The organism is Terrabacter aerolatus, assembly GCF_007991735.1.
GTDB classification, from domain to species: domain Bacteria; phylum Actinomycetota; class Actinomycetes; order Actinomycetales; family Dermatophilaceae; genus Terrabacter; species Terrabacter aerolatus.
In genome coordinates this window covers 1-56,742 of sequence record NZ_BJYX01000005.1, presented here as the reverse complement: position 1 = coordinate 56,742, position 56,742 = coordinate 1, and the positions used below count along the sequence as shown (strand labels likewise).

The following is a 56,742-nucleotide window of genomic DNA, read 5'->3' as shown; positions in this document are numbered from 1 at the left end:
GGCGAGCTCGTTGAATCGGCGCACGCTCGCGGCGCAGACGCCGGTGTCGACGCTCGGGAAGATGTTGAGGACGACGCGCTTGCCCTCGGGGAGCGTGACGTCGTCGCGCAGGTTCGTGCCGGTGAGGGTGTATGCCGGAGCGGGGGAGCCCACGGCCGGCAGCTCGCCGATGGTGTGGACGGTGGTGTCTCCGAGAGTGGTGGTGGCCATGGACGTATCTAACACGGGCCGGCCGGCCCGACCGTCCCTGTGTCCCACCTTGCCCCTCATCCCACCCCGCGGCCGTCCTGCCTCGGCGCCCGGTGCGCCCGGTGCGCCCGGTGCGCCCCGGGCGCCGGCCGTCGCCGAGCAGCCTGACCGGACCCGTAGGTTGGTGCCATGAGCGAGCCGTCGCCGACCACCCGACAGCAGGAGCAGGAGCAGATCGTCTCCGTCACCATGGACCTGGCCCGTGCCGGGCGCACGGACGACCTCGTCCCGTTCCTCGACCACGGCTTCCCCGTCGACCTGCCGGACCCGGCGGGCAACACCCTGCTCATGCTCGCGGCCTACCACGGCCACCTCGAGACGGTCACGGCCCTCGTGGCCCGGGGCGCCGACGTCGACCGTCGCAACGACCGCGACCAGTCGCCGGTCGCCGGGGCGATGTTCAAGGGCGAGGACGAGGTCGTCCGCGCCCTCGTCGCCGCGGGAGCCGACCTCGACGCCGGCTCGCCCACCGCTCGCGAGACCGCCCGGCTCTTCGGCCAGCAGCACCTCGTCGACGGGCAGGAGTGACCGTGACGCAGCCCCATCAGCCGGACGACACCGGCGCCCGCACACGCTTCGTCATCAACCTCGTCGGCGTCGTCGGGCTCCTCTTCGGGGTGCTGCCGATCGTGCGCTACCTGCTCGACCTGTCGCTCTTCGAGTTCTCGGTGGCGCCCTACGCCTGGCTGCGGCTCGAGGGAGCGGCCCGGTTCCTCCCTCCGGCCATGGTGCTCGTCGTCTGCATCGTCGTGGCCTACCTCCTCGAGAAGCGGGCCACGCGCGACTGAGGCTGGACACGCGGTGACGGTCCGACGCCGACCCCGTGGTGTGATGTGGGCATGTCGGTCCGGGCCTCCTTCCTCGCCGCGCTCGTCGTCGGCTCGAGCCTGGCGATGTCGGTCGCGCCGCCGGCCACGGCGCTCGCGGCCCCGCCACCGGCCGCCCGACCGGCCGTCCAGCCGGCCCTCCAGCCGGCCGCCGACCCGGTGACTCCCCAGGCGAGCATGGTCCCCGTCGGCGCCGAACCCGACGGCACCCCGGTCCGCCTCGACGTCTCGATCTGGCCGCAGACGAGCGGCAGGCACCCGGTCGTGCTGCTGGCCCACGGTTTCGGCGGCACCAAGGACTCCGTCACGAGCCAGGCCAACGACCTGCACGACCGCGGCTACGTCGTCATCGCGTGGAGCGCCCGAGGCCACGGCGCCTCCGGCGGACGCATCCACCTCAACGACCCCGCCTACGAGATCGCCGACGCCCGGAGGCTGCTCGACCTCGCGGCCACGCGGCCCGACGTCGAGCTCGACGCCCCGGGCGACCCACGGGCCGGGGTCATGGGTGCCTCCTACGGCGGGGCGCTCGGGCTCATGCTCGCCGGCGCCGACCGGCGGGTCGACGGGGTCGTCTCGGCGGTCACGTGGAACGACCTGGCCGACGCCTTCTTCCCCCAGGCTGCGCTCACCCGGGCGCCGACGACCGCCGCCGGTCGCTCCCCGATCGACGTCGCCGGTCCCTTCAAGCAGGTCTGGGCCACGAACTTCTTCCTCTCGGCCCTGCGGGGCAGCGGCCGGAGTGCCGGCGGGCAGGACGGCGGCGCGCAGGCCGGGGCGGCCCAGTCGGCGGCTGACGCGAGCGCGGCCCGGTGCGGCCGGTTCGACCCGACGATCTGCCGCCTCTTCGTCCAGGCCTCCGAGACCGGCGCCGCCTCACCGCAGCTGACCGCGATCCTGCGGGCGCACAGCCCCAAGGCCACGATGAGCGCGGTCACGGCGCCGACCCTCCTCGTCCAGGGCGTCGGCGACTCGCTCTTCGGTCTCGACCAGGCCGACGCCAACGCGTCGGCCCTCGCGGCCAGCGGCACGCCGTATGCCGTCCGGTGGAGCGACGGCGGCCATGACGCGGCCAGCACGCACGAGACGGAGGAGCTCGACGCCTCCTACACGTGGCTCGACCACTACGTGCGCGACAAGCCGTCCGCGAGCAGGAGCGAATCCGCCCTGCCCACAGCGGCTTTCACCTACGGCACCCCGGCCGGCCGCCCGGGTCAGCCCACGACGCTGCACACCCTCACGGCATACCCCGGCCTGTCGGGGGCGCCCCTCCAGACGCGCCAGCTGCCGCTGGCGACGACCTCGGGCGCGCTGCTGCACCCGCCCGGCGGACAGCCGGCGTCGCTCATCGCGGTGCCCGGTCTCGCCGCGCTCGGGATCAGCCTGTCGACCTACCAGATCGCGGCGCTCCCGGGTCAGTCGACGGCCCTCGACACCGAGCCGTCCGCCGCCGCCGCGACGGTCGTCGGGTCGCCCACGATGCGCCTCACCGTCACGTCCGACAGCCCCGACGTCACGCTCTTCGCCTCGGTGTGGCGGGTCACCGGGGGATCCGTGACCCTGACGAACCCGCTCGTCGCGCCCGTCCGGCTCACGGTGACGCCCGGCCGTCCGACGCCGGTGACGATCTCGCTCCCCGGCGCGACCTACGACATGCCGGCCGGCACCCGGTGGCGCGTGCTGCTGACGAGCACCGAGTCCACCTACTCCAACTCGCGCACCCCGAGCTCCATCCGGATCTCCGGCGCGTCGGCCCTGACGCTGCCCGTCGCGACCGGCACCGCGGTCAGCGGGGCCGGTGCCGGCGGTCTCGACACCGAGACCCTGCTCGCCTCCGGCGCGCTCGTGGTCCTGCTCCTCGCGGCGCTCGGCGGCTGGGCCGTCCGCCGCCGGCGCCGCCTGCACCTGCCGGCGCGCCCCGACCTCGCGGACGTCCCGCTCGTCGTCGAAGGGCTCGTCAAGACGTATGCCGACGGCCACCGTGCCGTCGACGACGTGACCTGGCGGGCCGAGAAGGGCCAGGTCGTCGGACTGCTCGGCCCCAACGGCGCCGGCAAGACGACGACGATGCGCATGGTCATGGGCCTCATCTCCGCCGACGCGGGGAGCGTCCACGTGCTCGGCGAGCCCGTCTCCGCCGGCTCCCGCGTGCTCGGCCGGGTCGGCGCCCTCATCGAGGGCCCGGGCTTCCTGCCGCACCTCACCGGCCGCCAGAACCTCGAGGCCTACTGGTCGGCGACGGGCCGTGCGCCCGAGGACGCCCACTTCGACGAGGCTCTCGACGTCGCGGCCCTCGGCGGGGCGGTCGACCGGCCGGTCAAGTCCTACAGCCAGGGCATGCGCCAGCGCCTCGGCATCGCCCAGGCCATGCTCGGGCTGCCCGAGCTGCTCATCCTCGACGAGCCGACCAACGGGCTGGACCCGCCCCAGATCGCCGCCATGCGACCGATCCTGCGCCGCTACGCCGAGACCGGGCGCACCGTCGTCGTGTCGAGCCACCTGCTCGCCGAGGTCGAGATGACGTGCACCCACGTCGTCGTCATGCACGCCGGTCGCGTCGTCACCCAGGGACCCGTCGCCGAGCTCGTCGACAGCGACGACACGACGATCCTCGACCTGCCCGAGCACCTCGACCACGACGTGGTCAGCGCGGGCGTGCACGCCCTCGAGGCCTCGGCCGGCGTCACCGAGGTGCGCGTCGACACCCCGACCCGAATCGTCGTCGTGGCCGACCGCGGCCGCGCCGAGGTCGTCGCGGCCGCCGTGACGGCCGGCCTGCCGGTCATCGGGGTCAGCAGCCGCCGTCACCTCGAGGAGGTCTTCCTCGGGGTCATCTCCTCGGCCTCCGCCCCCGGCGCGGCGGCCGAGCCCGGGGATGAGGGCGCGTCCCTCGTCGAACGACTGAGGCAGGTGAGGGCGCGATGAGCCAGACCCCCCGACTCCCGGGAGCCGAGGCGCCCGAGCACGCGACCGAGCACTCGACCGAGCACTCGACCGGGCATGCGCCGGGCGAGGCGCTGCTCGACGTCATCGAGCCGGCCCCGGCCGGCTCGAGCAGCGAGCTGCGCCAGGTGCGCGACCCCCTGTCGTGGCGGTCCGAGCTGCGCCGGCAGTGGGGACGGCGGCGCACCCTGTGGGCCTTCGGCCTGCTCCTCGCGCTGCCGCTCGTCCTCGTCGGCTCCTTCGCCTTCGGGCAGCGCTCGAGCAACAGCCGCGGTGGCGCCTCGACACGGATCTTCGACCTGGCCCAGAGCGGCGCGGCCAACTTCAGCCTCGTGCTCGTCTTCCTCGCCTCCGAGCTGCTGCTCGTGCTGCTCGCCGCCCTCTTCTGCGGCGACGCGGTGCCGTCCGAGGCGTCGTGGTCCTCCCTGCGCTACCTGCTCGTCGCACCCGTGCAGCGGGCCCGCCTGCTCACGAGCAAGCTCGCCATCGGCATCGCCTCGACCCTGCTCGCGACGATCCTCCTGCCGGCCTGGGGGCTGCTCGTCGGCGGCATCGCCTACGGGTGGGACCCGCTGACCAACCCGCTCGGCGAGAACCTCACGTGGGGCCAGTTCCTGCCCCGGCTCGCGCTCGCGATGGCCTACATCTTCGTGACGCTGCTGCCCATCGCGGCCATCGCCTTCTGGATCGGGACGCGTTCGGACGCCCCGCTCGCGGCGGTCGGGGGCGCGGTGCTCGTCAGCATCCTGTTCAACATCCTCGACCAGCTCGACGCGCTCGACCCCTACCGCAACGCCTTCCCCGGTCACTACTCCCGGGCCTGGCAGGACGCCCTGGCCGTGTCGCCGGACTGGACCGACATGGTCCACGGCGCGCTGTGGTCGCTCGTCTGGGCCGTGGCCTTCACGATGCTCGCCTACCGCCGCTTCCGCCGCAGCGACATCCTCAGCTAGCCACCCGGCATACGCCCTCGTCGCCGACGAACGACCGTTGGTCGACGCGAGACCGCGACACGCCGCGGAGACACGCGGCGACGGCAGTCGTCCCCGACCGACGGTCGTCGGTCGGGGACGGCAGCGGGCGGCTCAGAGCTTGGCGGCCTCGGGGATGATCCGCTCGCCGATGAGCTCGAGCACGTCGGTCTTCGACCCGTCGCCGACGCCCATCTGCACGTGCGTCACGCCGAGACCGGCGAGGTCGCGCAGGTGCTCGAGGGTGGCGTCGACGTTCTCGCCGTTGGGGCCGGGGTCGATGGGACCCATGACGGTCTTCTCGATCTCGTCGTAGTCGCGGCCGAGGGTCTCACAGTGGCCGCGGAGCACCTCGAGCTTGTGCGCGAGGTCGGGGCTGTCGAAGAGGTTGCAGGCCTGGGCGTACTGCGCGACGAGGCGCAGCGTCTTCTTCTCGCCACCGCCGCCGATGAGGATCGGCGGGTGCGGGCGCTGGACGGACTGCGGGGAGTTGAGGGTGCGGCCGAGCTGGTAGTGCTTGCCGGCATACGGCCCGTCGTCGTCGCTCCACATCTGCAGGCAGATCTGCAGGGTCTCCTCGAGGCGCTCGAAGCGCTCGGCGGTGCCGGGGAAGGGCAGGCCCAGCCCGACGGACTCCTCCTCGTTCCACGCGGCGCCGATCCCGAGCATGGCCCGGCCCCCGGAGAGCACGTCGAGGGTGGTGACCTCCTTGGCGAGCAGGCCCGGCTCGCGGTAGACGGCGGCCGTGACCCAGGCGAGCAGCTGGACGCGCTCGGTGACCGCGGCAAGGTAGCCGAGCGCCGTGTAGGCCTCGAGCATCTCGTGCTCGGGCGGCCCGATCATGCCGATCTGCCAGACGTGGTCCATGACGGAGAGCTTGGCGAAGCCGACGTCCTCCGCGGTCTTCGCGGTGCGTCGGAAGTCGTCGACGAAGGTGGAGGAGCCGCCGCTCCAGGTGAAGTTGGCGATGTGCAGTCCGAGGTCCATGGTTCGCACCCTACGACCGTCGGCTGGGATCAGTCGGTGATGAGCGACTCGATCTCGCGGGCGAGCGTCCCCGGTACCTCCAGGGGTATGCCGTGTCCCACCCCTTCGAGGGCCACCTCCCGGGTCGCGCCGCCCGCCGCCGCGTAGCGCCTGAGGACCGCCCGCATCTGGGTCACCATCGGTTGGGACGGGAGCACGTCGATGCCCGGCCAGCCCGGGACCGCGCCGAGGGAGCCGAGGGTCGCGAGGTCGAAGAGCGAGGTGTCGCTGACGACCTGGTCGGCGGTGCCGTGCACCCAGGTCACCGGCGGTTTGCGCTCGAGGTCGACGATGCCGGTCGCGTCGAAGTGGGTCGGCGCCATCGTGTTGAGCACGCCGCGGGTGCCGGGGGCCACGCCCGGCCAGTTCTCCGACGGCGTCGAGTCACCGGGGTAGAAGTCGTCGCCGGTCCGGGTCAGGAGCAGCTCGTCGACGAGGAAGTCCTCGTCGACGTTCTCGGCGTTGGCGCCCGGTCCGTAGAAGGTGCGCATGACGACGCGGGGGCTGCTCTGCGGTTCGGTGTCTCCGGCGTCCTTCTCGGCGAGGCGGCGCACGAACTCGGCGTTGGCGGCCCCACCTCCGGTGCTCGCGCCGTCGCTGAAGGCGGGCGTGCCTGCAGCGTCGACGGTCCCGCCGAAGCCGTGGGGCGACAGGGGCGCCACCAGGACGACACCGGCGAGGTCGTCGGGGTGCTCCACCATGAGCTGCTCGAGCACCCCGGCGCCCATGGACCAGCCGGCGGCGACGACGCGGCACTCGTCGGCGAGGTCGAGCGCGTCGAGGAGGGCGTGGACGTCCTCGACCATGTCGCCGAGGCCCCGGGTCGCGTCGACCGGGAGCGCCTCGGTGCGGCCGAAGCCACGCAGGTCGGGTGCGATGACCCGGACGTCGTCGGCGATCTCGGCAAGGGCCTGCGCGACGTAGCGCCAGTAGCCGCCCGTCGAGAGGTTGCCGTGCACGAGCAGGATCGGGACGCCGTCGTCCGGCCCGCACGACCACACGTTGGTGGTGAGGCGCGAGGTCTCGACGAGGCTGCAGGTGAACGACGGCACTGTCATGGCGGGTCCTCTCGGAGTCGACCTGCCCTGTCTAGCACCGGCGCGGCGCCCGGTCAGCGTGTCGGCGCCCCACCGTCTCGCCGTCGGTCAGTCGGCGACGGTGTCGGCCCTCACCTGCGAGCCCGAGACCGGGGGCTGCGCCGACCACGGGAAGACGATCCAGCGGTCCGTCTCGCGCCACACGTAGTCGGGGGCCACGATCGAGCGCGGCTTGCCGTAGATCACGGCGCTGCGGGCCTCGGCGCCGTGCTTCTGGAGCAGCTCGAGCACGAGGGCCAGGGTGCGCCCCGAGTCCGCGACGTCGTCGACGACGAGGATGCGGCGGCCCTTGATGCTGTCGGTGTCGAGCAGCGGCGCGAGCAGGACCGGGTCGGGCAGGGTCTCCTCGACGTCGGTGTAGAACTCGACGTTGATGGCGTCGGTCAGCTTGACGCCCAGCGCGTAGGACAGGCCGCCCCCGGGGATCAGTCCACCTCGCGCCACGGCCACGAGGATCTCCGGCCGGAAGCTCGAGTCGGCCACGAGCTGGGCCAGCTCGCGCACGGCGGTGCCGAAGCCCTCCCACGTCAGCACCTCCTTGTCCACGAGGGTCGAAGCGTCGGCGTGGTGGGCGATCGTCATGCGGACGAGGTTATCCACGTCGCGTGAACGGCGTGTTTCGGGTGTCGAGGGTTCGGGCAGACTGAGGCGGTGACCCCTGCCAGCTCCCGACCGGTGCGACCCCTCCAGCCCTCCCGGCGCTCGCAGGTCGCGCCCTTCGAGGTCATGGACGTGCTCGACCGGGTCGCCGTGCTGCGAGCCGGGGGTCGCGACGTCGTCTCCCTGTGCGCGGGAGAGCCCTCGGGGGGTGCGCCCAGCCTCGTGTCGGAGGCCGCGGCGCGGATCCACGCGTCCGGGCGGGCCCTGACCTACACCTCCGCCCTCGGCATCCGCGAGCTGCGCACCGAGATCGCGGCCCACTACGGCCGCTGGTACGGCGTCGACGTCGACCCAGCGCGGGTCGCCGTCACCACGGGCTCGTCGGGCGGCTTCGTCCTCGCCTTCCTCGCGGCCTTCGAGGCGGGCGACCGGGTGGTGCTCGCCCGTCCGGGCTACCCGGCCTACCGCAACATCCTCACGTCGCTCGGCTGCGAGGTCGTCGAGATCGACTGCGGCCCGGACACCCGCTACCAGCCGACGCCCGAGCTGCTCGACGCCGCGCAGGCGGCTGGTGCGCTCGCGGGGCTCATCGTCGCCTCGCCCGCCAACCCCACGGGGACGATGGTCGACCGGGGCGAGCTCGCCGCCATCACCGGGTGGTGCGCCGACCACGGGGTCCGGCTCGTCAGCGACGAGATCTACCACGGCGTCACCTATCCCGAGCCCGGTGCCGCCGACCCCCGCGGCGTCTGTGCCTGGGAGAGCGACGACACCTCGCTCGTCATCTCCTCGTTCAGCAAGTACTGGGGCATGACCGGCTGGCGCCTCGGCTGGATGCTGCTGCCCGAGGACCTCGTGCGCCCCGTCGACGCGCTCGCCGGCAACGTCGCGCTGTGCCCGCCGGCACCGGCGCAGTATGCCGCCGTGTCGGCCTTCGTCGAGGAGTCGTACCGCGAGTGCGACGAAGCGGTCGCCGAGTTCGCCCGGACCCGGAAGCTGTTGCTGGACAACGCGACCCGACTCGGCTGGGGGCGGGCGGCGCCGCCCGACGGTGCGTTCTACTACTGGGCGGACCTCGGCCCGCAGCTCACCCGCTGGGGCAGCTCCGCCGGCTACGCCGCAGCCCTGCTCGAGGAGGCTGGGGTGGCCATCACGCCCGGCGGTGACTTCGACGACCGTGCCGGCGCGCACTCGGTGCGGCTCAGCTTCGCCGCGGGCCTCACGGCCGTCGGTGAGGCGATCGATCGGATCGAGGACTTCCACGCCCGCTGACCCGGGCCCCCGGCTGCGTCGAAGCCCCCGACCTCGTGGGGGCTTCGATCTGGCCTCACCCCTCTCGGGTGGTCAGAGGATGAGCACGACCGCGGCGGTGACCGCTCCGGCCAGGCTCAGCGTGGCGAGCACGAAGCTCATCACGGCATCCCCGGTCCAGTGGCCGGACCGGTCACGGACGCTGGCGCCCAGCAGGCCGAAACCTGCCGTCAGGAGCACCCCGCCTGCGATCCAGCTGCCGAGGTACCAGGCCTCGGTCAGGCCTGCGAGGACCCACGTGGCGGGCACGAAGTACGTGTACGCGCCGAACGCTGCGACCAGGGCGCCGACGACCAGCAGGGTGTAGTCCACCGTGCGGTTGCGGAACAACCGGGGAAGACCCTGCTCGGTTCTCGTCGTCTGCTTCTCAAGGAGCTGTGACATCGTCTTCACCTCCTTTCCTTGCTCACCTCAAGCCTGTCTCGCCCGCTGCGGGGGCGTCAGAGGCCTTGGTCCCGTCACGGCGGTCGGCTCCACGCCGATCATCACGCCGGTCATCACGCCGGTCATCGCGCCGGTCATCACGCCGGTCATCGCGCCGGTCATCACGCCGGTCAGCGGTGCGATCACGGGGACCGTGCGGATCGAGCGGATCGTGGCGCCGGCATCCCGTGGAGCCGCTAGCGTCGGTCCATGGGGTGGTTGTCCGACGCCGTCACGTGGGTCCGTTCACATCTCGGTGCGCCGGTCGCCCCGGCCACGCCGACGCCGCCGCCCCCGCTCGTGCCGGCCACTCAGCCGGTCTCCGTCGACGCCGTCGTCGCTCGGATGCAGCAGATCGACGGGTCGCTGGCCCCGGATGACGGAGTGGGCGACTTCAACCGGATGTACCTCCGCGTCACCGAGCTGGTGCGCGACCACCTCGTGACGGGCTACTTCACCGACCCGGCCTTCGTGGAGCGACTCGACCTCGTCTTCGCCGGGCTCTACCTCGACGCGGTCGACGCCGCCGCCCCCGACCCGTCGTGGGCCCCGCTCTTCGACGTGCGGCGCGAGCCCGGGCGGGTGCCGATCCAGTTCGCCCTGGCCGGGATGAACGCCCACATCAACCACGACCTGCCGGTGGCCGTCGTCGCGACGTGCCGCCAGCTCGGCCTGACTCCCGACAGCCCCGGTGTCGCCGACGACTATCAGCGCGTCAACGAGCTGCTGGCCGGTGTGCAGGAGGAGGTGCGGCGCTCCTTCCTCGACGGCATCGCGCTGGCTGTGGACCAGCGCTACGCCGGTCCGCTGGCAGACCTGGTCAGCGGATGGAGCATCACCCGCGCCCGTGACGCCGCGTGGACCAACGCCCGGGTGCTGTGGTCGCTCGACGGCGTCGAGCCGTTGCGCACCGACTTCCTCGACACGCTCTCGCGCACCGTCGGGATGGCCGGTCGCTCCCTGTTGACGCCGGTGGCCGACCTCGCCCCCTGAGGGCATGCCGGCGGTTCGAGGTGACATCTCGCGCCGGACCGCGGCAGGCCACCTCGACCCGGGCGAGTCTCCGGTGGGTCGAGGTGGCGCGCGACGTCAGGCGGCGAGCGTCGCGGTGGCCGGTTCGAGCGGCCGGTCGACGGCCGCGTCCGCAGCCTGTCGACGCTCCTCGGTGCGGCGGGCCCGGAGGGCGGCCCGCAGTCGCCACGCGCCGTAGACGGCGACGAGGCTGATGACGAGGTGCAGCGCGAGGAAGCCGTTCGCGAGACCCATGCCGAGCAGGGCACCGGCGACGAGCGGGCCGACGGCCGAGAAGGTCGTCTGGATCGCCGTGAACGTGCCGAGCGTCGTGCCGACGAGGCCGCGCGGTGCGAGGCTCGCGGTCAGGGGGTTGAGCACCGGGGCGTACATCGTCTCGCCGACGGCGAAGATGCCGAACGTCGTGACGAAGAGGGCCGAGGCGATCTCCGGGCTGAGCTGGGCGGCGGACAGGACGACCCACGACAGGGTCCAGATGCCGCCGACGACCATGAGCAGGCTCGCCGCGTTCCGGCGGGCCGTGACCCGCACGACGACGACCTGGAGCAGCACGATGACGATGCAGTTGACGGCGGCCGCGAGGCCGATGGCCGACTCGTGGACGTCGAGGACCGTCAGCGCGTAGGCCGGCAGGCCGGACTCGAACTGCGCGTAGAAGCCGAGCGCGAGCGCCACGGTGACGACCGCCGTCCAGCGCAGGGCCCGCACGGCGAAGATGCGGCGCAGGGCCTCCACCGTGCCGAGGCGCGTCTCGGCCTCGCCGGCGGCCAGGTCGGGCGCGACCTCGCTCGGGGCGCCGATGCCGGCGACGTGGATGAGGACGGCCGAGATCGCGAAGCCGGCACCCGCCGCGACGAAGGCGAACGTCATGCCGTCGGCGCGCGAGAGGTCGACGAGCTGGCCGGCGACGAAGGCGCCGACCGCCATGCCGATGGCCTCGGCCGTGAACTTGTAGGCGAAGACCTTGCGACGGTCGTCGCTGCCGGCCCAGCGCAGCACGAGCACCGACGCGGCGGGACCCGCCGCGGTCAGCCCGAAGCCGAAGACGAACATGCCGAGCAGGAAGGCCGGGGCCGACTGCGCCCAGACGAGGCTGGCGACACCGACCGCCGCGAGGAGCTTGGCCACGACGGCGACGGCGACCGGGTTGAAGCGGTCGCTGAGCCGGCCCGCGAAGGGCGCGGCGACGAGCGCGCCGACCGAGAAGAGGGTGCTGGCCAGAGCGGCCGCGAGGGCGCCCCAGCCACGGGTGTTGGCCGCATACGCGTACTGGTAGGGCAGCACGGTGCCCCATCCGAGCATGCCGATGGACGACGCGAGGATGAGCAGCTTGGTGCGCATGGGTTTCACACCCTTTCCGGGATGGGGAGGCGGACTTCGGGAGTCAACGCAGCTTCGGCATCGAATATTTCGTCATCGAAGTTCGATATCGAAAGAGTAGCACCACCTCACCACGGTGCGACAATGCATTCCCATGGCAGCCAAGCGTCGACAGACCGCCCAGCAGGAGCACGCCGCCGACGTCGCGACCTACGTCGCCGCCGGCGGCGAGGAGTCGGTGCAGCGCGTCATCACGGCCGTCTTCTCCGTGACGAAGAAGCTCGACCAGTGGTACGTCCGCCAGTTCGCCGACCTCGACCTGACCCAGGGGGAGTGGTCGGTGCTCGCCTCGCTCGCCCGCGCCGGAGACACGTGCCTGACGCCGAGCCAGCTCGCCGACCTCTCCAACGTCGCGCCGTCGTCGATGACCCACCGGCTCGACAAGATGGCGGGTCGCGGGCTGCTCGAGCGCCGCCCCGACGAGTCCAACCGGACGCGCACGCTCGTCTCGCTGACCAAGGACGGCTGGGCCCTCTTCAGCGCCGCGGTCCGCGAGTCCAACGTCGTCGAGAGCGACACCCTCCGCGGCCTGTCCGACGCCGAGCGGCACGAGCTGGCCCGGCTGCTCGAGATCGTCATCGCGGGCCTCGACGACATCGACGCGTGACCCGGGCGGGCGTAGCGTCGCCCGCATGAACGCCAACGGGCAGCCGGTCGCCCTCGTCACCGGAACCTCCTCGGGCATGGGCCTGCACACCGCCGTCGAGCTCGCCCGCCGCGGACTCACCGTCGTCGCGACGATGCGCGACACCTCACGGGCCACCGCGCTCACCGACGCCGCCACCGAGGCCGGAGTCGCGCTCGACGTCCGTGCGCTCGACGTCACCGACCACGAGGCCGCTCGGGCCTGCGTCGACGCCGTGCTCGCCGACCACGGTCGCCTCGACGTCCTCGTCAACAACGCCGGGCGCGGGGCGGTCGCGACCGCCGAGCAGCTGAGTCTCGACGAGATCCGCGAACAGCTCGAGGTCAACTACCTCGGCCCCGTCGCCCTGACGAAGCTCGTCCTGCCCCACATGCGCACGGCCGGCTCGGGCACGGTCCTCACCGTGACGAGCGTCGGTGGCGCCGTCGGCCAGCCCTTCGCCGACGCCTACTGCGGAGCGAAGTTCGCCGTCGAGGGCTTCATGCAGTCCCTCGCCGTCGTCATGCTCGCCCACGGGGTGCACGTCTCGGTCATCGAGCCCGCCGCCGTGGCGAGCGACTTCGTCGGCAACGTGGCCCGGCCGGAGACCGACCCCGCCGATCCGTACGCCGCCCAGCTCGACGCCTACCTCGCGCGGTCCGCGGGTGCGTTCGCCCAGGCCCAGTCGGCCCGGGACGCCGCCGTGGCCATCGCCGACGCCGCGACCTCGACCGACCACCGGTTCCGCTGGCAGACCTCCGAGGGGGCCACCGCCTTCGTCGGGATGTCGCTCGCCGACATTGACGGCAGCCGTGTGCTCGGCGCGACCCGTGGCTGGATCGAGCCGGCCCCGAACTAGAGTCTGGCGGGTGAGCTACCGCAGGCCCGTCCCGACGATCGGCGACCCGTCGTCGGCCGCCGAGCGGGCCGCGGCGCCCGACGCCTGGGCTCTCCGTGACGACCTCGCGTCGCTCGAGCGGGTCGTCGGTGCGCGCCGCGACATCCGCCGGTTCCGCCCCGACCGCGTGCCCGACGACGTGCTGACCGCCGTGCTCACGGCAGGCCATCGGGGGCCTTCGGTCGGGCACAGCCAGCCGTGGCGCTTCGTCGTCGTCACCGAGGCCGCGACACGCGACACCGCCGCCCTCATGGCCGACCGGTGCCGGCTGCGCCAGGCCGCCGGGATGGCCGAGGAGTCGGCCCGCGGGCTGCTCGACCTGCGCCTCGAGGGCATCCGCGAGGCGCCCGTCGGGGTCGTCGTGGCCTGCGACCGCCGCACCCCGGCCGCCGGCGTGCTCGGCCGCGCCACCTTCCCCGACGCCGACCTGTGGTCCTGCGCCGCCGCCATCGAGAACATCTGGCTCACGGCCCGCGCCCACGGTCTCGGCCTGGGCTGGGTCACCCTCTTCGAGCCGGCCGAGCTCGCCGACCTCCTCGGCCTGCCCGACGGCGTCGAGACCCTCGGCTGGCTCTGCCTCGGCTGGCCCGACGAGCGCCCGCCGGAGCCGGGCCTCGAGCGGGCCGGCTGGAGCCGGCGGCTGCCGCTCGAGCAGGTCGTCATGCACGAACGCTGGACCGAGCGCGACGCCCCCACCTCCCACCTGCGCGCCCCCGAGCCCGCCGACGTCGTCGCGGCACGTGACCGCTCCGACGACCTGCTGACCGTGCCGGGATCGCTCGGGGCGCTCGACACCGTCCTCGACCGCGTCACCGCGCTGGCCGTCGTGGACGGCCCGGGCACCCTCGTCGTCGCGGCCGCCGACCACGCCGTGACGGCATACGGCATCTCCGCCTTCGACCCGTCGGTCACCGCCGACGTCGCCCGCGCCACCCGAGAGGGTGCGTCGATGGGTGCTGTTGCGGCGCGTGCCGCGGGCCTCGACGTCGAGCTCATCGACGCCGGAATCGGTTGCAGCAGAGGCGATCTCGTGACCGCTGATGCGCTCGATGAGACGACGTATGCCGGCCTGCTGGCCCTCGGTCGCACCCGCGGTACCGCGCTCGTCGGGGCCGGTCCCGTGGCGCTCGGCGAGATCGGGGTCGGCAACACGACGGTGGCGGCGGCGGTGGCAGCGGCCTTGCTCGGGGTGTCGGCCGACGAGGTCGTCGGGCGGGGCTCGTCCGCCGACACCGCGATGCTCGAGCGCAAGCGGGACGTCGTGACGCGCGCGCTCCTCCGGGTCGGACCGCGCGCCGCGAACGACGCGGTCCGGCGGCTCGGCGGCGGAGAGCTCGCCGTGCTCACCGGGGTCGTGCTGGCAGTCGCCGAGGCCGGGGGTGTCGTCGTGCTCGACGGGCTGGCCACCTCGGTGGCGGCGCTCGCGGCAGTGCGGGTCGAGCCGGCCGTCGCCGCGCACCTCGTCGCGGGCCAGCGCTCACGTGAGAAGGCCCACGCCCTCGTGCTCCGCGAGCTCGGTCTCGAGCCGCTCCTCGACCTGCGGATCCGTGCGGGTGAGGGCGTCGGCGCGGTCCTCGCGACGGGCCTGCTCAAGGACGCCCTCGCGCTGCGCCGGGGGGTCGCACGCACGACGCGAGTTTGAGTTGACGGCGGGACCGCCCCTAGTTTTGGGGGGTTGTCCAACTGTCGAACTGCCCTCACGAGGGGCTGGGAGAAACGCATGTCAACACAGACCCAGGACCGGCCGCCCACTCCGCAGGCCGGCTCGAGCGCCGACGACCGCGCCTTCCTCGGGCACCCCAAGGGGCTGTCGACCCTCTTCTTCGTCGAGCTGTGGGAGCGCTTCTCCTACTACGGGATGCGCGCCATCCTGCTCTACTTCCTCATCGACACCGCGGCCAACGGCGGCCTCGGCATCGACAAGACGACCGGCACGGCCGTCGTGGCCATCTACGGCGCCTCCGTCTACCTCCTGTCGATCATCGGCGGCTTCACCGCCGACCGGCTCTTCGGGGCCCGGCGGTCGACGCTGTACGGCGCCGTCGTCATCATGGCCGGCCACGTCTGCCTCGCGATCCCGGCCTCGGCCACCGCCTGGCTCGGCATCGCCCTCGTCGCCCTCGGCACCGGGCTGCTCAAGCCCAACGTCTCGGCCATGGTCGGCACGCTCTACAAGCCCGAGGACGCCCGCCGCGACGGCGGCTTCTCGATCTTCTACATGTCGATCAACATCGGCTCGTTCTTCTCCCCGCTCGTCGTCGGCTGGCTGCGCGAGCACTACGGCTACCACGCCGGCTTCTCCGCGGCGGCGGTCGGCATGGCCATCGCCATCGCCTGGTTCGTCCTCGGCCGCCGCAACCTCGGGTCCACCGTCGACGACGTCCCCAACCCGCTCTCGCCGCAGGAGCGCAGCCGCGTCACGGCGCTCGCGGTGGGCGCCGTCGTCGCCTTCGCGCTCGTCGTCGTGCTCGCCGGCCTGTGGCGCGACACGGTGCTCGACCAGGTCATCGACGCGATCTCGATCGTGGCCGTGCTGACGCCCATCGCCTACTTCACGATGATGTTCCGCAGCCCCAAGGTCGAGCGCGAGGAGAAGTCGCACCTCGCGGCCTACCTGCCGCTGTGGATCGGCGCGATGCTCTTCTGGATGATCTTCGAGCAGGCCGCCGGCAAGATGGCGCTCTTCGCCGCGAACAACACCGTCAAGGAGACGGCCGGCATCACGGTCAACCCCGAGGGGTTCCAGTCGATCAACCCGCTCGCCATCGTGCTGCTGGCTCCGGTCTTCGGCTGGATCTGGACCAGGCGCGCCGGCCGCTCACCGTCGACGCCGATGAAGTTCGTCCTCGGTGTGGGGCTCATCGGCCTGTCGGCGCTCGCCATGTCGTGGGCCTTCGCCACCTTCCACGGCAACACGGCGCCCGTCTACATCCTCGGCGGCGTCTTCGTCATGCAGACCGTGGCCGAGCTGTGCCTCTCGCCCGTCGGGCTGTCGGCCACGACGCGCCTCGCCCCGCGTGCCTTCGCCAGCCAGGCCATGGCCCTGTGGTTCCTCGGCAGCGCTGCCGGCCAGGCCATCGCGGCCCAGCTCATCACGGCGATGGGCGGCCTCAGCGACGCGACCTACTACCTCGTCAACGGGGTCATCACGCTCGTGGTGGCCGGCGTGCTCCTCGCGCTCGTGCCGTGGATCCGTCGCAAGATGGCCACCGCCGAGGTGCACACCTCCGCCGACGTCTCGGCGCGCTGACGTGATCGTCACCCTCGCCGGCGTCACCCCGGTGGTCCACGAGACCGCCTGGGTGGCGCCGAGCGCCGACCTCGTCGGGGCCGTCGACCTCCGAGCCGGCTCGAGCGTCTGGTACACCGCGGTGCTCCGGGCCGACTTCGACCCGATCGTCCTCGGCGAGCGCAGCAACCTGCAGGACGGCGTCGTCGTCCACACCGACGCGGGGCAGCCCACGACGATCGGCTCCGGAGTCTCCGTCGGCCACCGCGCCGTGCTGCACGGGTGCACCATCGAGGACGACTGCCTCATCGGCATGGGCTCGGTCGTGCTGGGCGGCGCCCACGTCGGCGCCGGCAGCCTCGTCGCCGCCGGGGCGGTCGTGCCCGAGGGTGCCGTCATCCCGCCCCGGTCGCTCGTCGCCGGTGTGCCCGGGAAGGTCCGGCGCGAGATCGACGACCCGGGCCTGGCCCGCATCCACGCCAACGCCGAGATCTACGTCGAGCTGGCCCGTCGTCACCGCGAGGCCACCGGCGGCTGAGAGCCGAGCACCCGGCATACGCCGCCGGTCTGCGGGTCAGCGGAGCAGCAGCGCCGCGGCCACGACGCCGGCCACGACGACGAGCACGCGGAAGAGCGTCGGCGGCAGCCGGCGACCGACGCGGGCGCCGACGTAGCCCCCGACGACCGACCCGGCCGCGAGCAGGGCGATGGCGCGCCAGTCGAGGTCGGCGACGGTGACGAAGACGAGCCCGGCGACGACGTTGCCGGCGAAGATCGCGAGGGTCTTGAGGGCGTTGACGACGCGGAGGTCGATGTCGAGGCCCAGCCCGAGGACGGCGACCATCATGACGCCCGAGCCGGCGCCGAAGTAGCCGCCGTAGACGCCGGTCAGCAGCGCGAAGAAGGTCGTCACCGGTCCCATCCGGGTCCGTGGGCCGATCTGCCCACCGGCCCGCGAGCGCAGCCAGCGGGCGACCCACGGCTGGACGCCGACGAGCAGACAGGTGACGAGGATGAGCCACGGCACGACCGCCTCGAAGACGCTCGAGGGCAGCGCCAGCAGCAGCGCCGCGCCGCCGACGGCGCCGACCGCGCACGTCACGACGACCGTCCAGGCGACCCGGGGGTGTTCGCGCAGCTCGGCCCGGTAGCCGATCGAGCCGCTGACCCCGGCCGGTACGAGCCCGACCGTGTTGGACGCGTTGGCCACGACGGGGGGCAGCCCGACCGCGAGCAGGATCGGGAAGCTGACGAGCGAGGCGACGCCCACCGTGGAGGTGAGCACGCCCGCGGCCAGGCCGGCACCGAGGACGGCGAGCATCTCCGGCAGTGACGCGACCGGTGTCACTGCCCGTCCCGCAGCACCGCCACGTCGCTGACCATGACGACGTGGGCGTGCATGGCCGCAGCGGCCGCCTCGGGGTCGCCGGAGCGGATGGCCTCGGCGATGGCGCGGTGGCCGACGAGGGAGTCGGCGGGCCGGCCGGGCTGCGAGAGCGACTCGATGCGCGTCTCGCGGATGAGGTCGCGGATCTCGTCCATGAGTCGCGCGAGCAGGAGCGAGTGGGCGGCTGCGGTGACGGCGCCGTGGAAGCGCTCGTCGCCCTCGACCCCACGGCCACCCGCCTCGACGTCGCGCGCCATCTCGGCGATGGCCGCGTCGATGCGGGCGAGGTCGTCCGCGGTGCGACGCGCCGCCGCGAGGGCAGCGATCTTCGTCTCGAGGGCGTCGCGGGTGTCGATGATCTCGGGCAGCCGGTGGGCGTGGGCACGGATCGCCTCGACGATGCGGCGCGGGCCCGGGGCGTCCGACAGGACCGTGCCGTCCCCGTGCCGGACGGATACGACCCCGATGACCTCGAGCGCCACGAGGGCCTGGCTCAGCGTCGCGCGGCTGACGCCGAGGCGCTGCGCGAGCTCGCGCTCCGGGGGCAGCCGGTCGCCCGTCGTGAGGCCGTTCGCGTCGATCCACGCCGTGATCTGTTCGGCCACCTGCTCGTAGAGGCGCGTGCGCGTGAGGCGGGACATGCCCGAGGTCGACATGGGGTCACTCTATTGACAGTCGGACCATTGACCTATTGGCTAGGCCACTGAGCCAGCCATGAGCCTCGTCACAAGGGCGTGGAACCAGGCGCGCTGGCCGCGACCGACAGGGGACATGCATGGGACCGGAATGGGTCTCGATCATCGCGCTCGTCGCGCTCTTCGTGATCGGCACGCTGCTGCCGATCAACATGGGAGCCCTCGCCTACGTGGCGGCCTGGCTCGTCGGGGTCTACTCGCTCCAGCTCAGCGAGAAGGAGATCCTCGCCGGCGTCAGCGGTGACCTCATCCTCACGCTCATCGGCGTGACCTACCTCTTCGCCATCGCCAAGAACAACGGCACCGTCGACCTCATCGTCAGGTCCGCCGTGCGGGCGGTCGGTGGACGCGTGGCCCTCATCCCGTGGGTCATGTTCTTCGTGACGGCACTGCTCACGGCCATCGGCGCCGCCAGCCCTGCCGCCTGCGCCATCATCGGCCCCATCGCCCTCGGCTTCGCCGCCCGCTACAGGATCAACCCGCTCCTCATGGGCATGTTCGTCGTCCACGGCGCCCAGGGCGGCGGCTTCTCGCCGATCAGCATCTACGGCACGATCACGAACTCCCTCATGAAGGACAACGGCCTCCCGTCGAGCGAGGTCACCGTCTTCCTCGCGAGCCTCGCCGTCAACCTGCTCATGGCCGTCATCCTCTTCCTCGTCCTCGGTGGCCGGCGCCTCATGAAGCTCCGCGCCGACGACATCGACGGGGCGGCGACCGGCGGGGCGGCGACCGGCGGGGCGGCGCCCGGCGGGGCGGCGCCCGGCGGGGTGGTCAGCGACGAGGAGCTGACCGGCGACCTGCACCGCGGCGGCGTCGGGGTCGCCACCCGCGGCACCGGGACGATCACCGCCACCCGCACGCAGGCCCTCGGCGTCAAGCGCGACCAGGTGCTGACGCTCGTCGCCTTCACGCTCGTGGCCGTCATCGCTCTCGCCTTCGACAAGAACATCGGCTTCGTCTCGATCACGGCGGCCGTCATCCTCGCGATCCTCTCGCCCAACCAGCACAAGGACGCCATCAAGCAGGTCGCGTGGCCGACCGTGCTCCTCGTCGCCGGTGTGAGCACGTATGCCGCCGTGCTGACCGAGGCGAAGGCGCCCGAGTTCGTGGGCAACTGGGCCGCAGGCCTCGGCGCCGCCGTCATCGGCGCCCTCGTGCTCTGCTACGTCGGCGGTGTCGTGTCGGCGTTCGCGTCGTCGACGGCTTTGCTGCCCGTCATCATCCCGATCGCCGTGCCGCTGATCAGCAACGGCGGGATCGGGGCGGCCACCTTCGTCGCGGCGCTCGCGATCAGCTCGACCATCGTCGACGTCAGCCCGTTCTCGACCAATGGTGCTCTGATGCTGGCCAACCGACCCGACACCATCAGCGAGCCGGTGTACTACAAGCAGATCCTCACCTACAGCGTCATCGTGGTCGTCGCCGGCCCGTTGCTCGTGTGGGCCGCCCTGATCCTTCCTGGATGGTGACCGAATGACCGCACATGGACCCCTCTCCGACGTCGTCGTCGTCGACCTCTCCCGAGCCCTCGCGGGACCGCACGCGACGATGATGCTGGCCGACCAGGGCGCCCGCGTCATCAAGGTGGAGGCTCCCGGCCGCGGGGACGACACCCGTGGCTGGGGGCCGCCCTTCGTCGGGGAGGAGGGGCGGCGCGAGTCGACGTACTTCCTGTCGGCCAACCGCAACAAGGAGTCGATCACCCTCGACCTCAAGGACGCGGCGGACCGCGACGTGCTGCTCGCCCTCGTCGACCGGGCCGACGTGCTCGTCGAGAACTTCCGCACCGGCGTGCTCGAGCGGCTCGGTCTCGGTATCGAGTCGCTCATGGCCCGCAACCCGCGCCTCGTCGTGCTGTCGATCACCGGCTTCGGCCACGACGGCCCCGAGGGAGGCCGCCCCGGCTACGACCAGATCGCCCAGGGCGAGGCCGGCGTCATGTCGCTCACGGGCTCCGGCCCCGGCGACCCGCAGCGCGTCGGCGTCCCCATCGCCGACCTGCTCTCGGGCATGTACGGCGCCTACGGGGTCGTCGCCGCCCTCAACGAGCGCCACCGCACCGGGAGGGGCACCGTCGTGCGCACGTCGCTGCTGGCCGCCGTCGTCGGGGTGCACGCCTTCCAGGGCACGCGCTGGACGGTGGCCGGAGAGGTCGGGCGCTCCGCCGGCAACCACCACCCGTCGATCAGCCCCTACGGCCTCTTCCGGTGCCGCGACGGCTCGGTGCAGATCGCCGTCGGCAGCGAGGGCCTCTGGCAGCGCCTGTGCGCGGCGTTCGGTCTCGACCCCGCCGCCGAGGGGCTCGCGACGAACGCCGAGCGGGTCGGCGCGCGCGACCGCGTCATCGAGGTCGTCGAGGCGGCCTTCGCCGACTGGGACGCCGAGCCCCTGCTGGCCCGTCTCGCCGAGGTCGGCGTGCCCGCCGGCAAGGTGCGCACGCTCGACGAGGTGTACGCGTGGGACCAGACCGCGAGCCAGGGCCTGCTCGTCGAGGTCGAGCACCCGACCCTCGGTGCGCTGACGCTGCCCGGCCCGCCGCTGCGCTTCTTCGACGGCGACGGCACCGAGGTGACGCGCCGCGACCACGACGCCCCGCCGACCCTCGACGAGGACGGCGCGGCGATCCGCGCCTGGCTGACGGAGGAGTGATGGCGCGCCGACCGTGGACCGCGCACGAGCTGCTCGACCTCGTCCTCGACGCCGGGTCGTTCGAGTCGTGGGACGAGCCCATCGACATCAGCGGGCAGCCCGAGGCCTACCGGCTCCAGCTCGAGGCGGCCGCCGCCAGGGCGGGCACCGACGAGTCGGTGCTCACCGGCCGGGGACTCGTGCGGGGGCGTCCCGTGGCGGTCGTCGTCAACGAGTTCCGCTTCCTGGCCGGGTCGATCGGCCGGGCGGCGGCCGAGCGCATCACCGCGGCCGTGCGGCGAGCCACCGCCGAAGGCCTGCCCGTGCTGGCCTCGACGGCCTCCGGCGGCACTCGCATGCAGGAGGGGACGCCCGCGTTCGTCCACATGGTCGAGATCTCGCGGGCCCTCATGGCCCACCGGGCCGCGCGGCTGCCCTACCTCGTGCACCTGCGGCACCCGACGACCGGCGGCGTCTACGCCTCGTGGGGCTCGCTCGGGCACGTGACCGTGGCCGAGCCCGGAGCGCTCGTCGGCTTCCTCGGCCCCAAGGTCTACGAGGCGCTCAACGGCGAGCCGTTCCCGGCCGGGGTGCAGACGGCGGAGAACCTCGCGGCCAAGGGCGTGCTCGACGCGGTGGTCGCCGCCGAGGACCTGCCGATGCTCGTCGACCGCGCCCTGGGGGTGCTCGTCGACGGGCCCACGGTGCCGCGCTTCGACCGGCGCGACGGTGAGCCGAGCGGACACCTCTCGACGTGGGAGTCCATCGAGGACACCCGACGTCCGGGCCGGGCGGGCGTGCGCGAGCTGCTGCGCCACGGCGCCACCGGCACCCTCCGGCTCAACGGCACCGACGAGGGGGAGCGCGACTCCACGATGCTCGTCGCCCTGACCCGTCTCGACGGCCAGCCGTGCGTCCTCGTCGGGCAGGACCGGGCGCGCCAGTCCCCGACGTCGCCGATGGGCCCCGGCGCGCTGCGCGAGGCCCGCCGGGCGATGCGCCTCGCCGAGGAGCTGGGTATGCCGCTCGTCACCGTCATCGACACCCCCGGCGCCGAGCTCTCGGCCCGCGCCGAGGAGGGGGCGATCGCCGGCGAGATCGCCCGGTGCATCGCGACGCTGACCACCATGACGGTGCCGACGGTGTCGGTCGTGCTCGGGCAGGGCTGTGGGGGTGGGGCGCTCGCGCTGCTGCCGGCCCACGAGGTCATCGCGGCCGAGCACGCCTGGCTCTCGCCGTTGCCGCCCGAGGGGGCCAGTGCGATCGTCCACGGCGACGTGACCCACGCCGCCGAGATGGCCGAGCTGCAACAGGTCGGCGTGCTCGACCTCGCAGCCCGCGGCATCGTCAGCCGGATCGTCCCCGAGCCGCCCGACGACACGGCGCCGGCCCTGGCGGTCGCCGTCGTCGCGGAGTGCGCAGCCGCCCTGAGGAGACAGACGCAGCCGCACTCGTCACCGACTCGCGAGCTGAGACGGGTCCTCAGGGGGTGAAGCCGGGCAGGGCCGACCGCAACCAGCTGAGCATCCCGGGCAGGACGGGCGGGATCGTGTCGACGCGGTGTCCTCCGGTGCGCAGCACGACGGACGTCACGGCCATCGGCGAACGCACGCTCTTGAGGAACGACACGAGCTGCGGGTAGGCGGTGGGGTCGTCCTTGCTCGCCATGAGCCAGAGCGAGACGGGCGGGGGAGTGGTCCGCGCGAGGTGGGCCAGGTCGTAGTTGCCGACCCCGCGGGTGAGCGGGTCGTAGGCCGGGCCGAACTCCGGGCGGAAGTAGCCCATGAGCGACATCGCCGCACCGAACGTGTTCGGGTGGTGCATCGCGAGCATGGCTGCGCACCAGCCGCCGTAGGAGAAGCCCATGGCAGCCCACGACGAGCGCTGCAGGGCGACGCGGAAGTGCTTGGCCGCCCAGTCCGGAACGTCCTTGGCGAGCCAGGTCTCGGTCTGGAGTCCCGTCTTGCCCGGGGCGTTGACGCACTCGGTGTCGAGCGAGTTAGGGGTGTTGATCTGCGGCATGACGATGATGGGGGCCCGGATCGTGTGCCGGTCGACGAGGTCCTGGAAGGTGGTGTCGAGGGCGAAGCCGTGGAAGTTGGAGCGCGGTGTCCCGGGGTAGCCGGACAGCGACTCGATGACGGGGTAGGTCTTGGCCTGGGTCGGGTCGTAGCCCTTCGGGAGCAGCACGATGACCTGGCCGGTGAGGCCCGACCCGGCACCGGTCACCGTGTAGGACTGCTCGCGCTGACCGGGGCTCGGCAGCGCCGGCAGCGTTGCCGCCGTGGGTCCGCGCAGCCCGTTGCCGAGGTGGACCCGGCCTCCGGCCGCGGCGTCGCCGGCAGTCACGGCGTGCCCCGCCTGCTCCGGCCCGGAGCTGAGCAGGTCGGCCCACGAGACGTAGAAGAGGTACTGGTCGTTCATGAGGACGCCTGCGAGCACGAGGACGAGGGCGTTGAGCAGGAGCGCCTGGAGGGCGCGGACGGTGATCCGCAGGCCCCGTCGTCGGGGGTGGGGCCACCCGACGGCGACGAGCACGAAGACGGCGACTGCCAGCACCGCGACGACGACCGGGAGCGCCGAGTCCGTCAGCCCCATCTCAACCAACTCCGGATCCTGCCGGGCCGCCGCCTCTCGGTGGCCGTTGGACCCAGCGAAGCAGGACACGTTGACGGGTGACTGTGCGCGCACTGGAGCCCGGCTGGAGGAAGTCTCGGACCTTGCTGGGAGCCGGTCGGGCGGTTGCTGTGGAGGTCGGCCCGGGCCCGGTCCGTGGGGCGTCCGCGCTCAGCGGAAGCGCGACGCGAACTCTCCCGGGATCATGCCGGTCGCCATGCGGAAGTCGCGGGTGAAGTGGGCCTGGTCGGCATAGCCGAGGTCGACGGCGATGCCGGCCAGCTCGGCACCTGAGTGACGCAACCGGTCGGCCGCCTCCTGGAGCCGGCGCCGGCGGATGAGCCACTTGGGCCCGAGCCCGATCCGCTTGTGCAGCAGACGCTGGAGGGTGCGCTCGCCGATGTCGAAGCGCGCACACAGGTCGTCGACGCGGAGCAGCTCGGGGGAGGTCTCGACGTCCTCGACGATCGCGTTGACGAGCAGGCCCTCGTCGTCGACGGGCAGCAGGGCGCGCAGGGAGTCCTCGACGACCTCACGGGCCCGTGCCTGTGCCTCGGGCGCGGTGGGGTCGGCGCCCATGGCCGAGCGCACGCCCTGTGTCAGAGCGGCTCCGTCGACGGCGGCCACGGTCGTGAGGTCGACGTGGCGGTCGGTCATCCGCCTCACCGGTTCTGCGGTCAGCAGGTGCCCGGCCGCGGGCTGGAGCATGATGCCGACGGCCCACCCGCGCCCGGTCAGCATCGTGTGCGACAGGCCGGACACGACGCCGTAGAGACGCGCATAGGTGTCGGACACGACGATGAGGCAGACGGGGTACTGCAGCACGCGCTGCACCGAGTCGCGCCCCGCGGGCACGTCCCAGACCGGGATCCAGAAGCGGCGCGCGAGATCGGCGAGGTCGGGCGACACCGCGGCACGGGCGATGGACCACGTCCGGTCGGTGGGGTCGACCAGGTGGGCGCGCTCGATGTCGTCCCGTGCCGCCGTGCGTCCAGCCGAGGCAGACGTCGTCACGTGTCGGAAAGTATCAAGACCCACCGACGGGCGCGCTCCTATCGTGGCGGCATGACCTCGACACCCGACACCCTCGCCGCCTACCTCGACCTCGCCGAGCCCTTCGGCTCCGTCGTCGACCGTGTCCCCGCCGACGCCTGGGACGCCCCGAGCCCCTGTGAGGGCTGGACGGCCCGCGACGTGCTGGCGCACGTCATCGGGAGCCAGCGGGGCTTCCTCGCCGAGCGCGGGATCGACGTCGCGTCGTCGACCGACCTCGACGCCGACCCGTCGAACGACGCCTCGGCCGACGTCTCGGCCGACGTCTCGGCCGACGTCTTGGCCGACGTCTTGGCCGACGTCTCGGCCGACATCGCCACCGATCCCCGTGCCGTCTGGCGCGCCCACGAGGCGCGGATGCGCGAGCTGCTCGCCGACCCTGCCGTCGCGGGCATGGAGTACGACGGCGTCTTCGGCCGCACCACGGTGGGTGCGTCGATCGTCGCGTTCCACGGCTTCGACCTCGTCGTGCACCGCTGGGACATCGCCGTCGCCGCCGGACTCGACGAGCACCTCACCGACGCCGAGCTCGAGATGATCGACCGGTCGGCCGACGGCTTCGGCGACCACCTCTACGACGACGGGGTCTGCAAGCCGGCCCTGCCCGTCGGAGAGGGCGCCGACCGGCAGGAGCGGGTGCTCGCCCGACTCGGTCGCCTCGTGCCGGCGGGCGCTTGAGTCCTCACCGCGCCCAGAGGTACTCGACCTCGGGACGTCCAGCCCCGGCATACCTCGACCGGCGCACGACCACCTTGGTCTCGCAGAGGTACTCGGCGTAGCGGCGGGCCGTGACGCGGCTGACGCCGAGGGCCTCCGCGAGCTCGCTCGCCGAGCGTCCGTCGGTGGCCTCGCGCAGCAGGCGCGAGACCTTGGCGAGCAGCTCCTCGCCCATCCCCTTGGGCAGCCGGGCCTCGCCTGCGACGCGGGCGCCGGCGAAGACCTCGTCGACCTCGGCCTGCGTGCCGACCTCGGCCCCGCTCGTCACCTGCTCGCGGTAGGCGCGGTACGCGAGCAGCCGCTCCCGCAGGGTCGCGAAGACGAAGGGCTTGAGGAGGTACTGCACGACCCCGAGCGACACGGCTGCACGGACGACCTCGAGATCGCGAGCGGAGGTGACCGCGATGACGTCGGCCCGGTGTCCCGCCGAGCGCATGGCGCGGACGACGTCGAGGCCGTGCCGGTCCGGCAGGTTCATGTCGAGCAGCACGACATCGATCTCCCTGTCCTGCAACGTCTTCAGGGCAGTCTGGGACGTCCCCACGGTCGCGACGACCTCGAAGCCGTCGACGCGGCCGACGTATGCCGTGTGCGCCTCGGCCGCGATCGGCTCGTCTTCGACGACGAGGACGCGCAGCGCTCGGTTCGCCGAGGTGTCAGTCATGGACGCCTCCCACCGGGAGCCGCACGGTGAACGTCGCACCGGGCGGACCCGACACCTCGAGGGTGCCACCGAGCCGCTCGACGGTCTGCCCCACGAGCGCGAGGCCGATGCCGCGCCGCCCCGCGCTGCCCTGCTCCTTCGTCGACCAGCCGCGCCGGAAGGCGTCCTCGACCCCGCCCGGCGGCAGGCCCGGGCCGTCGTCGCTCACCTCGAGCACGGCATACGCCCCATCGACCCGGGAGGCGAAGCGCACCTGCCGGTCGGGGCGCGCCGCGCCGGCGGACCCGGACCCTCCGGTCACGGCGTCGAGCGCGTTGTCGATGAGGTTGCCGACGATCGTCACGACGTCGCGCGTGGGAGCCACGCCGCGCGGCCAGCCCGACCCGGGCTCGATCTCGAAGGCGATGCCGCGCTCGTGGGCCTCGGCGGCCTTGCCGAGAAGCACTGCGGTGAGGGCCGGTTCGTCGACGGAACCGACGACGCGGTCGGTGAGCAGCTGCGAGACCTTCAGCTCGTCCGTCGCGAAGTCGAGCGCCCGGTCCGTGTGCCCGAGCTCGATGAGGCTGACGATGGTGTGCAGCCGGTTCGCCGACTCGTGCGCCTGTGAGCGCAGCGCCTCGGTGAGGCCACGGGCCGAGTCGAGCTCGCCGGTCAGGGCCTCGAGGTCGGTGCGGTCGCGCAACGTCGCGACGTGGCCGAGGAGGCGGCCCTGCCAGCGGGCCGGCCCGCGGTTGAGCACGAGCACGCGGGCCGACGTCACGTGCAGCTCGTCCTCGTGGGACGCGTCGTCGGTGAGCGCGGCCGTCAGGGCCGGACCCAGGCCGAGGTCGGCGACGGGTCGCCCGACCGCGTCGGCGGGCAGTGCCAGCAGCCGCGTCGCCTCATCGTTGGCCAGCCGCAGCCGTCCGTCGAGGTCGGTGATGACGAGACCCTCCGTCACGGCGTGCAGCACCGCGTCGTAGTACTCGTACATCTCGCGCAGCTGCTCCTCGCCGAGACCGTGGGTCTGCCGGCGGATGCGCCGCGAGACCAGGGCCGTCCCCAGCCCTGACAGGAGGGCGGCGACGAGGCCCGCGAGGAGCAGCCCGGGCAGCTGCGTGCGCACGCGCTCGCCCACGGCCGACTTGCGGATGCCGACGGAGACGAGCGCCACGACCGTGCCCGCGTCGGTGACGGGCACGACGACGCGCGAGGAGGGGCCCAGGGTGCCGGTGTAGTCCTCCTCGACGATGCCGCCGGCGAGCGCCGCCTCGGTGTGGCCGATGAACCTCTTGCCGATCTGGGTCGGGTCCGGGTGCGTGTAGCGGATCGCGTCACGGCTCATGACGACGACGAAGTCGGTGCGCGTCTCGACCCGCACGCGCTCGGCGTACGGCTGCAGGGCCGCCGTCGGGTCCGGGCCCTGCACCGCCGTGACGACCGACGGCGTGGCCGCCATCGTCTCGGCCACCGCGAGGGCGCGGGCGATCGCCTCCTGGTCGCCGGCGCGCTGGGCCTGCCCGTAGGCGCCGGCCAGGCCTGCGACGACCACGAGGACCGCAATGAGCACCTGCAGCGCGAAGGTCTGCGCCGCGACGCTCCACCGCCCCGGCGCGCCGAGCGCCCGGGTCACGGTGGCGGGGAGCGAGCTCAACGGCACACGTCCGGCCGTGAGAACTCAATGAACACAAAGGTGACCCTAGTCACTGGGAGCGGCAGCCTCGTCACATTCACCGGTCCCGTGCCCAGCGCGCGGACCCAGCCAACGGAGGTCACCGTGAGTTCCACCGCCGACAGCGCCGTCGACGCCCACCCGGGCACGACCCCGAAGCGCGACCGCACCCATTTCCTCTACATCGCCGTCCTCGTGGCGATGGTGGCCGGCATCCTCGTCGGCTGGGCCTTCCCCGAGGTCGGCAAGAGCCTCAAGCCCCTCGGGACCGGCTTCGTCAACCTCATCAAGATGATGATCACGCCGATCATCTTCTGCACCATCGTCCTCGGCATCGGCTCGGTCCGCCGCGCCGCGCAGGTCGGCAAGGTCGGCGGTCTCGCCCTCGCCTACTTCGTCACGATGTCGACGGTGGCCCTGGGCGTCGGGCTCGTCGTGGGCAACATCGTCAAGCCGGGCGCCGGTCTCAACCTCACGGACGCCGTCGCCAAGTCCGGGCAGGCGCAGATCGCCGAGAAGTCCGAGGGCGCCGTCGAGTTCGTCCTCGGCCTCATCCCCGACACGCTCGTGTCCGCACTGACGTCGGGCTCGGTGCTCCAGGCGCTGCTCATCGCCCTGCTCGTCGGCTTCGCCCTGCAGAAGATGGGTCCGCAGGGTGAGCCGATCCTGCGCGGCATCAAGCACCTCGAGCGGCTCGTCTTCCGCCTCATGGCGATGGTCATGTGGGTCGCCCCGGTCGGTGCCTTCGGCGCCATGGCCGCGCTCGTCGGCGCCACGGGCATCGGCTCGCTCAAGAGCCTCGGCCTGCTGATGTTCGCCTTCTACGCCACGTGCGCGATCTTCGTCTTCGGCTTCCTCGGCGCCGTCCTCAAGGTCGTCACCGGGATGAACGTCTTCTCGCTGTTCCGCTACCTCGGGCGCGAGTTCCTCCTCATCCTCTCGACGTCGTCGTCCGAGTCGGCCCTGCCGCGCCTCATCGCCAAGATGGAGCACCTCGGGGTCTCCCGTCCGGTCGTCGGCATCACCGTGCCGACCGGCTACTCGTTCAACCTCGACGGCACCGCGATCTACCTGACGATGGCGAGCCTCTTCATCGCCGAGGCCATGGACAAGCCGTTCAGCATCGGCCAGCAGATCGGCCTGCTCGTCTTCATGATCATCGCGAGCAAGGGCGCCGCGGGCGTCAGCGGCGCGGGCCTGGCGACCCTCGCCGGCGGGCTGCAGTCGCACCGCCCCGACCTCGTGCCCGGCGTCGGCTTCATCGTCGGCATCGACCGCCTCATGAGCGAGGCGCGCGCGCTGACGAACTTCGCCGGCAACGCGATCGCCACGGTCCTCATCGGTACGTGGGTCGGCGAGATCGACCGCGACAAGGCGAGCCGGGTGCTGTCGGGCCAGGACCGCTTCGACGAGGCGAGCATGGTCGACCACGACGACGTCGTCACGGACGGTGCCGAGCACGTCGACGCGTCGGGCCGCGAGCCCGAGCTGGTGGGCTCCTCCCGCTGACCCGTCTCGGTGTCGGAGGGCCACGAACCTGTCGGGTTCGTGGCCCTTCGCGTTGTCGTGGGGCATCTCACCCCGACCGATTTGTCGATCTGGGAACCATTGGAGCACAGAGTGATTCGCGATCGCGTATGCCGTCACGGGGCTCTCGGCGGCGTGCTCGTTTTGCGCACGTGCCCCGTGCTTCGACAGAGTGGAGCGTTCTACGAGACATCTGTGACACGTAACCGTGAGGAGACGGACGGCACCTTCGCCGGGTGCCGTCATGACGTATGACTGAGCTGACGAAGAGCCCCGACGACGCGCTGCACCCGGCGCTCGAGCCGCCACCGGTGAACCACGAGGACGCCGCACCATCCCGGGTCGACAAGGTCGTCTTCGGCGTCGCCGCCGGTGTCGCCATCGCGTTCGTCCTCTGGGGCGCGCTCGGCACCGAGAGCCTGAGCACGAGCGCCTCCGCCGGCCTCGACTTCGTCGTCCACAACACCGGCTGGCTCTTCTCGCTCGTCGCGTCGGGCTTCGTCGTCTTCGTCATCTGGCTGGCCGCGAGCAAGTACTGCAACATCCCGCTGGGCGGTGACGGCGAGGCTCCCGAGTTCCGCACGTCGTCCTGGGTGGCGATGATGTTCTCCGCCGGCATGGGCATCGGCCTGATGTTCTACGGCGTCACCGAGCCGCTGACCCACCTCGTCAAGCCGCCGCCCGGCACGGGTGCCGCGGGCAACCCCGAGGCCGTGCAGACCGCGATGGCGACGACGATGTTCCACTGGTCGCTGCACCCGTGGGCGATCTACGCCGTCGTCGGGCTCGCCGTCGCCTACGGCGTGTTCCGCAAGGGGCGCTCGCTGCTCATCAGCTCGGCCTTCGCGCCGCTCTTCGGTGAGAAGCGCGCACAGGGGCCGGCCGGCAAGGTCATCGACATCTTCGCGATCTTCGCGACCCTCTTCGGCTCGGCCACCTCGCTCGGCCTCGGTGCCCTGCAGATCGGCTCCGGGCTGCAGATCGTCGCCGGCATCGGCAAGGTCGGCAACGCGGTGCTCATCGCCATCATCGTCGTGCTCACCGTGTGCTTCATCCTCTCGGCCGTGTCCGGCATCGAGAAGGGCATCCAGTGGCTCTCGAACATCAACATGGTGCTCGCGCTCGCCCTGGCCCTGTTCGTCTTCGTCGTCGGCCCGACGGTCTTCATCCTCAACCTCGTGCCGACGACGATCGGGTCCTACTTCAAGGACCTGGCGATGATGTCGGCCCGCACCGACGCCGCGGGCGGCAACGGCATGAAGGACTGGCTCGCCGGCTGGACGATCTTCTACTGGGCCTGGTGGGTCAGCTGGACCCCGTTCGTCGGCATGTTCATCGCCCGCATCTCGCGCGGCCGCACCATCCGCCAGTTCGTCTCGGGCGTCCTGCTCGTGCCGTCGGTCGTCTCGCTCATCTGGTTCGCCATCTTCGGTGGCGCCGGGATCTCGCAGCAGCAGGGCGGCAAGGACATCGCCGCCCAGTCGACCCCCGAGGGCTCGCTCTTCGCGATGCTCGGCAACCTGCCCTGGCCGACCGTCACCGCGGTGGTCGTCATGCTGCTCGTCGCGATCTTCTTCGTGTCGGGAGCCGACGCCGCCTCGATCGTCATGGGGACGCTCTCGGAGAAGGGGACCCTCGAGCCGTCGAAGAAGACCGTCATCTTCTGGGGTGCCGCCACCGGCGCCGTCGCCGCGATCATGCTGCTCATCGGCGGTGAGGACGCCCTGTCGGGCCTGCAGAACGTCACGATCGTGGCCGCGCTGCCCTTCCTCGTCATCATGGTCGGGCTGGCCGTCGCGCTCGTGAAGGACCTCTCGCACGACCCGCAGGTGGTCCGCAGGCAGTATGCCGTCGCGGCCGTCGAGCACGCGGTCGTCGCGGGCGTCAGCGAGCACGGAGACGACTTCTCGCTCACGGTGCAGGAGACCGCGCCCGGTGAGGGCGTCGGCGAGATGGTCCAGACCGAGCCCGTCGAGCCCCTCGAGGTCGCGGACGTCGCGGCGCCGGACGGCCACGGCGGTCAGGTCGACGACGAGACCGAGAAGGTCGGGGCGTCCATGCGTCTCTGAGTCACCCGTCCCGTCCAGGTCGTGCGCCGCGTCATCCGTCAGGTCGGATGACGCGGCGCTCGTCGAGGCGGACCGTCCTCGCTGCCGCGTCGACGCTGCACGAGCTCACCGCTCGGCTCGGGGGCGACGGGAGCCACGCGTCCTCGACGATGGAGAACACGCCGCTCCAGAGCGAGAGGTCGACCAAGACGACGGCGGGCACGCCGGGGATCCTCCCCACGTCGGAACGCGGCGACCGGGTTGCCGTGCGCGCCCGGCCCGGAGCCCGAGCTCGCGGCGAACGGCGATCGGTGCGCGCTCGCCACCGCTCCTCGGGTCGTTCTCGGCGGCGTCGGCCGTCAGGTCAGCCGATGGCTGACCCCCACAGGACGTCACCGTGGGCGTAGACGACGCTGCGTTCGTCGTTGGCCCAGACGTCGATCCACGTGGGCGCGCCTGAGCGGTGGGTGAACCGGGGCTCGGGACCACGCCTGAGCTGTGCGAGCCGTTCGTCGCCCAGCCACGTGGGAGTGCAGCCTGCGCCCCAGCCGCCGCACCCGCAGGCCTCGTGGACCACGAGCGCGCCGGCGTCGACGAGTCGCTGGGCTTCGTCCGGGGTGACGTCGTCCCGGACAGGTTCGAGCCTGGTCCCGTGCGGGTCGAAGAAGTCGCCGGCCGCGTTGAAGGTGCCGGGTCGCGGTGCGTGCTGGCCGCTTCGCGCGGCCTCGCTCTCGGACCACGTCGGCTCGGTCAGGATCTCGGTGAACGTCCGGTCCTTCGGTCTGCGGGGCACCTGCCCATCATGACAGCGGACGCCGCGATGAACGCCGGCGAGCGGCCTGCGCCTCGAGCTTCGCTGGCGCTCAGGGCGAGGGCGACGAGGCCGCAGCTCGGGCGGACTCAGGCGGACTCAGGCGAACTCGGCGAGCAGGTCGGGGCTGACCTGCGCCAGGACGGCATACGCCGTCTCGACGGGGACGTCGACGACGTCGTAGTGCTGGTGGCCGGCGGCGGTCGTGGCGACGAGGGTCGCGACGCCGACGCGGCGCTGGAAGAAGGACTGCTCGACCTTCCACCCGATGATGCCGTCGCGGTCGAGCACGACCCGCTGCCGGTCGAGCGAGCCGTGCCGGGAGACGAGGTGGTCGGGGGTGACGGCGTGGCCGAGGGCCCGGTAGCGGTCCTGACCCAGGGCGACCGCGCCGACGAGCAGGAGGGGCACGAGCACGAGCAGCGAGCCGTGCCAGTCCCAGAGCAGGCGCGCGGCCACGAGCCCGGCGGCGACGAGCGCGGCCGGCACGACGGTGCGCGTCAGCCGGCGCTGCCGGGCGGCCGGTCCGTGGGGTGTCAGCGGGCCTGACACGGCAGCCTCGTCGGGTCGGATGCGCAGGGCGAGCGGGGTGACGACGCCCGCCGGAGCCGGCGGGCAGAGCCAGTCGGACCCGCCCTGCTCGCGCAGCAGCCCCGAGGTGACGACCTTGAGCCGGCGGGCACCGACGAGGCGCAGGCCGAGCGGCTCGTCGAGCCGGAGGCCGCGCACGCGCGCCGCGTCGATGCTCGTCTCACGGTTGGTCAGCAGGCCGCGGCGGGTGTGCAGCGTGCCGAGCCGGTTGCGGGTCAGCCGGAAGCCCCAGAACGTCAGGACGTAGGCGCCGACCGCGAGCAGCGAGACGACGCCGAGCAGGAGCAGCACGTCGACCCACCACGGCGCCCGCGACACCCACGAGGCGCCGTCGCGGAAGACCGAGCGCTCCTGCGAGAACCTCGAGAAGCCCTGCGAGACGAAGCCGACGATCGCGACGGCGCTCGCCAGCCCGGTCACCGTCAGGGGCGCGAAACGGATCCACGTGGGGTCGAGCCGGACGAGCAGCTCGTCGTCGGCCGGGACCGGGGCGTCCCCGGGCACCTCGTCGACGGCGACGGGTGCCCCGGTCGGTGCGGGCAGCCCGGTGACGGCGGGGTCGACGCGGTGGAGCAGCTCGGCCCGCAGCCGGCGGCCGGCGTCGACGCTCAGCGAGTCGAGGACGAGGCGGTCGTGCTGGCCCCCGGCGGTCGAGATCTCGACCTTGGCGAGGCCGAGGACCCGGTGGTGCAGCTGGGCCGTGAGGTCGATGGTGCGCACCTTGTCGAGTCGAGCCGTCGTGGTCTGCTTGGTGAACAGGCCCCGCCGCAGCTCGATCTGGCCCTCGGCGATGCGGTAGCGCGTCGTCACCCACCGCAGCACCCCGAAGGCGACGAGCAGCGGGACGGCATACAGCTCCCACCGGTCGCTGCCGTCGGAGCTCGCCCGGAAGACGAGGATCGCCAGGAGCGCGGGCAGGAAGCGCACGAGTGTCTCGAGGGGGTGGACGAGCAGCATCCGGGCGTCGAGCCGCCGCCAGCCGCCGCCGCCGTCCTCGCTCACGTGGCGTCGCCGGTCTCGGTCACGGCGGCCGCGGTCAGGGTGTCGACGAGCTCGCGGGCGACCGGTGCGTCGAGGCCGTGGATCGTGACGGGCCCGGCCGCCGAGGCGGTCGTGATGGTCACCGAGGCGAGGCCGAGCAGCTGGGCCACCGGCCCCCGCTCGAGGTCGACGGTCTGGACGCGGCTGAGCGGCGCGATGCGGCGCTCCTGCCACAGCCACCCGCTCTGCGTGTAGATGGCCCGCGGCGTCGCCTCCCACCGGTGCACGCGGTAGCGCCACTGCGGCATCGCGACGGCGTAGGCCGCACCAGCGGCGAGCCACACGACGCCGACGACCCAGTGCGGGGTGCGTGACGGGGCGTCGTCGACGAGCCACCAGACGACCTGGGCCGCGAGCAGGAGCGCGACCACGACCAGGGCCTGGACCGTCCACATGACGACGGCTCGACGGGAGACCCGGTGGGCGGGCTCGCGGAGCACGGACTCGGCGACCCGGAGGGGCGGGACGGGCGCGTCGGGCGCGTCGGACGCGTCGAGGGGTTCCACGGCCCCACGGTGCCACACGGCCGCCGCCGGGCGGCATCCGACCGAGGTATGCCGTCCTGCGGGCCCTTTCGTCCGGCCGGCCGCCTCAGGCCGCGACCGCGTGCTCCGCCACGCTCTCGCGAGCCCGGACGAGCCGGGCGTAGCGCTCGTCGAGGGCCATGAGCTCCTCGTGGCGCCCCAGCTCGACGATGCGGCCGTGGTCGAGCACCGCGATCTGCTCGGCGTCACGGATCGTCGACAGGCGGTGCGCGATCGTCAGCGTCGTGCGCCCCGCCATGAGGCGTCGGATGGCGACCTGCAGGTCCCGCTCGGTCTCGTTGTCGAGGGCGCTGGTCGCCTCGTCGAGGACGAGGACCCTGGGGTTGCGCAGCAGCGTCCGGGCGATGGCGAGTCGCTGCTTCTCGCCGCCGGAGAACCGGTGGCCGCGGGCACCCCCGACGGTGTCGATGCCCTCGGGGAGGCTCGCGACCAACGGTGCGACCTGTGCCGCGGAGAGGGCCTGCCACAGCTCCTCCTCCGTGGCCTCCGGTGCCGCGAGGAGGAGGTTGTCGCGGATCGAGGCGTGCAGCAGGTACGTGTCCTGGGAGACGACCCCGACGATGCGGGAGAGGTCGGTCGGGTCGAGGTCGCGCAGGTCGATCCCGTCGATGGTGACCCGGCCGGACTGCGGGTCGTGGAGGCGCGCGAGCAGCCCGGCGATGCTCGACTTGCCCGCACCGGTCTCGCCGACGAGCGCCAGCGTCGTGCCCGCGGGGATGTGGAACGAGACGTCCGAGACGACGTTCGTGAGCGTCGTCGCCTCCGGGTCGTGGCTGAAGCTGACGTGCTCGAAGCAGACCTCGCCACGGAGCTGATCAAGCTGCACCGCAACGGGATCGGCCGGGGGAGCGACGTCGACGGGCAGGTCGAGGTAGCCGAAGATCCGGCTGAAGAGAGCCATGGAGGTGACCCACTGGGCGCCGATGTCGAGCAGGCCCATGAGGGGCTTGAAGATCGCGGTCTGGAGCGTCGTGAACGCGATGAGGGTGCCGATCGTCATGGCGCCGGAGGTCGCGGGGAGCCCGGCGGCGAGGTAGATGAGCGCGGGGATCGCGGCGAACGTGATCTGCATCGTCGCCATGCGCCAACGACCGGCGAGCTGGGACCTCAGCTCGAGGTCGACGAGGTCGCTGGACGTCGCGGCGAAGCGTCGGGCTGCGGCCTCGCCGGCTCCCAGCGTCTTGATGAGGATGGCCCCGCTGACGGTGAGACCCTCCTCGACCTGGCTGTGGAGGTCCGCGAGCCGACGCTGGCGCTGGCTCATGACGTCCCGGCGGACCAGCGCGACCCGCCGGGTCATGAGGACGGCCGGGGGGATGACGAGCAGCGAGAGGAGCGACAGCCGTGGGCTCAGCGCCACCATGGCGATGCCGGTGGCGACGACGGTGGTCAGGTTGCTGGCGACCCCGGTGGCCGACGTGGTGATGACCGTCTGCATGCCGGTGATGTCGTGGGTGAGTCGCGACTGGACCTCACCGCTCCGCGTCCGCGTGAAGAAGGCGACGGGCTGACGTTGCAGGTGGCGGTAGACGTCGACGCGCAGGGCGTGCATGACGCGCTGCCCGACCGTCGTGGTCAGCCATGTCTGCACCACCCCGAGGAGCTGGCTCACGACCGTGACGGCCAGCATCCCGCCGACGGCGAGCAGCAGGAGCCGGACGTCCTGGTGGGGCAGTGCGTCGTCGATGACGGCACGGAGCAGGAAGGGGTGGGCCATCGAGATGACCGAGGTGGCCACGATGAGCGCGACGACGACCGCGACGGTGCGGGCGTGGGGCCGGAACAGTCGGACGACCCGTCCCAGCGAGACCGGGGACTCGGCGAGCTGCGCGCGGTCCAGAGGGTCGATCTTCTTCGGTTTGTCGCCGCCGACGCCCCCGGGCAGCGGGTTGCTGAACTCGCTCACGTGCTCCCCCAACTCCTGTGCTCCCCCAAGCAACTACGTCGAGGCTACCGCTCGACGACGGTCGCGCTGCCGGGAACGACATATGCTGCGACCATGCGTGACGCCCACGGCAACTCACTCGACGCAGTTGTCGCACAGTCGTGCTCACGCCTCCACGCGCTCATGTTTCTGGCCTGAACGTGCCGATGCACTCGGTCGAGGCGCTCCTCGACGAGGCCACCGACGCGCAGGTCCGGCGGGAGTGGGCCGCCCTCGCCGACGCCGGCCTGCCGAGCCAGGCCAGGCACCAGGGCGCGACGAACGCACCCCACGTGACCCTGTCGGTGGCCGGCTCGGTGCCCGACTTCGTCGAGGCCCGCCTCGCGCGCGCCGTGGAGGGGACGGTGCCGGTGCCTCTTCGGCTCGGCCCGCTGCTCGTCATGGGCTCGCGCCGGTACGTGCTCGCCCGGCTCGTCGTCCCCTCTGCCGAGCTGCTGCGCCTGCAGGCGAGCGTGGCTGCGGCGATGGTCGGCGCACCCGACGTGCCCGACCAGGTGCGCCCCGGCCGCTGGACCCCGCACGTCACCCTCGCCCGCGGCCTCGGGTCGCGCCAGGTCGGTGAGGCGCTCGCCGTCCTCGGAGGGACGCGGGCTCTCGACGGCGCCGTCGAGTCCGTGCGGCGCTGGGACCCCGACGCCGGTCGCACCTGGCCGCTCGGCGGCCTACCTACGATGGGGGCATGAGCCTCGAACTCGGCCTCGACACCTTCGGTGACATCGCGAACGGACCCGACGGCGTCCCCCTCCACCCAGCAACGGTGATCCGCGAGGTCCTTGCCGAGGGTGAGCTCGCCGACCGGCTCGGCCTCGACTTCTTCGGCATCGGCGAGCACCATCGTGACGACTACGCCGTGAGCGCGCCCGACGTGCTTCTCGCCGGCCTGGCCGGCCGCACGGAGCACATCCGCCTCGGCACGTCCGTGACGGTGCTCAGCAGCGACGACCCGATCCGCGTCTTCCAGCGCTTCTCGACCGTCGACGCCATCAGTCGAGGGCGCGCCGAGATCACTGTCGGCAGAGGCTCGTTCATCGAGTCCTTCCCGCTGTTCGGGCTCGACCTCGGCGACTACGAGTCGCTCTTCGAGGAGAAGCTCGACCTGCTCGCGGCCGTCGTCGCGGAGGAGCCGGTGCGGTGGGAGGGCTCGATCCGACCCCCGGTCCAGGTCGACCGGATCATGCCTGCGACGGAGTCCGGGCACCTCCCCGTCTGGGTCGGGGTGGGCGGGACCCCGCAGTCGGTCGTGCGTGCCGCGCACTACGGCTTCCCGGTCGTCATCGCCATCATCGGCGGGTCCGCGCGGCAGTTCGCCCCGCTCGCCGACCTCTACCGGCGGGCCCTGTCCGAGATGGGCAAGCCCGAGCTGCCCATCGGTGTGCACTCTCCCGGCTACGTCGCGGCCACCGACGAGCAGGCGCGCGAGGAGTTCATGCCGCACTTCCTGCCCTACATGAACAAGCTCGGCCGCGAGCGGCGCTGGGCGCCCATGGGCAAGGAGCAGGCGCTCCAGCAGCTCGGTCCCGGGGGTGCCGTCTACTGTGGCTCGCCCGACACGGTCGCGGCCAAGATCGTCGACACCGTGCAGGTGCTCGGGCTCTCGCGCTTCCAGCTGAAGTACTCCTTCGGCACCCTGCCGCACGACCAGCGGATGGAGTGCATCCGCCTCTACGCCGAGGAGGTCGTGCCACGCGTGCGAGCGCAGCTCGGCGCCGACTGACGTGCGGATCCTGTTGTTGGGCATGGGATCCCGCGGCGACGTGCAACCACTGGTCGCGCTCGGCCAGCGGCTGCGCCGGATCGGGTATGCCGTGTCGCTCGCCGCGCCCGCCGACCTCGGTCACGTCGTGGCCGGCGCCGGCCTCGACTTCCAGCCGCTGTCGTTCGACCTCGAGCGACCCCTCCGGGAGGGTCTCGGTCGGGACTCGCTCCGGGGCTCGGCCCGCACGCAGGTGCGGGAGGCCCGTCTCATGCGACAGGTCATGGCGGGGACAGCCGAGGCGCTGGCCGCAGACGTGGCGCGGCTGGTCGATGCTGCCGACGCCGTCGTGTCGGGCGCGCTGACCTTCGACCTCGTCGACGCGCTGCTCGCTCCCGGCGGCAGCTCCGGCAGAGGACGCCCTTCGAAGCCGCACCTCTACGCCGTCTTCGCGCCGGTGTGGCCGAGCGCGCACGGTCCCTCGGTGGCACTGGCCCTCCGTCCACGTGCCACGTCGTGGGCCAACGGCGCCTGGAGCACCCTCGCGGGCCGGGTCGCCCTCGACCTGTTCCGGCCGGCCGGCGACCTCGTCCGTGCGCGAGGGGGGTTGCCGCGTCGGCGCTTCCGCCACTACACCGCGGCGGCCGAGGGCACCCCGACCCTGCTCGCGGCCAGCACGAGCGTCGTCCCGCCTGCCGCGGACTGGCCCCCGGCGCTCCGGCAGACCGGCTACTGGTTCCGCGACGACGCACCCACGCCGATGGACTCCCGCGTCGAGGCGTTCCTCGCCGCGGGTGAGCCTCCCGTCTTCGTCGGCTTCGGCTCGATGCCGACCCCCGACCCCGCCGGTGTCTCGCGTGACGTCGCGGACGTGCTCGGACGTCTCGGGGTGCGCGGCGTCGTCAGCGAGGGTCTCGCCGGCCTGCGCGCCGCGCCGTCCCCCGGTCTGCTGGGGGTCGGCCCAGCCCCGCACGAGGCGCTGTTCCCACGATGCGCCGTCGTCGTCCACCACGGCGGCGCCGGGACCACGGCCGCCGCGGTGCGAGCCGGGGTCCCGCAGGTCGTCGTGCCGCACGCCGCCGACCAGCCCTACTGGGGTCGGCGGCTGGCCGACCTCGGGGTGGCGCCGCAGCCGATCGCCCGCAAGGACGTGACGGCCGACCGGCTCGCGCAGGCGCTCGAGGTCGCCCTGTCCCCGGGAGCGCGGCGGGCGGCATACGCCCTCGGTGAGAGGGTGCGTGCCGAGGACGGTGCCGGCGACGCGGCGCGGCTCGTCGACGCCCACCTGAGGCGCTCCGCCTAGATCGTGGCCGCGAGCTCCGTGCCCTGGCGGATCGCGCGCTTGGCGTCGAGCTCGGCCGCGACGTCGGCGCCGCCGATGACGTGCGTCCGGATTCCGGCCGCGACGAGCTCGGGACCGAGGGTGTTGACCGAGTCCTGGCCGGTGCAGACGACGATCGTGTCGACGTCGAGCACCGTCGGGTCGGTGCGGTTCTCGCCGTGCGTGATGTGCAGGCCCTCGTCGTCGATGCGCTCGTAGTTGACGCCGACGTGCTGGTGGACTCCCTTGGCCTTGAGAGCGGCCCGGTGCACCCATCCGGTCGTCTTGCCCAGCCCCTTGCCGATGGAGGTCGGTTTGCGCTGCAGCAGGTGGACCTCGCGAGGTGACGGTGCGGGGTGCGGCTCGACGAGCCCGCCGCGCGAGGCGTCCGGCTCGCCGACGCCCCACTCGGCCATCCACTGCTCGACGGTCAGCGGTGACCCGACGTGGGTGAGCAGCTCGGACACGTCGACCCCGATGCCGCCGGCACCCAGGACGGCCACTCGCTGACCGAGCGGTGCCTCGCCGCGGATGGCGGCGGCATACGTCACGACCGTGGGGTGGTCGATGCCCGGGACGTCGGGCACGCGCGGCTCGACCCCGGTGGCGACGACCACCTCGTCGAAGTCGGTGAGGTCGTCGACGGTGGCGCGCCGGCCGAGGTGGACCTTGACGCCACCGAGCTCGAGTCGCCTGCGGTAGTAGCGGATCGTCTCGGCGAACTCCTCCTTGCCCGGGATCCTCATGGCCAGGGCGAACTGACCGCCGAGGTCGTCGCCGGCCTCGAAGAGCTCGACCCGGTGGCCGCGCTCGGTCAGGGCGACGGCGGTCGCGAGCCCAGCGGGTCCGGCGCCGACGACCGCGACGTGCTTGGTCCGGCGGCTCGGCGCGAGGACGAGGGTGGTCTCGCGGACGGCGCGCGGGTTGACGAGGCAGGTTGCCGTCCTCTTGGCGAAGGTGTGGTCGAGACAGGCCTGGTTGCAGGCGATGCACGTGTTGATCTCGTCCGCGCGGTCGGTGGCGGCCTTGGCCACCCAGTCCGGGTCGGCGAGGAAGGGCCGCGCCATCGAGACGAGGTCGGCGCTGCCGTCGGCGATGACCTGCTCGGCGAGGTCGGGCATGGAGATCCGGTTGGACGTGACGACCGGGATGGTGACTTCGGGCCGAAGCCTGGCCGTGACGCGGGTGAACGCGCCCCGGGGGACCGACGTGACGATGGTCGGGACGCGCGCCTCGTGCCAGCCGATGCCGGTGTTGATGATCGAGGCGCCGGCCGCCTCGACCTCGTGGGCCAGGGCGACCACCTCGTCCCACGACTGGCCGTCGGGGACGAGGTCGAGCAGCGAGAGCCGGTAGACGATGACGAAGTCGGGGCCGGCGGCCTCGCGGACGGCGCGGACGACCTCGACGGCCAGCCGGCGACGGTTCTCGGGCGAGCCGCCCCACTCGTCGGTGCGCTCGTTGGTGCGCGGCGCGAGGAACTGGTTGATGAGGTAGCCCTCGGAGCCCATGATCTCGACCCCGTCGTATCCGGCCTCGCGGGCCAGGCGCGCGCACCGGGCGTAGGCCGCGACGGTGCTCCGGATGCCGCGCGCGCCGAGCGCCCGCGGGGCGAAGGGGGAGATGGGTGACTTGAGCGCGGACGCCGACACGGCGAGCGGGTGGTAGGCGTAGCGCCCGGCGTGCAGGATCTGGAGGGCGATCTTCCCGCCCTCGCGGTGCACGGCGCCCGTGATGACCCGGTGCCGGCGTGCCTGGCGCCCGGTGACGAGGACCGATCCCCCGGGGTAGAGGGCGCCGGCGAGGTTGGGCGCGAAGCCGCCCGTGACGATGAGCCCGACGCCACCTCGCGCCCGCTCGGCGTAGTAGGTCGCGAGCCGGTCGAAGTCCTTGGCGCGGTCCTCGAGGCCGGTGTGCATCGAGCCCATGACGACGCGGTTGCGCAGCGTCGTGAAGCCGAGGTCGAGGGGTTCGAGCAGGTGGGGGTATGCCGTCGTCACCCGCCTGAGGGTAGCCCGTGGTTACCGGGCGGTAGCCGATCGCGCGGCCAGCGTCACAGTGCCCGTCATGGTGGGCGAGAATGGCGAGGTGAGCCACCTCGAGCACCTGGACGTCGTCGTCGTCGGAGCCGGTCTGTCCGGCATCGGCGCGGGCTACCGCCTGTCGACGACGAGCCCGTCGCGCACCTGGGCGATCCTCGAGGCACGGGAGTCGCTCGGAGGCACGTGGGACCTCTTCCGCTACCCCGGGGTGCGCTCGGACTCCGACATGATGACGCTCGGCTTCCCGTTCGAGCCGTGGACCGACCCCGACGCGATCGCCGACGGGCCGAAGATCCTCGACTACCTGCGGGCGACCGCCGACAAGTACGCCATCACCGAGCGGATCCGCTTCGGCCACGCGGTCGTCGCGGCCGACTGGTCGAGCGACGACGCGCGCTGGACCGTGACGGTCGACCGTGGGGGAGTGCGCGAGCAGCTGACGTGCTCGTTCCTCTACCTGTGCAGCGGCTACTACGACTACGAGCGCCCGCACGACCCGCAGCTGCCCGGCATCGAGACCTTCGAGGGACAGGTCGTGCACCCCCAGTTCTGGCCGGAGGACCTCGACGTGAGCGGCCGCAAGGTCGTCGTCATCGGCTCGGGCGCCACGGCGGTCACCCTCGTCCCGGCGCTCGCCGACCGCGGCGCCGACGTGACGATGCTCCAGCGCACCCCGACGTGGATCACGTCGCTACCGCGCCGGGACCGGGCGCGGGACGTGCTGCAGAAGGTGCTGCCGGGGCGCATCGCCGGAACTGCCGCCCGCTACAAGAACGTGATCGGGACGATGGGCGTCTACGAGCTGAGCCGTCGCCGCCCGGCCGTCATGCGCTCGCTGCTCGCCAAGGGTGCCGCCAGGTCGCTCGGCTCGACCGACCTCGTCGCGGACCACTTCACGCCGACCTACGACCCGTGGGACCAGCGCCTCTGCGTCGTCCCCGACGGCGACCTCTTCGAGGCCGTGCGCTCCGGGCGGGCCCACGTCGTCACCGACACGATCGAGACCTTCGTGCCCCACGGCATACGGCTGGACTCCGGGCGTGAGCTGGATGCCGACGTCGTCGTCACGGCGACGGGCCTGCGGATCAAGCTCGCCGGCGGCATCGCGTTGCGGGTCGACGGTCAGGAGCGCGCGACCGGTGACCTCACCGTCTACCGCGGGATGATGTTCGCCGACGTACCCAACCTCGCCGTGTGCGTGGGCTACGTCAACGCGTCGTGGACGCTGCGGGCCGACCTCGCGAGTCGCTACGTGTGCCGGCTCCTCGACCACATGGAGCAGCACGGCTGGCGGACGGCGACTCCGCGAGCGCCGGGGGGCATGGAGGGCCGGCCGCTGCTGCCGCTCGCCTCGGGCTACGTGCGGCGCGCCGACGCCGAGCTGCCCCAGCAGGGCGACGGTGCGCCGTGGCTGATGCGCCAGAACTACCTGCTCGACCGGCGCGACATGCTCCACGGCGACGTCACGGAGGCCATGGCCTTCGCCCGCTGAAGATTCAACCAAGCACCGGATCGGGTACGGATACCGACGAGGAGAGTCGCCCGTCGGGGACCTGCGCCGTCGGCGGCAGGCTCGGGGCGACGTGAGGTGGACGGGCAGATCTGATGACGGATGGCATTCAGGCTTCCAGCGGGGTCTCGAGCCCTGCTCTCGACGGCGTCCTCGGCCCGTTGCTCTCGCAAGCCGGGCAGGGTGACGAGGCAGCGTTCGCGAGGCTGTACGACCTGTCGGCCTCCCGGGTCCACGGGCTCGTGCAGCGGGTGGTGCGCGACGCCGACGAGGCCGAGCAGGTCAGCGCCGAGGCCTTCGTCGAGGTCTGGCGCACCGCGTCCCGCTTCCGACCGGGTGGTGACGCCCTCGCCTGGCTGCTCGCCATCGCACACCGCGCCGCCGTGACCCACGTCCGCTCGACCCGCCTCTCGCTGACCGCCGGCATCACCCGTGCCGCCCCGGGCTCCGCCACGCTCGGGGATCCGGCGCTCGCGCTCAGCTACTACGACGCGTATGCCGTGACGGACGTCGCCGTGGCCCTCGGAGTCACCGTCGACGTGGTGCACCAGCGCCTTCGCGCGGCGCTGCTCGCGCTCCAGCCGGTTCGGGCCGTCGCCTGAGACCTGTCCAGCGTTGCGTGTCCGTCACGCACCGAACGGGTACGGGCCCGACATGAGCCCATCGAACACATCTTCGAACGACGACGTCATCGGCGCCACCGACCCCGCGGCTGCCGGACCCGGCGGCGACTCCGCGATCAAGGACCCGGAGGACTGGGTGACCGGCGACGAGGCGATGACGGGCGCGCAGCGCAGCTACCTCGAGACCCTGGCCCGCGAGGCAGGCGAGACCCTGCCGGGTGACCTCACCAAGGCCCAGGCGTCCGAGCACATCGACCGCCTCCAGCAGGTGACGGGACGGGGCGCCGACACGAGCGGGCCGATCGGTGCGGACGGCAACACCGGCCGCACGGAGGGCCACGGCAGCGAGCTCTGAGCCCAGCGGCGCGACCCCGCCGGGTCCGTGAGGGTCAGCCGATCTCGACGCGGTCGGAGACCAGTCCGTCCGCCGCGAGCCGGCGCAGCCGGGTGACCGCGCGGTCACGGACCGACCACGGGTCGATGGTGTTGACGTAGATCTTCGTGCCGCCCTCGAAACCGGCGAGAGTCGAGATGCGCCACTTGACCACGGCCCGCAACGGCATGGGGACGTCGACGTCCGGCGGCCGGTGGTGCCACTCCTCGTTCGAGGGGACGTGCACCCCGGTCGCCGCGTGGCAGGCGTGGACGAGGTCGGAGAAGTCACGCACCTGCTCCTCGTCGAGCTCCCACGGACAGCCGTCGCCGTCGGTGACGTGCACGACGAGCGCCGGGTAGCGGTGGCCCACGCCCGCGAACGCCACCGCGTGCTCGGTGCGGGCGACCACGAGACCCTGCGACGCGGCATACTCGGCGCCCCACCGGGCGAACATGTCGGGCTCCGTGCGCAGCCGCTCGACCTCGCGCTCCTTCTGGGCGCCGAGCTCGTCGATGGCGACGACCTGCTTGTGCAGGTGGTCGAACGACGCACCGGCGGGCGCCAGCCAGTTCTGGAACACCGACACGTAGCGTGCGCACTCGTTGTCGCGGTAGAGGTCGCGCATGGCCCGGATCGTGAACTCCGTGTATCTCCAATGCTCCTCGGGGCTCAGCGTGCCGGAGCCCGCGAGCTGCGAGTCGTCGGTCGCCCCGTCGACGTAGTGTCGCCGTGAGATGACGACCTGGTGGTTGCCGGCGAAGAGCCCGACCGCCTCGCGCTCGAGGTCGTCCTCGGCGAGCGGTTCGGCGTCGGCGCCGGGCGTGCCCCGTGAGCGCATGCGGATGCGCGCGAGAGCCGTGACGTGCTCGCGCCCTCCGGGCGTGGAGAGGTATGCCGTCCGGCGCGCACGGGAGGCGGCCGTCGGCTCCCAGCCGTGCGCGAGGTGCCAGTAGTCGTAGCTGAGGATCTCGAAGAGGTTCGGGATGAGACGGAACTGTGGCGCGGTGCGGTCGAGGTCCTCGGCGAGCAGGTCGCGGTTCTCGTGCCACACGGCGCCGTCGTGGACGAGGCGCGCGATCTCGGGCGTGGTCTCACGCATGCGTGCCCAGCAGAAGGCGCAGTGGCGGTCGTGGTCGTCCGGGTCGATGGGCAGCGGGTGACGGTCGAGCTGGCCCAGGGGACGGGCGGCCCGACCCGGGAGCGTCCACACCTTGGTGCCGGTGATGGGGTTGACCTGCTTGATGGTCCCGTCGGGCAGGCGCGTCAGGGGCTCGATCACCTCTCCAGCGTAGGTCGACTAGCGTCGGGACGTGCCCGCCGACGCCCCGATCGCCCTGCCGTTCCGTGATCCGTCCCTCACCGTCGAGGAGCGCCTCGACGACCTGCTCGCACGCATGACCCTCCCCGAGAAGGTCGGCCAGATGCTCCAGCTCGACGCGCGCGGCGACCTCGAGCACATCGTCGGGACCACGCTGGCCGGGTCGATCCTGCACACGTCTCCCGAGCGGATGGTCGAGGCCATCGCCCTGGCGGAGCGGACGCGGCTGGGCATCCCCCTCCTCACGGCCGACGACTGCATCCACGGCCACTCCTTCTGGCCCGGCGCGACGATCTTCCCGACCCAGCTCGGCATGGCCTGCTCGTGGGACCCGGACCTCGTCGAGCAGGCGGCGCGCGCCACCGCCGTCGAGGTCTCGGCGACGGGCCTGCACTGGACGTTCTCGCCGGTGCTCTGCATCACCCGTGACCTGCGCTGGGGCCGCGTCGGCGAGACCTTCGGCGAGGACCCGCACCTCATCGGCGAGCTCGGCGCGGCGATGGTCCGCGGCTACCAGGGCGACGGGCTCACCGACCCGACCGCGATCCTCGCGTGCGCCAAGCACTTCGCCGGCTACTCCGAGACGCAGGGCGGCCGCGACGCGAGCGAGGCCGACCTCAGCCGCCGCAAGCTGACGTCGTGGTTCCTGCCGCCGTTCGAACGGGCCGTGCAGGAGGGCTGCCGCACCTTCATGCTCGGCTACCAGGCCATCGACGGCGTCCCGGTGACGGCGAACGGCTGGCTCCTCGACGAGGTGCTCAAGGGCGAGTGGGGCTTCACCGGCACGCTCGTCACCGACTGGGACAACGTCGGGCGCATGGTGTGGGAGCAGAAGGTCTGCGCCGACGACGTCGAGGCCGCGACCGTGGCCGTGCGCGCCGGCAACGACCTCGTCATGACGACCCCCGCCTTCTTCGAGGCCGCGCAGGAGGCCGTCGCCCGCGGCCTGCTCGACGAGGGCCAGATCGACGAGGCCGCCCGCCGGGTGCTGCGCGTCAAGCTCGAGCTCGGCCTCTTCGAGAACCCCCGCCCGCCGGACCTCGAGCGCCAGCGCCTCGTCATCGGCTCGGCCGAGCACGCCGCCCTCAACCTCGAGGTCGCCCGGCGCTCCCTCGTGCTGCTCACCAACGACGGCTCCCTGCCGTATGCCGTCGGCGACGTCCCGCGCACGGTGGCCGTGCTCGGGCCGAACGCCGACGACCCGCAGGCCAATCTCGGCGACTGGGCCGGGGCCTCCGGGCAGGTGGACTGGATGCCGGACGGCCATCCGCGCGAGACCGTGGAGACGGTGCTCGACGGGTTCCGGGCGGTCGTCCCGCCCACGTGGACGGTGACCCACGCCCGCGGCGCCGACATCGAGACGCTCGTGCCCGACCCCGATGGACCGCTCTTCCCCGACGGGCAGCCCCGCCCACCGGTCTCGGCCCCCGCGCTCGTCGACCCGGACCAGCTCGCCGAGGCGGTGGCCGCCGCGCGCGACGCCGACCTCGCCGTCGTCGTGCTCGGGGACACCATCGCCCTGACGGGAGAAGGCTGCTCGACGGCGACCCTCGACCTGCAGGGTGGTCAGGTCGCCCTGCTCGATGCCGTCGTCGAAGCCCTCGACGGCACCGGCACCCCGGTCGTCGTCGTGCTGCTCCACTCCAAGCCCAACGTCCTGCCGGCGAGCGCCCTGCGTGCTGCCGCGATCATCGAGGCCTTCAGCCCCGGCATGCGCGGCGGCCGCGCCGTCGCCGAGCTCGTCCTCGGCCACATCGATCCGGCCGGCCGTCTGCCCGTCTCGGTGCCGCGGCACGTCGGCCAGCAGCCGACCTACTACAACCAGGTCCGCGGGCAGCACGGCCAGCGCTACGCCGACCTGACGCAGGAGCCGCAGTTCGTCTTCGGCGAGGGACTGTCGTACACGACCGTCGAGTGGTCCGACCTCACTCTCGAGGCGAGCCGCCTCTCGTCCGACGACGTCGTCGTCGCGGAGGTCACGCTGACCAACACGGGCGAGCGGACGGCATACGAGGTCGTGCAGGCCTACGTCACCGACGTCGTCACGAGCGTCACGTGGGCGGCCAAGGAGCTCAAGGCGTTCCGCCGTGTGACGGTGCCTCCGGGCGCGTCGGTGAGGACGCGCGTCGAGGTCCCGGCGAGCGCCTGCTCGATCGTCGACGCCCGCGGACGGCGCGTCGTCGAGCCCGGCGCGTTCGAGCTCGCCGCCGGACCGAGCTCGCGCGACGCCGACCTGCTCCGTGTGACCTTCACCATCACGCCTGACGGCCCGGCCTGACTAGGGTCGGAGGCATGAGAGCAGCGCGCGTCACGACCCTCGGCGGCCCGGCCACCGTCACCGTCGGGGAGGTCCCCGAGCCGACCCTCGAGGCGGGGCACGTCCTCGTCGACGTCCACGAGGCGGGAGTCAGCTTCCCCGACGTCCTCATGAGTCGCGGGCTCTACCAGATGCGCCCCGACCTGCCCTTCGTCCCGGGCGCCGAGTGCGCCGGCGTCGTGCGCGAGGCCACCGAGGGCAGCAGGTTCACCGCAGGTGACCGGGTCGCGGCCTTCCCGGTGCTCGGTGCCTTCTCCGAGACGGTCGCCGTCCCGGAGGCCATGGTCTTCCCGCTGCCCGACGCCGTGCCGTTCGCCGTCGGCGCGGCCCTGCCGATGAACTACCTCACCGTGCACTTCGCGCTGACCCAGCGGGGACGGCTCGAGCGCGGCGAGGTCGTCGTCGTCCACGGCGCGGCCGGGGGCATCGGCACCGCCGCGATCCAGCTGGCGCGCGCCATGGACGCCCGCGTCATCGCCGTCGTCTCGTCCGACGACAAGGTCGAGACGGCCCGCGCCGCCGGCGCCCACCACGTCGTGCTCGCCGACGGCTTCCTCGCCGCGGCCAAGGAGCTGACGGAGGGCCGCGGCGTCGACGTCGTCGTCGACCCGGTCGGTGGTGACCGCTTCACCGACAGCCTGCGCAGCCTCGCGCCCGAGGGGCGACTGCTCGTCATCGGCTTCACCGCCGGCCAGATCCCCGAGGTCAAGGTCAACCGACTGCTCCTGGGCAACATCAGCGTCGTCGGCGTCGGCTGGGGTGCCTTCTGGATGCCGGACCCCACCTACCTGCGCACCCAGTGGGAGGCGATCCTGCCGCTCGTCGAGTCCGGAGCGCTCGCACCGCCCATCGGCACGCGCCACCCGCTCGACGACGTCGCGGGCGCCCTCACCGAGATCGACGAACGCCGCGCCCAGGGCAAGGTCACCCTCACCGTCCGCCAGTAGGTTGGGGCGTATGCCGTCCCTGCCGCCGCTCCCTGCCCGCGCGCGCACCCGCGCCTCCGCCGCCTCGTCGTCCCCCCGGCGCATCCTCGTCACGGGCGCCGCCTCCGGCCTCGGGCTCGCGCTCGTGCGCGCCCTCGTCGCCCGGGGTGACGACGTGCTCGCGACCGACGTGCAGGCCGACCGGCCCGACGTGCTGCCCGAGGCCGCGGCATACCTCCCTCTCGACGTGCGCAGCGACGAGGCGTGGGCGGCCGCGCTCGCCCACGTGCGCGAGACGTGGGGCGGTCTCGACCTGCTCGTCAACAACGCCGGCGTCGCCGCCGGCGGCCGCATCGACGTCGCGACGATGGACGAGTGGCACTGGATCGTCGACATCAACCTGCTCGGCGTCGTCCGGGGCTGCCGCACCTTCACGCCGCTGTTCAAGGAGCAGGGCAGCGGTCACATCGTCAACACCGCGTCGCTCGCCGGTCTCGTGCACGCGCCCGGCATGGCGGCCTACAACACCGTCAAGGCCGGTGTCGTCGCCCTGAGCGAGACCCTCTCGCACGAGCTCGCGCCGCACCACGTCGACGTGTCGGTCGTCTGCCCGTCGTTCTTCCGCACCAACCTCGGCTCGTCCTTCCAGGGCGCCGACACCGAGATGGAGACCGCCGGAAAGAAGCTGGTGAGCGGCTCCAAGCGGTCGGCCGAACAGATCGCCGAGATCGTCGTGCGCGGCATCGACGCCCGTCGCGACGTCATCCTCACCGACCGCGACGGCCAGATCGCCTGGCGCGCCAAGCGATTCGCGCGTCCCGCGTACACGGCCGTCATGAAGCGCGCAGCCAGGCGGGTCGCCGCCGGCCGCTGAGCAGACGCGCTGCTCAGCGAGGAGACGGCTCGTCGAGGTGGGCCAAGGTGCAGTCGTCGCCACGGTTCCAGAGGTCCGGGTCGACCGTGTCGACCGTGCGGCTGACGAAGGCCTGGCACTCGGGCCGGCGCCTGTAGCCCAGGAAGCGGGTGGGTCGGCGAGGTCGGCGGGACGCACCCCGATGCGCCCCGTGGGTCAGCGGCTGGTTCAGCTCCGTGTCGCCCGTAGCCTGACGTCCGCAGGCCGTCCGGGCGACGCGGAAATCGGGAGGCGCACTGTCGGTGGTGGTCGGTAGCGTTCAGGGATTGTGACGGTGACGAGGGTGGGGATCGACGACGCGCGGGGCACGGAGCCGGACGGTTCGGTGCCGGGCGGCCGTGCGCCGGAGGGCCGGGTCCCCGTCGACTGGCGCCGTGTCCGCCGCCCGCTCACCGTCGTGTGCTTCACGATGTCCCTCGTCGGGGCCGTGGCGGCCTCGCTCGGGTCGATGGTCGCCGGTCGGCTGGCCGAGCACGCCACCTCGACGCTGGTCGGACTGCTCGCGGCCTGCGTGCTCGGGGGTGCCGTCATCGACACCGTCGCCAAGACGATGTGGGCGACGGTGTGCGACCGCGCCGAGGGGGCGCTCCGCGCCGACCTGCTCGACGCCGCGATGGCCCAACCGCTGTCCGAGCTGTCCGAGCAGGCGGTGGGCGAGGTGCTCGACCGCATCGACGACGACACCTGGGAGGTCGGCCAGCTCATGCGCTGGGGCGTGTGGCAGGCCGTCCGCACCCTCCTCGCCTCGGGTCCGCTCTGGGTCGTCGCGACCATCGCCTGGTGGCCCGCCGCCGTCCTCTTCCCGCTCACGGGTCTTGCGACGTACTGGGTCGTCCGCCGGCTCCTGCCACAGGTCGCCGAGCGCAAGGTCGTCGAGGAGGCTGCGTGGACCGACCACGCGGCCTCGACCGAGGAGGGTGTCGCTGCCCGCGACGACCTGCGCACCGCCCTGGGCCAGGCGCACGTGCTGCGCCGCAACGCCCGGATGGCTGCGCGGGTCCATGCGGCCCTCGACCGGGTGCTCCAGGTCGAGGCCCGGATCACCCGTCGCAGCGGGGGCCTGCTCCACGGCGCTCTCGCCGCCGTGGCCGTGGTGGGCGTCGCGCTGGTGCTCGCCGGCGACCTGACGACGGCTCGCCTCGTCACCCTCTTCCTCGTCACGACGATGTTCGTCGGTGGCGTCGACATGCTCGCCCGGCACCTGCCCGACCTCCAGGAGGGCTTCGGCGCGGTCCTGCGGCTGCGCGCCATGCTCGCCTCGCCGGCCGAGCCGACGGGTGGGCTGCCCCTGCCCGACGGGCCGCTCGACGTGGAGTTCCGCGGCCTCGAGTTCAGCTACGGCACCGGCAGCTTCGCCCTCCGCGACGTCGACCTGCTCGTCCCCGCCGGCCACACCTGCGCCCTCGTCGGCCGCACGGGGTCCGGCAAGTCCACCCTCGCGTCGTTGCTGTCGCGGGCGGTGGAGCCGCCCGCCGGCACGGTCCTGCTCGGTGGCACCGACGTCCGGGACCTCGACCTGCAGCAGCTGCGTGCAGCCGTCGGCGTCGTCACGCAGCGCACCGAGGTGCTCGCGGGAACGCTGGCCGAGAACATGACGCTCTTCGGTGACGTGCCGCGGCACCGGGTCGAGGCCGCAGTCGCCGAGCTGGGCCTGACCGAGTGGGTGGCCGGGCTGCCCGACGGGCTGGAGACCATGCTCGGCCCCGGCGGCACGAGCCTCTCCGCGGGCGAGGAGCAGCTCGTGGCGTTCGCCCGGCTGCTCGTGCGTGACGTCCGGGTCGTCGTGCTCGACGAGGCCACGGCGCGCATGGACCCCGTCACGGAGGCGCGGGTCGTCCGGGCCGCCGACCGGCTCATCTCCGGGCGCACCGGCATCCTCGTCGCCCACCGCCTGTCGACGACCGAGCGAGCCGAGCAGGTCGCCGTCCTCGAGTCCGGCCGCGTCGTCCAGCACGGTCCGCGCGAACGCCTCGCCGGCAGCGACGGGCCGTTCCGCCGTCTGCTCGAGGCCGCCGCCCACGAGGTGGCCGTCGAGGAGCACCACCACGACGACACCGCGATCGGCTCGGTGCGCCGCAGCACCACCCCGCCGCCGCCACCCACCCTCGCCCCGAGCCCCGGCCTGGCCCGGCAGGTGCTCCACACCGTGCGCATCCAGCCGCAGTGGGGCCTGCTCGGCGCCTCCCTCTTCCTCCTCGCCTCGCTGACCGGGGCCTTCGGCGCCCTGACCGGGTGGACCTGGGGTCTGGTCGTCACCGACCTGCAGTCCGGGCAGAACCCCGGCTGGGTCACGGCCGCGCTCGTCGTCTCGCTCGTCATCGGCCCGCTCCTGCTCTCGCAGGCCTTCCGGTCCTATCCGCACTGGTGGGTCGAGGTGCGTCTCCGCGTGCGCGCCGCGGTGCTCGCCGGCCAGACCGCGCAGCGCCGCCTCGTGCGCACCCCTCCCGGCGAGGTGGTGGCCCGGACGATGGACGCCGACCGGCTCGCCCGCTACACCGACCGCTGGGTCGACTTCACCAACGGGCTGGTCGTCGCCTCGATGACGGCCCTCATCGCCCGCACGTGGCTCGCCGGAGCGGTCCTGCTCGTCGTCATGGTCGTCTCCGCTCTCGCCTCGACGCTCGGGCGGCCGGTCGCCGGACGTTCGGCCGCGGCCGCCTCGACGGCCCGCGCCGACTTCGGGCGGTCGCTCGTCTCGGCGCTCGAGTCGATCCGCACGGTCAAGCTCGCCGCGGCCACCCCGCAGGTGCACCGGCACTTGCACGAGGTCGACGGTGGTCGCGTCGACGCGGCGGTGCGCGAGCACCGGGTCCAGGCCCTGCTCGACGGCGTGCCGGTCGTCATGGTCCAGGGCGGAGTCGTCGCGGCCTGGGCAGGCTTCCTCCACGGCACGTGGCCGCTGGCCATCGCGCTGCTCGTGGCCAATGCCGTGAGCGGGTTCGACTGGTTCGGCCGCGTGGCCGGCTCCGTCGTAACCGAGGCGCCCGGCGTCCGGGCCTGGATGAACGCCACGAGCGAGCTCGCCGGCGGCGGGGACCTCATGGACCTCCCGCCGGGCCTGGACCTCGTCCACGGCACTGCGGACGACCCGCAGCCGGGAGCGCGCGAGACCCTGCGGTCGCTGAGCCTGCGCGGGCTGACGGCGATCCACGACGACGGCACCATCGGCGTCGAGGACGTCGACCTGACCGTGCACGCGGGCGAGCTCGTGCTCCTGCTCGGCCAGGTCGGCTCGGGCAAGTCCAGCCTCCTCTCGTCGCTGGCCGGCCTGACGGCCCACACCGGTGAGGTCCTCTGGAACGGCCGCGCGCTCCCGGAGCCCGAGGTCGACCTGCGACCGGGCCGGGTCTCGCACATCGCCCAGGTGCCCCGGGTGCTGTCGGGGACCTTCACCGACAACGTCGCCCTCGACCACGCCGACCGCCACGTCGAGCCGGCCCTCGCGGCCGCCCGCCTGGAGCGTGACGTCGCCGAGGCCGGCGGCCCCGAGGCGCTCGTCGGCCACCGCGGGGTGCGGCTGTCGGGCGGACAGGTGCAGCGACTAGCCCTCGCGCGTGCGCTCGCCTGCGAGGCCGACCTGCTGCTCGCCGACGACGTGTCCTCGGCCCTCGACGCCGCCACCGAGATCGAGCTCTGGGCCGCGCTGCGCTCGGGCGGTGCCACGGTCATCGGGGCGACGAGCAAGGCCGCCGCCCTCGCACAGGCCGACCGGGTCGTCGTGCTGGACCGCGGTCGGGTGGTCGAGGCCGCCCCGTGGCGCGAGCTCTCCCAGCGGTGGGCCCACCTCGCCGGGTGACCTCGGTGGGGCTCAGCCCGAGCTGGAGGTGGACGCGGTGGGGCCGGACGCCGGCGGTGCCGACGGGGCCGGTGGTACCGAGGGGGCCGACGAGGACGGGCCCGACGAGGTCGTGGTCGGGTCGGTGGGAGACGGCTCGGCGGCGCCGGCTTCCGCCAGCGCCTTGACCCGTCCGGACAGGGCGGCCGTCGCCGCGATCGTCATGAGCGCCCCGAGGAGGAGCGCCGGCCCCTCCCCGGGGGTCAGCAGGCCGAGCGTGCTGCCGAGCGTCGCCGCAGCCACCGGGACGCCGAGCTGGGCCGAGGTGATGAGCGCGGCCGGCCACGGCTGCCCGGTCACCACCATGAGACCGTGCACGAGGAGTGCCACGACGCCGAGGCCGAGCCCCAGCAGGATGGCGCTCGGGTGCTGCCCGAGCTCGCGCAGGTCGAGCGAGGCACCGAGCCACACGAAGAAGATCGGCGCGAAGAAGCCCTCGGTGACGGCGAAGAGCTGCTTGGCGACCCGCCGCGGCTCACCGACCGCCGAGAGGGCGATCCCGGCGGCGAAGCCCGCCAGCATGACCGAGACGTGGGTGGCCGCGGCGACCGCCGCGAGCCCGAAGAGGATCGCGAGCGAGGCGCGCAGCTCGACCGCCAGGCTCCGCTCGTGCGACACCTCCCGGACCCGGCGCTCCCGACCGGAGCCGACGAACCACCGGAGGAACAGCCAGAGCAGCACGGCGCAGGCGATGACCGCGGCCGCACCGAGTACCGCCCGCCCGGCGTGCACCGGGTCGATGGCGAGCGGGAGGGCCACGATGCAGGCGGCGTCCGCGACGGCGAGCTGCGGCAGCAGCTGCACCATCATCGGACCGCTGACGGGAGCGCCGTCGAGGACCGGGAGCACGAGGCTCGCCGAGGACGACGCGAGCAGCACGGCATACAACGCGGCGTGGCCCGTGCCGAAGAGGTGCGCCAGACCCCACCCGGCCGGCACCGACAGCACGCCCACGGCGACGGCTCTCGTCAGGCCCCGCGGCAGTCCGGCACGCAGCGCGGGGTCGCGCACCGGCACGTGCGTGCCGGCGACGAACATGACGAGGGCGAAACCGACCTCGCCGAGGAAGCCCAGGGTCGGGTCGTTCGGGTGCAGCAGTCGCAGCCCGGTCTGCCCGAGCACGATGCCGACGAGGAGCTCGCCGATGACGACGGGAAGGTGCAGCCACCGGGACAGGGACAGGATCGGGCCGAGGATCGCGACGAGGCTGATCAGGGCCAGCGTGGCGAATCCCATGGTGGCTCAGCGCGATTCGGGGACGTCGATGATGCGGACGGGGATGTCGGTGTTCTCGTCGGTGAGGTAGCTGGCGCAGACCCGGTGGTAGCCGTCGGCGATCTGCGCGGGTCGGCCGGCGCGGAGGTCGCCGCGCACGAGCAGCACCGGTGAGAGCGCGTGCCCGGCCCGCACCTTGGCCAGGTCCGAGGCCACGTGCGGGTTCGTCTCGGGCAGCACCTCGAGGTGGGCGGCGCGCAGGATGTCCTTCGCCTTGAACCTCGTCGAGTCGGCGGCCCGGAAGGCGGCCTCGGCCGCGGTGACGAGCTCCGCTCCGGCGACGAGCGCGAGGTAGGAGGCGGCGGCGGGGTAGTCGTGCTCCTCGGGGTCGTCGAGCCAGGCGACCGCGGGGGACTCGTCGTGTGATCGCTTGGACATCGTCATCCTCCTCGGCGGGATCGCGTGGCGGCACTGTACGCCGCGCAGCCCCAGCCCGCCTGCGAACCGGCCGATGACCGTCACCGAGCCGATCGGCGAGGGGGTTCCCGAGGTCGGGGGGCCCGGCGGACGTCGACGTCGGCCGGGGTGTCCGCGCCGATCTCCTCGGTGAGGCTGGCCTGCACGAGGCGGGCGGCGGCCGCCCCGTCGGTGAAGGTGCGGCTGAACTCCGGCTCCCGGCCCTCGCGCTCCCAGCCCAGGCCGGAGAGGGCCGACTGCTCGTCGTGGGTCAGGTCGGTCAGCCCCTCGAACTCGGTGTCGCCGATGCACTCGAGGGCGATCACGCCCTCGAGCCGGCGCGCCTGCACGAGGACGTCGGGCACCCGGGTCCGCGCGCCCGACCGGGCACCCGACCGGGCCCTCGACCGGGCACCCGACCGGCGCCAGCCTCGGGGAGCCCGCGTGCCGGCATACGCGCCCGAGGCCTGCGTGGCCTGCGAGGCCACGTGGACGGTGAAGGTCATCCAGTCGTCCCCGGCCAGGGCGTCGAGGTCGGCGCCGAGGCGCGTGGTCCAGGCCGCCCAGGTCTCCTCGAGCGCGTCGGTCATGCCCCCGCCTCCACCACCGCCGTCTCCATGAGGGCGCGCAGGTGGTCGGGGATCGGGGTGGACCGACGGGTCGCGGCGTCGATCTCGACGTGCACCCAGCGGCCGAGCGCCTTGATGGCCGGGTCGGGCAGGGCGGCGCGCTCGGGGTCGACGAAGAGGCCGAGCTGGTAGGTGACGCTGCTGGTGCCGAGGCGCGCGACACGGATGCCGACGACGAGAGGAGCGGGGAAGGCGACCTCCGCGTAGAAGGCGCACGACGACTCCGCGACGACTCCCTGCGTCGCGTCGGTCATCGGGTCGATGCTCACGTGCTCGGCCTGCCAGCCGTTGATCGCCGAGTCGAACAGCTCGTAGTAGACGGCGTTGTTGAGGTGGCCGTACATGTCGTTGTCGGACCACCGCGTCGTCACGGGGCGGTGGACGGGGAAGTCGGCGAGCGTCAGCTCGCGAGGGTCGGGCGTGCTCGGCATGCGCCCCATCCTGCCCGACGAGGTATGCCGTGCCGCGAGGACGCTGTGGACGACGGGCGACGGTGTCGGCGGGCGAACGTAGAGTTCTCGAGTGGCATGGAGCGTGGGTCGGGCGACGTGGGTGGCTGACGTCACCGACCCCGACATCACCCAGCAGGTCGGCACCCGCACGTTCGACCGCGGGAGGTCCTATGCCGCCGAGCGCCGGGTCCGCTCGCTCGCCACGCGCCCCGACGGGATGATGCTGCTCGGCACCATCGAGGGCAGCGGCAGCGAGACCTACCAGACGATCATCGAGGCGCGCCCGCACCCGAAGGGACGCTCGCACCTGTGGAGCGGCCGGTGCAGCTGCCCGGTCGCCGCCGACTGCAAGCACGTCGTCGCGCTGATGCTGACCGCTCGCGACGTCGCCCAGGGGAGGGTCGTCGAGCCGCGTCCCGCTGACGGGGCTGAGGGGGCCGAGGCGCAGGTCGTGGTCGAGCCGGCGCCGCTCGTCGTGCCGCCGCACTGGGCCGACGTCTTCGGTCACGTCCGGCCCCGGGCCGTCGAGGCCGCGCCCGTCGCCGAGCGCCCCGAGCCGCGCGGTGACCTCATGCCGGCGGGG

General features: G+C 72.9%; 52 protein-coding genes (1 of these 52 only partly in view). 28 read left to right on the top strand and 24 right to left on the bottom strand.

Going from position 1 to position 56,742, the window contains the following annotated elements; genetic code table 11:
* A protein-coding gene (gene tpx, locus TAE01_RS06490) for a thiol peroxidase (RefSeq protein ID WP_147064635.1) crosses the window boundary here: on the bottom strand, positions 1–210 show its start. Its footprint begins 285 nt before the window's first position; only the first 210 of its 495 coding nucleotides appear in the window; its start codon is at positions 208–210; its stop codon lies beyond the left edge, outside the window.
* 168 nt (positions 211–378) lie between these two features.
* On the opposite strand from tpx, the gene TAE01_RS06485 reads away from it, so the two are divergent.
* From TAE01_RS06485 to TAE01_RS06470, 4 genes are read left to right on the top strand one after another with little or no spacing between them, the layout of a single operon-like run.
* Positions 379–777 carry an ankyrin repeat domain-containing protein gene (locus tag TAE01_RS06485; RefSeq protein ID WP_147064633.1) on the top strand — a complete coding sequence of 133 codons (399 nt, stop codon included), beginning with the start codon at positions 379–381 and terminating at the stop codon, positions 775–777.
* Positions 778–779: 2 nt separating this feature from the next.
* Positions 780–1,037, top strand: coding sequence for a hypothetical protein (locus tag TAE01_RS06480; RefSeq protein WP_147064631.1), 258 nt, complete (start codon positions 780–782; stop codon positions 1,035–1,037).
* A 51-nt stretch (positions 1,038–1,088) separates the two neighbouring features.
* Positions 1,089–4,001, top strand: coding sequence for an alpha/beta fold hydrolase (locus TAE01_RS06475; protein ID WP_246111182.1), 2,913 nt, complete (start codon positions 1,089–1,091; stop codon positions 3,999–4,001).
* Positions 3,998–4,972 (top strand): DUF2705 family protein, encoded by a 975-nt coding sequence (locus TAE01_RS06470; RefSeq protein ID WP_246111181.1) that lies wholly within the window; start codon positions 3,998–4,000, stop codon positions 4,970–4,972. The genes TAE01_RS06475 and TAE01_RS06470 overlap by 4 nt, the downstream gene beginning before the upstream one ends.
* A gap of 132 nt (positions 4,973–5,104) precedes the next feature.
* Here TAE01_RS06470 and TAE01_RS06465 read toward each other — a convergent pair whose 3' ends face one another.
* The 3 genes from TAE01_RS06465 to TAE01_RS06455 all read right to left on the bottom strand — a co-directional run bounded on the left by TAE01_RS06465 (position 5,105) and on the right by TAE01_RS06455 (position 7,695).
* Positions 5,105–5,977, bottom strand: coding sequence for an LLM class F420-dependent oxidoreductase (locus tag TAE01_RS06465; protein WP_147064627.1), 873 nt, complete (start codon positions 5,975–5,977; stop codon positions 5,105–5,107).
* Between the two features lie 29 nt (positions 5,978–6,006).
* A complete protein-coding gene (locus tag TAE01_RS06460) occupies positions 6,007–7,074 on the bottom strand; it encodes an alpha/beta fold hydrolase (protein WP_147064624.1) in 1,068 nt (355 codons plus the stop codon).
* Positions 7,075–7,161: 87 nt separating this feature from the next.
* Positions 7,162–7,695 carry a phosphoribosyltransferase gene (locus tag TAE01_RS06455; protein WP_147064623.1) on the bottom strand — a complete coding sequence of 178 codons (534 nt, stop codon included), beginning with the start codon at positions 7,693–7,695 and terminating at the stop codon, positions 7,162–7,164.
* Positions 7,696–7,839: 144 nt separating this feature from the next.
* On the opposite strand from TAE01_RS06455, the gene TAE01_RS06450 reads away from it, so the two are divergent.
* Positions 7,840–8,985, top strand: a complete 1,146-nt coding sequence (locus TAE01_RS06450; protein ID WP_246111197.1) for an aminotransferase class I/II-fold pyridoxal phosphate-dependent enzyme — start codon at positions 7,840–7,842, stop codon at positions 8,983–8,985.
* 72 nt (positions 8,986–9,057) lie between these two features.
* Here the strand turns inward: TAE01_RS06450 and TAE01_RS06445 are convergent, their stop codons facing one another.
* Together TAE01_RS06445 and TAE01_RS06440 are read right to left on the bottom strand one after the other, a co-directional pair.
* On the bottom strand, positions 9,058–9,408 hold the full coding sequence (locus TAE01_RS06445) for a hypothetical protein (RefSeq protein WP_147064618.1): 351 nt from the start codon (positions 9,406–9,408) through the stop codon (positions 9,058–9,060).
* 27 nt (positions 9,409–9,435) lie between these two features.
* Positions 9,436–9,594, bottom strand: coding sequence for a hypothetical protein (locus TAE01_RS06440; protein WP_186815071.1), 159 nt, complete (start codon positions 9,592–9,594; stop codon positions 9,436–9,438).
* Between the two features lie 63 nt (positions 9,595–9,657).
* On the opposite strand from TAE01_RS06440, the gene TAE01_RS06435 reads away from it, so the two are divergent.
* On the top strand, positions 9,658–10,440 hold the full coding sequence (locus TAE01_RS06435; RefSeq protein ID WP_147064616.1) for a DUF5995 family protein: 783 nt from the start codon (positions 9,658–9,660) through the stop codon (positions 10,438–10,440).
* Positions 10,441–10,536: 96 nt separating this feature from the next.
* Here TAE01_RS06435 and TAE01_RS06430 read toward each other — a convergent pair whose 3' ends face one another.
* On the bottom strand, positions 10,537–11,820 hold the full coding sequence (locus tag TAE01_RS06430; RefSeq protein ID WP_147064614.1) for an MFS transporter: 1,284 nt from the start codon (positions 11,818–11,820) through the stop codon (positions 10,537–10,539).
* A 133-nt stretch (positions 11,821–11,953) separates the two neighbouring features.
* On the opposite strand from TAE01_RS06430, the gene TAE01_RS06425 reads away from it, so the two are divergent.
* The 5 genes from TAE01_RS06425 to TAE01_RS06405 all read left to right on the top strand — a co-directional run bounded on the left by TAE01_RS06425 (position 11,954) and on the right by TAE01_RS06405 (position 17,149).
* Entirely contained in the window at positions 11,954–12,466 is a 513-nt protein-coding gene (locus TAE01_RS06425) for a MarR family winged helix-turn-helix transcriptional regulator (RefSeq protein WP_147064611.1), read from the top strand.
* A gap of 25 nt (positions 12,467–12,491) precedes the next feature.
* Positions 12,492–13,343 carry an SDR family oxidoreductase gene (locus TAE01_RS06420; RefSeq protein ID WP_147064609.1) on the top strand — a complete coding sequence of 284 codons (852 nt, stop codon included), beginning with the start codon at positions 12,492–12,494 and terminating at the stop codon, positions 13,341–13,343.
* Between the two features lie 10 nt (positions 13,344–13,353).
* Positions 13,354–15,024, top strand: a complete 1,671-nt coding sequence (bluB, locus tag TAE01_RS06415; protein ID WP_147064608.1) for a 5,6-dimethylbenzimidazole synthase — start codon at positions 13,354–13,356, stop codon at positions 15,022–15,024.
* Positions 15,025–15,102: 78 nt separating this feature from the next.
* Positions 15,103–16,632 (top strand): peptide MFS transporter, encoded by a 1,530-nt coding sequence (locus tag TAE01_RS06410; protein WP_147064606.1) that lies wholly within the window; start codon positions 15,103–15,105, stop codon positions 16,630–16,632.
* Between the two features lies 1 nt (position 16,633).
* Positions 16,634–17,149: a gamma carbonic anhydrase family protein gene (locus TAE01_RS06405; RefSeq protein ID WP_147064604.1), complete on the top strand. Its 516-nt coding sequence runs from the start codon at positions 16,634–16,636 to the stop codon at positions 17,147–17,149.
* A gap of 36 nt (positions 17,150–17,185) precedes the next feature.
* Here the strand turns inward: TAE01_RS06405 and TAE01_RS06400 are convergent, their stop codons facing one another.
* Complete coding sequence (locus TAE01_RS06400; RefSeq protein WP_186815082.1) at positions 17,186–17,932, bottom strand: sulfite exporter TauE/SafE family protein; 747 nt, start codon at positions 17,930–17,932, stop codon at positions 17,186–17,188.
* Between the two features lie 23 nt (positions 17,933–17,955).
* Positions 17,956–18,654 (bottom strand): FadR/GntR family transcriptional regulator, encoded by a 699-nt coding sequence (locus tag TAE01_RS06395; RefSeq protein ID WP_246111180.1) that lies wholly within the window; start codon positions 18,652–18,654, stop codon positions 17,956–17,958.
* A 119-nt stretch (positions 18,655–18,773) separates the two neighbouring features.
* Between TAE01_RS06395 and TAE01_RS06390 the strand changes: the two genes are divergently transcribed.
* From TAE01_RS06390 to TAE01_RS06380, 3 genes are read left to right on the top strand one after another with little or no spacing between them, the layout of a single operon-like run.
* A complete protein-coding gene (locus tag TAE01_RS06390) occupies positions 18,774–20,165 on the top strand; it encodes an SLC13 family permease (RefSeq protein WP_147064600.1) in 1,392 nt (463 codons plus the stop codon).
* Positions 20,166–20,169: 4 nt separating this feature from the next.
* Complete coding sequence (locus tag TAE01_RS06385; RefSeq protein WP_147064597.1) at positions 20,170–21,345, top strand: CaiB/BaiF CoA transferase family protein; 1,176 nt, start codon at positions 20,170–20,172, stop codon at positions 21,343–21,345.
* On the top strand, positions 21,345–22,817 hold the full coding sequence (locus TAE01_RS06380) for a carboxyl transferase domain-containing protein (RefSeq protein ID WP_147064595.1): 1,473 nt from the start codon (positions 21,345–21,347) through the stop codon (positions 22,815–22,817). The genes TAE01_RS06385 and TAE01_RS06380 overlap by 1 nt, the downstream gene beginning before the upstream one ends.
* On the opposite strand, the gene TAE01_RS06375 is transcribed toward TAE01_RS06380, so the two are convergent.
* Together TAE01_RS06375 and TAE01_RS06370 are read right to left on the bottom strand one after the other, a co-directional pair.
* Positions 22,807–23,922, bottom strand: coding sequence for an alpha/beta hydrolase (locus TAE01_RS06375; protein WP_186815070.1), 1,116 nt, complete (start codon positions 23,920–23,922; stop codon positions 22,807–22,809). The genes TAE01_RS06380 and TAE01_RS06375 overlap by 11 nt on opposite strands.
* Positions 23,923–24,111: 189 nt before the next feature.
* Positions 24,112–24,954 carry a helix-turn-helix domain-containing protein gene (locus tag TAE01_RS06370; RefSeq protein WP_147064591.1) on the bottom strand — a complete coding sequence of 281 codons (843 nt, stop codon included), beginning with the start codon at positions 24,952–24,954 and terminating at the stop codon, positions 24,112–24,114.
* Between the two features lie 51 nt (positions 24,955–25,005).
* Between TAE01_RS06370 and TAE01_RS06365 the strand changes: the two genes are divergently transcribed.
* Positions 25,006–25,671: a maleylpyruvate isomerase family mycothiol-dependent enzyme gene (locus TAE01_RS06365; RefSeq protein WP_147064589.1), complete on the top strand. Its 666-nt coding sequence runs from the start codon at positions 25,006–25,008 to the stop codon at positions 25,669–25,671.
* A gap of 4 nt (positions 25,672–25,675) precedes the next feature.
* Here the strand turns inward: TAE01_RS06365 and TAE01_RS06360 are convergent, their stop codons facing one another.
* Positions 25,676–26,374: a response regulator gene (locus TAE01_RS06360; protein WP_147064587.1), complete on the bottom strand. Its 699-nt coding sequence runs from the start codon at positions 26,372–26,374 to the stop codon at positions 25,676–25,678.
* Entirely contained in the window at positions 26,367–28,007 is a 1,641-nt protein-coding gene (locus tag TAE01_RS06355) for a sensor histidine kinase (RefSeq protein ID WP_246111179.1), read from the bottom strand. The genes TAE01_RS06360 and TAE01_RS06355 overlap by 8 nt, the downstream gene beginning before the upstream one ends.
* Before the next feature lie 123 nt (positions 28,008–28,130).
* Between TAE01_RS06355 and TAE01_RS06350 the strand changes: the two genes are divergently transcribed.
* The gene (locus TAE01_RS06350) at positions 28,131–29,534 is read left to right on the top strand and encodes a cation:dicarboxylate symporter family transporter (protein WP_246111178.1); all 1,404 of its coding nucleotides are present in this window, start codon (positions 28,131–28,133) and stop codon (positions 29,532–29,534) included.
* Positions 29,535–29,803: 269 nt separating this feature from the next.
* Positions 29,804–31,621 (top strand): BCCT family transporter, encoded by a 1,818-nt coding sequence (locus tag TAE01_RS06345; RefSeq protein ID WP_147064583.1) that lies wholly within the window; start codon positions 29,804–29,806, stop codon positions 31,619–31,621.
* A 31-nt stretch (positions 31,622–31,652) separates the two neighbouring features.
* On the opposite strand, the gene TAE01_RS20470 is transcribed toward TAE01_RS06345, so the two are convergent.
* The 5 genes from TAE01_RS20470 to TAE01_RS06325 all read right to left on the bottom strand — a co-directional run bounded on the left by TAE01_RS20470 (position 31,653) and on the right by TAE01_RS06325 (position 36,494).
* Positions 31,653–31,823: a hypothetical protein gene (locus TAE01_RS20470; protein WP_186815069.1), complete on the bottom strand. Its 171-nt coding sequence runs from the start codon at positions 31,821–31,823 to the stop codon at positions 31,653–31,655.
* A 141-nt stretch (positions 31,824–31,964) separates the two neighbouring features.
* Positions 31,965–32,393 (bottom strand): hypothetical protein, encoded by a 429-nt coding sequence (locus TAE01_RS06340; RefSeq protein WP_147064581.1) that lies wholly within the window; start codon positions 32,391–32,393, stop codon positions 31,965–31,967.
* A gap of 117 nt (positions 32,394–32,510) precedes the next feature.
* The gene (locus TAE01_RS06335; RefSeq protein ID WP_147064579.1) at positions 32,511–34,004 is read right to left on the bottom strand and encodes a PH domain-containing protein; all 1,494 of its coding nucleotides are present in this window, start codon (positions 34,002–34,004) and stop codon (positions 32,511–32,513) included.
* Positions 34,001–34,549 carry a PH domain-containing protein gene (locus TAE01_RS06330; protein WP_246111177.1) on the bottom strand — a complete coding sequence of 183 codons (549 nt, stop codon included), beginning with the start codon at positions 34,547–34,549 and terminating at the stop codon, positions 34,001–34,003. The genes TAE01_RS06335 and TAE01_RS06330 overlap by 4 nt, the downstream gene beginning before the upstream one ends.
* An 85-nt stretch (positions 34,550–34,634) precedes the next feature.
* Positions 34,635–36,494, bottom strand: coding sequence for an ABC transporter ATP-binding protein (locus TAE01_RS06325; protein ID WP_147064577.1), 1,860 nt, complete (start codon positions 36,492–36,494; stop codon positions 34,635–34,637).
* 185 nt (positions 36,495–36,679) lie between these two features.
* On the opposite strand from TAE01_RS06325, the gene TAE01_RS06320 reads away from it, so the two are divergent.
* Genes TAE01_RS06320 through TAE01_RS06310 form a run of 3 tightly spaced genes read left to right on the top strand, consistent with a single transcriptional unit; the run spans position 36,680 to position 39,529 of the window.
* On the top strand, positions 36,680–37,216 hold the full coding sequence (locus tag TAE01_RS06320; RefSeq protein ID WP_147064890.1) for a 2'-5' RNA ligase family protein: 537 nt from the start codon (positions 36,680–36,682) through the stop codon (positions 37,214–37,216).
* Positions 37,213–38,247 (top strand): LLM class flavin-dependent oxidoreductase, encoded by a 1,035-nt coding sequence (locus TAE01_RS06315; RefSeq protein ID WP_147064576.1) that lies wholly within the window; start codon positions 37,213–37,215, stop codon positions 38,245–38,247. The genes TAE01_RS06320 and TAE01_RS06315 overlap by 4 nt, the downstream gene beginning before the upstream one ends.
* Before the next feature lies 1 nt (position 38,248).
* Complete coding sequence (locus TAE01_RS06310) at positions 38,249–39,529, top strand: glycosyltransferase (protein ID WP_281289269.1); 1,281 nt, start codon at positions 38,249–38,251, stop codon at positions 39,527–39,529.
* Here the strand turns inward: TAE01_RS06310 and TAE01_RS06305 are convergent.
* The gene (locus TAE01_RS06305; protein WP_147064571.1) at positions 39,526–41,547 is read right to left on the bottom strand and encodes an NADPH-dependent 2,4-dienoyl-CoA reductase; all 2,022 of its coding nucleotides are present in this window, start codon (positions 41,545–41,547) and stop codon (positions 39,526–39,528) included. The two genes, TAE01_RS06310 and TAE01_RS06305, sit on opposite strands and share 4 nt — an antisense overlap.
* Before the next feature lie 67 nt (positions 41,548–41,614).
* Between TAE01_RS06305 and TAE01_RS06300 the strand changes: the two genes are divergently transcribed.
* From TAE01_RS06300 to TAE01_RS06290, 3 genes are all read left to right on the top strand, one after another.
* Positions 41,615–43,081, top strand: a complete 1,467-nt coding sequence (locus tag TAE01_RS06300) for a flavin-containing monooxygenase (RefSeq protein ID WP_147064570.1) — start codon at positions 41,615–41,617, stop codon at positions 43,079–43,081.
* 113 nt (positions 43,082–43,194) lie between these two features.
* Complete coding sequence (locus TAE01_RS06295; protein ID WP_147064568.1) at positions 43,195–43,701, top strand: sigma factor; 507 nt, start codon at positions 43,195–43,197, stop codon at positions 43,699–43,701.
* A gap of 52 nt (positions 43,702–43,753) precedes the next feature.
* The gene (locus TAE01_RS06290) at positions 43,754–44,077 is read left to right on the top strand and encodes a DUF3072 domain-containing protein (protein ID WP_147064566.1); all 324 of its coding nucleotides are present in this window, start codon (positions 43,754–43,756) and stop codon (positions 44,075–44,077) included.
* A 34-nt stretch (positions 44,078–44,111) separates the two neighbouring features.
* Here the strand turns inward: TAE01_RS06290 and TAE01_RS06285 are convergent, their stop codons facing one another.
* Entirely contained in the window at positions 44,112–45,377 is a 1,266-nt protein-coding gene (locus TAE01_RS06285; RefSeq protein WP_147064564.1) for a DUF4921 family protein, read from the bottom strand.
* A 31-nt stretch (positions 45,378–45,408) separates the two neighbouring features.
* Here TAE01_RS06285 and TAE01_RS06280 point away from each other — a divergent pair, with 31 nt between their 5' ends.
* The 4 genes from TAE01_RS06280 (at position 45,409) to TAE01_RS06265 (ending at position 53,368) form a co-directional block, all read left to right on the top strand.
* The gene (locus TAE01_RS06280; protein ID WP_186815068.1) at positions 45,409–47,694 is read left to right on the top strand and encodes an exo-beta-d-1,3/1,6-glucosidase; all 2,286 of its coding nucleotides are present in this window, start codon (positions 45,409–45,411) and stop codon (positions 47,692–47,694) included.
* A 14-nt stretch (positions 47,695–47,708) separates the two neighbouring features.
* Positions 47,709–48,680, top strand: coding sequence for an NADPH:quinone oxidoreductase family protein (locus TAE01_RS06275; protein ID WP_147064562.1), 972 nt, complete (start codon positions 47,709–47,711; stop codon positions 48,678–48,680).
* A 10-nt stretch (positions 48,681–48,690) separates the two neighbouring features.
* Complete coding sequence (locus TAE01_RS06270) at positions 48,691–49,533, top strand: SDR family NAD(P)-dependent oxidoreductase (protein WP_147064560.1); 843 nt, start codon at positions 48,691–48,693, stop codon at positions 49,531–49,533.
* Positions 49,534–49,846: 313 nt separating this feature from the next.
* Entirely contained in the window at positions 49,847–53,368 is a 3,522-nt protein-coding gene (locus TAE01_RS06265; protein ID WP_147064559.1) for an ATP-binding cassette domain-containing protein, read from the top strand.
* 12 nt (positions 53,369–53,380) lie between these two features.
* Here TAE01_RS06265 and TAE01_RS06260 read toward each other — a convergent pair whose 3' ends face one another.
* The 4 genes from TAE01_RS06260 to TAE01_RS06245 form a co-directional block, all read right to left on the bottom strand.
* Positions 53,381–54,643, bottom strand: a complete 1,263-nt coding sequence (locus TAE01_RS06260; protein WP_147064557.1) for a cation:proton antiporter — start codon at positions 54,641–54,643, stop codon at positions 53,381–53,383.
* Between the two features lie 6 nt (positions 54,644–54,649).
* Entirely contained in the window at positions 54,650–55,060 is a 411-nt protein-coding gene (locus TAE01_RS06255; RefSeq protein WP_147064555.1) for a hypothetical protein, read from the bottom strand.
* A gap of 80 nt (positions 55,061–55,140) precedes the next feature.
* Positions 55,141–55,668, bottom strand: a complete 528-nt coding sequence (locus TAE01_RS06250) for a hypothetical protein (protein WP_147064553.1) — start codon at positions 55,666–55,668, stop codon at positions 55,141–55,143.
* Positions 55,665–56,138: an acyl-CoA thioesterase gene (locus TAE01_RS06245; RefSeq protein WP_147064551.1), complete on the bottom strand. Its 474-nt coding sequence runs from the start codon at positions 56,136–56,138 to the stop codon at positions 55,665–55,667. Before TAE01_RS06245 ends, TAE01_RS06250 begins: the two co-directional genes overlap by 4 nt.
* A gap of 91 nt (positions 56,139–56,229) precedes the next feature.
* Between TAE01_RS06245 and TAE01_RS06240 the strand changes: the two genes are divergently transcribed.
* Positions 56,230–56,742 (top strand): SWIM zinc finger family protein (locus TAE01_RS06240; RefSeq protein ID WP_371860826.1); only part of this gene is annotated, 513 nt, incomplete at its 3' end.

Coding starts and splice junctions, on each gene's coding strand:
- TAE01_RS06485 (WP_147064633.1), top strand. CDS start 379: ATGAGCGAGCCGTCGCCGACCACCCGACAGCAGGAGCAGGAGCAGATC.
- TAE01_RS06475 (WP_246111182.1), top strand. CDS start 1,089: ATGTCGGTCCGGGCCTCCTTCCTCGCCGCGCTCGTCGTCGGCTCGAGC.
- TAE01_RS06470 (WP_246111181.1), top strand. CDS start 3,998: ATGAGCCAGACCCCCCGACTCCCGGGAGCCGAGGCGCCCGAGCACGCG.
- TAE01_RS06465 (WP_147064627.1), bottom strand. CDS start 5,977: ATGGACCTCGGACTGCACATCGCCAACTTCACCTGGAGCGGCGGCTCC.
- TAE01_RS06460 (WP_147064624.1), bottom strand. CDS start 7,074: ATGACAGTGCCGTCGTTCACCTGCAGCCTCGTCGAGACCTCGCGCCTC.
- TAE01_RS06455 (WP_147064623.1), bottom strand. CDS start 7,695: ATGACGATCGCCCACCACGCCGACGCTTCGACCCTCGTGGACAAGGAG.
- TAE01_RS06450 (WP_246111197.1), top strand. CDS start 7,840: ATGGACGTGCTCGACCGGGTCGCCGTGCTGCGAGCCGGGGGTCGCGAC.
- TAE01_RS06445 (WP_147064618.1), bottom strand. CDS start 9,408: ATGTCACAGCTCCTTGAGAAGCAGACGACGAGAACCGAGCAGGGTCTT.
- TAE01_RS06435 (WP_147064616.1), top strand. CDS start 9,658: ATGGGGTGGTTGTCCGACGCCGTCACGTGGGTCCGTTCACATCTCGGT.
- TAE01_RS06430 (WP_147064614.1), bottom strand. CDS start 11,820: ATGCGCACCAAGCTGCTCATCCTCGCGTCGTCCATCGGCATGCTCGGA.
- TAE01_RS06425 (WP_147064611.1), top strand. CDS start 11,954: ATGGCAGCCAAGCGTCGACAGACCGCCCAGCAGGAGCACGCCGCCGAC.
- TAE01_RS06420 (WP_147064609.1), top strand. CDS start 12,492: ATGAACGCCAACGGGCAGCCGGTCGCCCTCGTCACCGGAACCTCCTCG.
- TAE01_RS06410 (WP_147064606.1), top strand. CDS start 15,103: ATGTCAACACAGACCCAGGACCGGCCGCCCACTCCGCAGGCCGGCTCG.
- TAE01_RS06400 (WP_186815082.1), bottom strand. CDS start 17,932: ATGCTCGCCGTCCTCGGTGCCGGCCTGGCCGCGGGCGTGCTCACCTCC.
- TAE01_RS06395 (WP_246111180.1), bottom strand. CDS start 18,654: ATGTCGACCTCGGGCATGTCCCGCCTCACGCGCACGCGCCTCTACGAG.
- TAE01_RS06390 (WP_147064600.1), top strand. CDS start 18,774: ATGGGACCGGAATGGGTCTCGATCATCGCGCTCGTCGCGCTCTTCGTG.
- TAE01_RS06385 (WP_147064597.1), top strand. CDS start 20,170: ATGACCGCACATGGACCCCTCTCCGACGTCGTCGTCGTCGACCTCTCC.
- TAE01_RS06380 (WP_147064595.1), top strand. CDS start 21,345: ATGGCGCGCCGACCGTGGACCGCGCACGAGCTGCTCGACCTCGTCCTC.
- TAE01_RS06375 (WP_186815070.1), bottom strand. CDS start 23,922: ATGGGGCTGACGGACTCGGCGCTCCCGGTCGTCGTCGCGGTGCTGGCA.
- TAE01_RS06365 (WP_147064589.1), top strand. CDS start 25,006: ATGACCTCGACACCCGACACCCTCGCCGCCTACCTCGACCTCGCCGAG.
- TAE01_RS06360 (WP_147064587.1), bottom strand. CDS start 26,374: ATGACTGACACCTCGGCGAACCGAGCGCTGCGCGTCCTCGTCGTCGAA.
- TAE01_RS06345 (WP_147064583.1), top strand. CDS start 29,804: ATGACTGAGCTGACGAAGAGCCCCGACGACGCGCTGCACCCGGCGCTC.
- TAE01_RS06320 (WP_147064890.1), top strand. CDS start 36,680: ATGCACTCGGTCGAGGCGCTCCTCGACGAGGCCACCGACGCGCAGGTC.
- TAE01_RS06315 (WP_147064576.1), top strand. CDS start 37,213: ATGAGCCTCGAACTCGGCCTCGACACCTTCGGTGACATCGCGAACGGA.
- TAE01_RS06300 (WP_147064570.1), top strand. CDS start 41,615: ATGGTGGGCGAGAATGGCGAGGTGAGCCACCTCGAGCACCTGGACGTC.
- TAE01_RS06295 (WP_147064568.1), top strand. CDS start 43,195: ATGACGGATGGCATTCAGGCTTCCAGCGGGGTCTCGAGCCCTGCTCTC.
- TAE01_RS06290 (WP_147064566.1), top strand. CDS start 43,754: ATGAGCCCATCGAACACATCTTCGAACGACGACGTCATCGGCGCCACC.
- TAE01_RS06275 (WP_147064562.1), top strand. CDS start 47,709: ATGAGAGCAGCGCGCGTCACGACCCTCGGCGGCCCGGCCACCGTCACC.
- TAE01_RS06270 (WP_147064560.1), top strand. CDS start 48,691: ATGCCGTCCCTGCCGCCGCTCCCTGCCCGCGCGCGCACCCGCGCCTCC.
- TAE01_RS06260 (WP_147064557.1), bottom strand. CDS start 54,643: ATGGGATTCGCCACGCTGGCCCTGATCAGCCTCGTCGCGATCCTCGGC.
- TAE01_RS06255 (WP_147064555.1), bottom strand. CDS start 55,060: ATGTCCAAGCGATCACACGACGAGTCCCCCGCGGTCGCCTGGCTCGAC.
- TAE01_RS06250 (WP_147064553.1), bottom strand. CDS start 55,668: ATGACCGACGCGCTCGAGGAGACCTGGGCGGCCTGGACCACGCGCCTC.
- TAE01_RS06245 (WP_147064551.1), bottom strand. CDS start 56,138: ATGCCGAGCACGCCCGACCCTCGCGAGCTGACGCTCGCCGACTTCCCC.